Genomic DNA, 55033 nt, shown 5'->3' with positions numbered 1-55033 from the left:
GCGTCCACGATCTCGGTCGCGGCCTTCAGTTTGACGGACCCGGCGAAGTTGAAACCCTCGCACTTGAGGTACAGCGGGGCTGCGAACGCGGCCCGCAGGTCCACGTAGAGGTCCTCGACGTTGAATTCGTCGGGACGGGAGACGATCGGCACGGAAAACCTCCATTCGAAACGGCATAGGGGTCCGAATGGCGGCTATCCGTGCCGGCGCAGCTCCGAGAAGAAGTCGTCGACGACGTGGAGCCGGCCGGCGCGCAGGGTCTCGTCATAGATGTGCTTGCCCACCGCGAGGTCCAGCACGCCGAGGCCGAAGGGGGAGAAGACCACGGTCTTGTCGGCCGGGATCTCCACGGTGCCGTTCATGACGTCGCAGAGCGTGCCGTTCACGAAGTCGCGGTTGCCGACCTTCTGTTCGGCGAGGTGCGGCGAGGTGTCGGCCTTCATGCAGTGCTCGACGTCGTCGAGGATGTTGACGGAGTCCAGCACGATCTCCGGCGAGAGGTCGCGCAGGGACACGTGCAGCACGAGGGGGTGGTGCGCGAACCAGGCCGGGTCGGTGATGTGCGGCGTGCCGGCGACGGTCGCGAACACGACGAGGTCCGAGGAGCGGATCAGGCTCTCCGCGTTGCGGTGGACCGTGATCCGGCCGTCGTCGGCGGACTTCTCGAGGTAGCCGCGGAAACCCTCGGCGGATTCGGCGGACAGGTCGTACACGCCGAGCTCGTCGAAGGACCAGCCGGTGCCGGCCAGATAGGTGTGGATATAGCGCGCGATCAGACCGCTGCCGATGAAACCGATCCGCTTGGGCCGGTCCCGGTCCCGGCTCAGCCAGTCCGCGGCGAGCGCCGCCGAGGCCGCCGTGCGGGCGGCGCTGATGACGGAACTCTCCAGGCACGCCAGGGGATATCCGCTCTCGTGGTCGTTGAGGATCAGCACGGCCGAAGCCCGCGGAATCCCCGCCTTCACGTTCTCCGGGAAACTGGAGATCCACTTCAGGCCGTCCACCGCCGAGTCGCCGCCCAGGGACGCGGGCAGCGCGATGATGCGGGAGGTCGGGCGGTCGGGAAAGCGCAGGAAGTACGACGGCGGATTGACCGTGTCGCCGGCGCCGTGCAGCCGGTAGGCGGACTCGACGAGGTCGACGACCTTCCTTTCCTGTCCGGCCAGGACTTCCTGCACCTGGGCGCCGGATATCACGCCGAACGAGGGGACCGCTGCGGGCATGGGAACTCCATTGGGGGGATGTGATCGGCTCGCCCAGAACGTACGGCCGCCTCCTTGCGGACCGTCTGACGTTCCGCTGGCCCGCCCCTGTGCCGGCCGTACGACGCGCTTGCGTCCCCCTTGCACGGCCTTGCTTCTTTCTTGCCGTGTCTTGATCACGAGCAGTCGGGATCGGGTAATGTGACCGGTCTCAGCAGTGGAGATATGTAAGGAGGTGGGACCCATTACCGCTGTATTCGGTCGGGTGCTCCCCTCCTGCGGCCATGTGGTCGATCCGGCATAGGTGACCGGAGGGAGCCCCGGTGGCTTCCTCGAAAGGCTGTCCCTGTGCCTGTCTTCTCCTCCTCGCTCCTGCGCTCCACCGTCATCTCCCGGCTGCGGGCCGTCGGTTGTGTATTCGCCGAGGACGAGGCGCGCGTGCTCCTCTCCACCGCCCGTACGACCGCCGATCTCGCCGCGATGGTGGACCGGCGCGTGGCCGGCCTGCCCCTCGAACACGTCGTGGGCTGGGCCGAGTTCTGCGGCCTGCGCATAGCCGTGGACCCCGGGGTGTTCGTCCCCCGCCGCCGCACCGAGTTCCTGGCCCGCCAGGCCGCCGCCCTCGCCCGCCGCCGGCCCGCCGCACCGGGGGCCGTCGTGGTCGACCTGTGCTGCGGCTCGGGCGCGGTGGGCGCCGCGCTCGCCGCCGACCCGGGCGGCATCGACCTGTACGCCGCCGACATCGACCCCGCCGCCGTGCGGTGCGCGCTCCGCAACGTCGCCGCCGCCGGGGGCCGGGTGTACGAGGGCGACCTCTACGACCCGCTGCCCGCCACCCTGCGGGGCCGCGTCGACGTCCTGGTCGCCAACGCCCCCTACGTCCCCACCGAGGCCATCGGGCTGCTGCCGCCCGAGGCCCGCGACCACGAGCCGCAGGTGGCGCTCGACGGCGGCGCGGACGGCCTGGCCGTCCAGCGGCGCGTGGCCGAGGCGGCGCCCGGCTGGCTGGCCCCCGGCGGCCATCTGCTGATCGAGACGAGCGAGCGCCAGGCCCCGCGGACCGTCGAGGCCTTCACCCGCGGCGGCCTGACCACGCGCGTGGTCTCCTGCGACGAGCTGGACGCCACCGTCGTCATCGGCACCCGGCCCTGACGGGCGGGACGCGCCGCGTCCGGGCGACCACCCGGCAAAAGGGGTAGAGGTCAGGTGGAATTCCCCTGAGGGGGAAACGGGTCCACCGCCGCGGAAGGGAACCACCATGCGGATCGAGGGTTCTGTCGTGCTCGTGACCGGTGCCAACCGTGGCATCGGGCGCTCGCTGCTCAGCGAGTTCCTTGGGCGGGGCGCGGCCCGCGTCTACGCCGCCGCCCGCCGCCCGGAGACGCTGGAGAAGCCGGCCGCCGGGGCGGCCGGACGGGTGATTCCGCTGGCCTTGGACCTCACCGACCCGGACACCATCACCGCGGCGGCCGAGGCGGCGCCCGACGTGACGGTCGTGGTCAACAACGCGGGCGCGCACGGCGTGGGACACCTGCTCGACATGGACCTCGGCCTCGTCGAGTCGGTGATGGAGACCAATGTCCTGGGCACGCTCCGGGTCATGCGTGCCTTCGTGCCCGTCGTGGAGAGAAACGGCGGCGGCGCGGTCGTCAACGTCATCAGCATCGGCGCGTTCGGCGCGACGCCCGCGCTCGGCGGATATCCGGCGTCCAAGGCCGCCCTGCATTCCATGACCCAGGCCGTCCGGCAGGATCTCGCACCGCGCGGCATCAGCGTGCACGCCGTTTTCCCCGGCCCGGTGGACACCTCGATGCTGGACTATGTGATCGGCCACGAGCCGACCTTCGGCGATTTCCCCCGGGCGACCCCCGCCGAGGTGGCCCGGGCCACGCTCGACGGTCTCGAGGCCGGCGAGCCGGACATCTTTCCCGACCCCTTCGCCCTCGAGGTCCAGGCGGAATGGCGGGCCGACCCGCAGGCGCTTCAGGAGCGGCTTTCCGGCATCACCTGAGCGGCGGCCGGATACGTGGCGGCCCGGGCCGGTCGGGGAGATCATCGGCATATGGACCGTCCTCTCCGGCTCGCCCAGCAGTCCGACGCCGACGCGCTGTTGTCGCGCAGTCCGCTCGCGGCCCTGACCGGAATGCTGCTGGACCAGCAGATCCCCATGGAATGGGCCTTCACCGGCCCGTACACCATCGCCCGGCGCCTGGGCCGCGACGACCTGGACGCGCACGAGATCGCGGCATACGACCCCGAGGCGTTCGTGGCGCTGTTCTCGGAGAAACCCGCCGTGCACCGCTATCCGGGTGCCATGGCCGCCCGGGTGCAGCAGTTGTGCCAGTACCTCGTCGAGCATTACGACGGCGACGCGAGCGCCGTCTGGCGCGGCGTCACCGACGGCGGGGAACTGCGGGAACGGCTCAACGCGCTGCCCGGAATCGGCAAACAGAAAGCCCAGATCTTCCTGGCCCTGCTGGGCAAGCAGTTCCACGTGACACCCGAGGGCTGGCGCGAGGCGGCCGGCCCGTACGGCGAGGAAGGCTCCCACCGGTCGGTGGCCGACATCACCGGGCCCGAATCCCTGGCGAAAGTACGGGCATATAAGCAGGAGGCGAAACGCGCCGCCAAGGCGGCCAAGGCCGCCGGGCCCGACAGGAAAGCGTGAATCCGGCGCGTCGTCGGGCGGTCGGCACGCACCGCCGCGAGACTGTCGCCATGAGCAGCAGCGCCAAAGCAGTCCTAGAAGGCGGCCCGGACGATCTGCCCGAGCGCATCGTGCCGATCACCCCTCCCGGGGTCGAGCTGAAGATTCCGTTCCGGGGCGGGTACGAGCACTTCAAGGTCACCCCCCGGCACCAGGACACCGCGCAGGGGCGGCTGCCCGTCTACGAGTGGTGGGAGCGCACCGAGATCGCCGAATAGCGGCCGGGCGCGGCTCACCGCCGGCGCCGGCGCGTCGTGCCGAAGAGCGAGCGGGTGATCTCGCGGCCGATCTGGGTGCCCACCGAACGGGCCAGGGACTTGAACATGCCGCTGCCCACCACCTGGTCGATCAGCGAGGGCTCCGCCTTCGCCGCCTTTTCCGCGGGGGCCTGTGCGGGTGCGGGCGCCTCCCGCGCCGGGGGCCGGGTCAGCTTCTCGTAGGCCGACTCGCGGTCCACAGCCTGTGCGTAGCGTTCGTAGAGCCCGGACGCCCGTACGGCCCCCTCCATGGCCGCCGCGTCGACCGGCCCCATCAGCGAACAGGGCGCCCGCAGCCGCGTCGCCGCGACCGGCGTCGGCGCGCCCCGCTCGCCCAGGACCGTCACCACGGCCTCGCCCGTGCCCAGGTTCGTCAGCAGCTCCTCGAGGTCGTACGGCGAGACGGGGAAGGTCTTGACGGTGGCCTTGAGCGCCTTGGCGTCGTCCGGGGTGAAGGCGCGCAGCGCGTGCTGCACCCGGTTGCCGAGCTGGCCCAGGACGTCGGGCGGGACGTCCTTGGGCGTCTGGGTGACGAAGAAGATGCCCACGCCCTTCGAACGGATCAACCGCACGGTCTGGGTGACCGACTCCAGGAACGCCTTCGAGGCGTCGGCGAAGAGCAGGTGCGCCTCGTCGAAGAAGAAGACCAGCTTGGGCTTCGCGACGTCCCCGACCTCCGGCAGGCCGTGGAAGAGGTCGGCGAGCAGCCACATCAGGAACGTGGAGAACAGCTGCGGCTTGTCCTGGACGGCGGGCAGCTCCAGTACGGACACCAGGCCGCGGCCGTCGGGCGCGGTGCGCAGCAGTTCCTGGGTGTCGAACTCGGGCTCGCCGAAGAACGGCCCCGCGCCCTGCTGTTCGAAGGCGGTGAGGGAGCGCAGGATGACGCCGGCCGTCTGCGCGGAGAGCCCGCCGATGTCCCGCAGCTCCGGGCGCCCCTCGTCGGAGGTGAGGAAGGCGACGACGGCCCGCAGGTCCTTGAGGTCGGTCAGCTCCAGGCCCTTGGCGTCGGCGTAGTGGAAGATCAGGCCGAGCGACTGCTCCTGGGTCCGGTTCAGGCCGAGGACCTTCGACAGCAGTACGGGCCCGAAGTCGGTGACCGTCGCCCGCAGCGGGATGCCGGTGCCCAGCCCGCCCAGGGCGTAGAACTCGGTGGGAAAGGCCGCCGGGGCCCAGTCCTGGCCCACCTCCGCGGCCCGCCCGCGCACCCGCTCGTCGTCCGTGCCGGGGGCGGAGATGCCCGAGACGTCGCCTTTGACGTCGGCGAGGAAGACGGGCACGCCATGCGCGGACAGTTGTTCGGCGATGAGCTGGAGAGTTTTGGTCTTTCCCGTTCCGGTCGCGCCCGCGACCAGGCCGTGGCGGTTGAGCATGGACAGCGGAATCCGGATGGCGGCCCCCGGGTGAGCGGCGTCGTCCCAGATCAGGGCCCCGAGGTCGAGCACCGGACCGCCGAAGGCGTACCCCTTGGCGATCTTCGCGGCGGGCGGCGGCAGGCCGGAATCGGGGTCCGCGGAGGAAGGAATGTCGCTCGAAGGTCCCATGCATCACTCCCGGTATGCGGCTGATTGTCACCTTCGCACTACCGCGCCATGGCTGCGCTCGGAGCCGCGGGCCCGGTAGGCTTTCCGTGTGATCTTCAAGCGCATCGGAAACGGGCGGCCGTACCCCGACCACGGCCGGGAAAGCACCCGCCAGTGGGCGGATGTTGCCCCTCGCCCGGTACGCCTGGACCAGTTGGTGACCACCAAGCAGCAGCTCGACCTCGAGACGCTACTCGCGGAGGACTCGACGTTCTACGGCGACCTCTTCGCCCACGTCGTGAAGTGGCGGGGCGACCTCTATCTGGAGGACGGCCTGCACCGCGCGGTGCGCGCGGCCCTCCAGCAGCGCCAGGTGCTGCACGCGCGCGTCCTCGAACTGGACTGAGCCCGGCCGGGCACCCGCTCCGGACCCCGGCACGTGTACGGCTATTGACCCTTTTGGGTTGGGGTCCGCGCAACCCATTGATCATCTAGTAGGCAGCGGCTCCCCTCAGCACTACGCTGCGCTCATGAGCATGCTCACCCCTCCCGGCATGGGTGGTAAGTACCGCATCACGGGCAATCGGTTCCCGCACATGCGCCGCCCTCCGAACCGCCGCAGGATCGTGCTCGCCGCCGCCGCCACGACCGTCGTGCTCGGGCTGACCGGATGGGGGACGCTCCAGCTCGTCGAGGTCTTCTCCGGCGGCACGGAAAAGCCCCAGGCATCGGCGGCCCAGCAGCAGCGGGAGAAGAAGAAGGAAGGCGACTGCAAGAGCGCCGACGACGACACGGACACCGCCGGGCGCACGGCACCGAAGACGCTGCCCAAGCCCGGTGACATCACCGTCAACATCTACAACGCCACACCGCGCGGCGGCCTCGCCAAGATCACGGCGGATGAGCTGGCGCGCCGCGGCTTCAAGATCGGCAAGGTCGGCAACGCCCAGGAGGACTACGACAAGAAGGTCGAGGGCCCGGGAATCCTGCTCGGCTCCCGTGACGCCCTCGACGGGGCCCTGAAGGTGCTGGGCACCCAGCTGGGGGGCACCGAGGCCAAGAGCGACGACCGGGAGGGCCAGGACGTGGACCTGGTCCTCGGCTCGGCGTACAAGACGCTGACGCCGAAGGAGGAGGCCGACCGGGCGCTGTCCGCTCTCGTGGAGCAGCCCCGGCCGGTGCCGTCCGCGACGAAGTGCTGAAGGGCCCGCCCCCGGGGTCGGGCGGCGGGCCGTACGGGCCGGCGCCGGTGGCGGCCGGCCCGTGGCGCGCTGCTAGCCCGCGGTGCCGTACATGCGGTCGCCCGCGTCGCCGAGGCCCGGGACGATGTAGCCCTGCTCGTTGAGGCGCTCGTCCACCGAGGCGGTGACGACGGTGACCGGCGCGCCCTCGAGCTCGCGCTGCATGACCTCGACGCCCTCGGGCGCCGCCAGCAGGCAGAGCGCGGTGACGTCGTCCGCGCCGCGCGCGATGAGCTCGTTGATCGCGGCGACGAGGGTGCCGCCCGTGGCGAGCATCGGGTCCAGGACGTACACCTGGCGGCCCGAGAGGTCGTCGGGCATGCGCGTCGCGTACGTCTCCGCCTTGAGGGTCTCCTCATTGCGGATCATGCCCAGGAAGCCGACCTCCGCCGTGGGCAGCAGCCGGACCATGCCGTCGAGCATGCCGAGACCGGCGCGCAGGATCGGCACGACCAGCGGGCGGGGGTGGGACAGCTTGACGCCGGTGGTCGCCGTGACCGGGGACTCGATGTCCACCTGCTCGGTGCGCACATCGCGCGTGGCCTCGTACGCGAGCAGGGTGACCAGCTCGTCGCACAGGCGCCGGAAGGTGGGGGAGTCGGTGCGCTTGTCGCGCAGCGTGGTGAGTTTGTGCGCCACCAGCGGGTGGTCGACGACGTGGATCCGCATGACATCGACATTAACCGAGCTTTAACGCTCGAGCGCCCGCCCGGTGTCTCCCGGCGGTCCGCAACGGTCTGTCGCCACCCTGGCATCAAACCACCACTTAGGGGGAAAGTGGGCACGTACGCCCGGTCTGTCGCCGGGCGACGCCCTCGGCACGAGGTGGTGCTGCCCATGGCCGGCCATGACAGGCGGGCGTCCGGACCGGCTGCCCGGACGCCCCGCGAGAGCGCGGATCCCCGCGAAACCACGGAGACCGACGAGCGCCGCAGACGGGCGGAGCCCGGCCGGCGGCCGGATCCACGGCGCCGGGAGCGGTCGCAGCAGCCGCAGGAGTCCATAGCGGCGGATCCGGACGCGGAGAGCGCCGAGGACCGCCGCCGGCGACGGGCGCAGTTCCTCCGTGAGCTGAACGAGGCGAAGGAGCTGCGCGACCGGGTGCAGCCGCGCCGGGCCCGCGCGGCCCGGATGCGCCAGCAGATGCGGATGCGGACCTTCCGCTGGTGACGCGTGAGGACGGGCGGCGCCCGGCCGCGACAGGCCGGCGGAAGCCCGTACGGACCCCACGTGAGCGACATCTCTTCGGACTGCTGCACGACGCAGCGCGGAAGACCTCTCGCAGCGCTCCGGTTTCTGCCACGATTCCGAGTGGGCGGGGTGGTCCCCGTCCAACCCGGCACCGCCTATGACCAGTGGGAGAGTCACGGTGTACTTCGCCGCATTGCTCGCGCGCACCGAAGACGGGTGGGAAGCGAGCGACACAGAACTCGACAACGTGGAAACCCTGACCGATCTCGCCGATCTCGCCCGTGAGTCCTCGGTGGGCGACGACACGGTCCTGGCCCTCATCGAGCAGGAGGACAGCTGGTTCGCCATCGTCCGGGTGGACGGCGAGGACGACCCCCGTGTCTACGTCTCGGACGCCGCCGCCGCGAGCCGCAGCTCCTACGGGGCGATGCTCGTCGACGAGCTGACCGGCCGCGAGGAGGACGACGGCGAGCTGGAGAGCCTCGACCTGGACGGCACCGAGGACGGCGAGCCCGAGCCCGCCGACGAGGGCCCGGACAGCGACGCCGCCGAGGCCGCCGCGCCGGCCCCGCACGGGCCGCTGGGAGACGCCGCGCTCCTGGCCGACCTGGGGGTGGGCGAGAAGGAGCTGAGGGCCCTGGACGGGGACGCGCTCAGCACCATCGCCGACGTGCTCGGCTGCACGGAGGTCCTGGAGGCCGTCCGCTGACGGCCCCCGGGCCGCCTTCGCCCACACTGGTGCCATGAACGAAGCCGTCCCCGCCAGCACCCACGACCCCGTACGCGATCCGTGGCGCGCCCCCATGCGGGCCGCCCTCGCGGAGGCCGTACGGGCCCCCGAGACCGGCGACGTGCCGGTGGGGGCCGTGGTGCTGGCGCCGGACGGCTCCGTCATCGGCCGCGGCCGCAACGAACGCGAGGCCACCGGCGACCCCACCGGCCACGCGGAGGTGCTCGCCATCCGCGAGGCCGCGCGGGCCGTCGGCGAGTGGCGCCTGACGGGCTGCACGCTGGTGGTCACGCTGGAGCCCTGCACGATGTGCGCGGGCGCGATCGTCCTCTCCCGCCTGGACCGCGTCGTCTACGGCGCGGTCGACGAGAAGGCCGGCGCGGCCGGCTCCCTGTGGGACGTCGTCCGCGACCGGCGCCTCAACCACCGCCCCGAGGTCGTCCCCGGCGTCCTCGCCGAGGAGTGCGCCGGACTCCTCACGCGCTTCTTCCGCGCCCGATGAGCCCTGACGATCCCCCATGAGCAGCGTCACACCACCCGGAGCCGGAACCGATTTCAGAGCACGGCCCACCGTCCGCTAAGCTCTCTCTCGGTAGCGTGTCCGAGCGGCCTAAGGAGCACGCCTCGAAAGCGTGTGTGGGGGCAACTCCACCGTGGGTTCAAATCCCACCGCTACCGCTTCAAGAGAACCGCCCCTGACCTGCGGAAACGTGGGTCAGGGGCGGTTTTCGTTGTGGATCTGTGCAACACGCCGCAACACGCTAAGAGGCGCTGACGGCGACGGCCGGGCGGTACTCCATCTCGTCATGGTCGCCCACGCGACGGGTGTGCTCGAATCCGGCCTTGCGGTAGAAGGCGGCAGCGCGGCCGTTGTCCTCGTGTACGAGCAGCCGGAGTCGGCTCACGCCCGGGCGTGCCACAGACCAGTTGACGGCCGCGTCCAGCAGCGCCTGGGCCACGACACCTCCCCGGTGTTCCTTCCGCACGAAGACGGCAACGAGGTGGGCTTGCCGCTGCTCCACGCGCTCCCCGGTGAAGTCCTCAGTTCCGGGTTCTTCCACCAGCACGGTCACTGTTCCGGCCAAGTCACCCGTGGGCGCCTCGGCCACGAACTGACACCCGTGAGGACTTCCCGCGGCACCCCGGGCGGTGCGGTCCTTCCAGAACGTGTCGGGCTGCCCCTGAGCCCGTTCGTAGGTCTCCAGGAAGGCGATGGGGGCCACCGGATCTCTCAGCGCGGCAAGGCGTAGTTCCTTCGCGGCAAGCCATTCGTCCACCCGCACTTGCCTGATCACGTAGTCACCGTCCATGCGACCCATGGTTCGACCGGTCACGATGCCCCTGCAACTGATTTGAAAGCCGAGCCCTGCACTGCCCGTGACCACCCCTCTCCGGCGATCGAATCCGGTCGAGTAATGGTCCGGGCCAAGCGCACCGGCATCGGGCGGCGGCGTGACTTTCCGGTCGGACGATACGACTGACGTACATGTCATGGGCATACACGGCGAGTTGGTTGATCTTTGCACCGCCCCGTGCGCTCAGGAATTCGATCATTTCAGGACTGCCCGAAGAAGCTGACGCCTTGTAGCCGGGGACGGCCGACCGGACGATCGGTCCTCGTCACCCCCACGGTCGCGTGCCGTGGGGACGCTCGTCGAGGAGGACCACGTGAACGATCGCCTCAGTCTCAGCCCCGATGCCGCACGGCAGTTGGCCACCACCACCAAGACCACCCCGCAGATGCGCGGGATCACGCCGCGGTACGTGCTGAGGGCGCTGCCCTGGGTGGACGTCGAGTCCGGCGTCTACCGCGTGAACCGGCGGCGGACGTTCATCCTCGGCGACGACCGGATCAGCTGCTACAACGAGGGCGGCACCCACCGCGTCGTCCCGGAGGACCTGCGCGAGCTGCCGTTCCTGCGGGAGGCCGACGACGGGTTACTCGCCGAGCTGGCGGGGGCCTTCACGGAGGTCCCGTTCGAGGCCGGGCAGGTCATCGCGGACGAGGGCGCGGTCTGCGACAAGCTCTGGGTGATCGTCACCGGGCGGGCCGAGAAGCGGGTGACGGGGCGGTACGGGGAGGACGCGCTGCTCGAGGTGGTCGGGGACGGGCAGTTCTTCTGTCTCGACTCCTGGGCCCGATGTCAGCCCCTGCCGTTCCGGGTCAAGGCGCTCACCCCGGGCCTCGCCCTGACCGTCGAGCGCGGCAGGCTGGACGCCCTGGCCGGCCGGGACGAGGGCCTGCGGGCCGCGCTGGAGGCGCACATCGCCGGCGACGGGCCGGTGCCCGGCTCCGAGGCGCCGGTGGAGCTCGCCGCCGGGCACGTCGGCGAGATCGACCTGCCGGGCACGTACGTGGAGTACGAGGACACGCCCCGCGAGTACCACATGAGCCTCGCCCAGACCGTGCTGCGCGTGCACACCCGCGTCTCCGACCTCTACAACGCGCCCATGGACCAGACCCGGGTCCAGGCCGACCTGACCATCCAGGCGCTGCGCGAGCGCCAGGAGGCCCTGATCCTCAACCACCCCGAGTTCGGGCTGTTCAACAACGTCGCCCCCGGTCAGCGCGTCCAGCCGCGCACGGGCGCGCCGACGCCGGACGACCTCGACGAGCTCCTGTCCCGCGTGTGGAAGCAGCCCGGCTACTTCCTCGCCCACCCGAAGGCCATCGCCGCCTTCGGCCGCGAGTGCACGCGCCGCGGCGTGCCGCCGGTGGTGGACACCCGCTTCGGCAGCCCGCTGCTGACGTGGCGCGGGGTGCCGCTGCTGCCCTCCGACAAGGTGCGCTTCACCGGCGCGGGCGGCGCCGGGCTCACCGAGATCCTGCTGATGCGCGTCGGCGAGGCCGAGCAGGGCGTCATCGGGCTGCGCCCGGCGGGCGTGCCGGACGAGGTGGAGCCGGGCCTGTCGATGCGCAACATGGGCACGGACCGCAAGGCCATCACCTCGTACCTGCTGACGGCGTACTTCAACGCCGCGGTGCTCGTCGAGGACGCCGTCGCCGTCCTGCAGAACGTCGAGGTGTCCAAGTACCATGACTATTCCTGACGTTCGCGCGTATCCGGAAGCAGCGACGCCGACTGTCCCTGGCGTCCCTGCTGCCCCTGCTGTCCCTGCCGCCCAGTCCAGCCCGCCCCGCGGCCGCGGCGGCTTCGACCCGGAGACGGCCCGGCGCGACATCCCCGTCCTGCACCGCACCGTCAACGGCCATTCGCTCGTCTGGCTGGACAACGGCGCCACCACGCAGAAGCCGCGCCAGGTCATCGAGGCCCTCGGCGCCTACTACAGCGCCGCCAACTCCAACATCCACCGCGGGGCGCACACGATGGCCCGCGAGGCCACCGAGACGTACGAGGCGGGGCGGCAGGCCGTCGCCGACCTGCTCGGCGCCGGCACCCCGGACAGCATCGTCTTCACGCGCGGCACCACCGAGGCCATCAACCTCGTCGCCCAGAGCTGGGGGCGCGCCAACATCGGGCCCGGCGACGAGATCCTGGTCCCGGTCCTGGAGCACCACTCGGACATCGTCCCGTGGCAGATGCTGGCCAAGGAGAAGCGCGCCCGGCTCGTGCCCGTCCCGCTGCTGCCGGACGGCAGCATCGACCAGGAGGCCTTCGCGCACCTGCTGTCCTTCCGCACCCAGCTCGTCGCGATCAGCCACGCGTCGAACGTGCTGGGGACCGTCCCGCCCGTCAGGGAGATGACGGCGCTCGCGCACCGGTACGGGGCGCGGGTGCTGATCGACGGCGCGCAGGCGGTGGCCCACTTCCCCGTGGACGTCCAGGAGTTGGACGCGGACTTCTACGTCTTCTCGGGGCACAAGCTGTTCGCCCCCACGGGCATCGGCGCGCTGTACGCGAAGCCGGAGGTGCTGGCCGGGATGGCGCCGTGGCAGGGCGGCGGCAACATGATCGACCAGGTCGACTTCGCGGGCAGTACGTACGCGCCCGTGCCGCACCGCCTCGAGGCCGGCACCGGGCACATCTCCGGGGTCGCCGGGCTGCTGGCCGCGATCGACTGGCTGACCGGCTTCGACCGGAACGCCGTCGCCGCGTACGAGAACGGGCTGCTGGCCTACGCCGAACAGGCCCTGTCCGCGCTCCCGGGGCTGCGGATCCTGGGCTCGGCGCCCGGGAAGATCGCGGTGCTGACCTTCACCCTGGCCGGGCACGACCCGGTGGAGATCGCCCACTGGCTCGACCGGGACGGCATCGCCGTCCGCGCCGGGCACCACTGCGCCCAGCCCTCGCTGCGCCACTACGGCGTCGAGAGCGCGGCGCGCGCCTCCCTCGCCCTCTACAACACGGCGGAGGAGGTGGACCAGCTGGTGGCGTCCCTGCGACGGCTTCAGGAAGAGCCGCCAGGAGCACGGGCCGCGCGGCAGCCGTGACGGCGGCCCGGGCCGCACCGCCGTGGTTCCGGTGCGGCCCGGGCAACCGACGGTATTGTTCGTATCAGCTCTGAAATGACCGAAATGGGCTGAAATGAACACTTCGCACGGCGAGGAGCGCTTCCGGTTCCATGTGCTCGGCCCGGTGCGGGCAGAGCGGGACGGCAAGCCGCTGCAGCTCGGCTCCCCGCAACAGCGGGCCGCCCTCGCGATCCTGCTCCTGCGCGGCGGCCGGCCCATCACGACCTCCGAGCTCGTCGACGGCCTCTGGGGAGACACCCCGCCGGACGAGGCGGAGGCCACCGTGCGCGCGTACCTCTCCCGGCTGAGCGCCGAACTCGAGCCCGGGCGCCCGCCCGGGGCACCCGCCCGGCTGCTGGTCCCGTCCGGCGACGGCTACGCCTCGCACGCCCCGGCCGCCACGCTCGACGCCGCCGTCTTCGAACAGCACCTGACGGCCGCCCTGGCCGCCCGCGACGCGGGCGACGTCGCCGGGGCGCACGAACGGCTGACCGCCGCCCTCGCACTGTGGGAGGGCACTCCGCTGGCCGCGCTGCCCGGCCCGTACGCCGCCCGCGAGCGCGAACGGCTCACCGACCTGGGCGCCCTCGCGCGCGAGGAGTTCTACGGCTGCGCCCTCACCCTGGGCCGGCACACCGACGCGGTGACCGAACTGCGGGCCCTGGTCACCGAACACCCGCTGCGCGAACGGGCCCGGGGCCTGCTCATGCTGGCCCTGCACCGCGCCGGCCGGCAGGCGGAGGCGCTGACGGTGTTCGCCGACGCCCGGCGCCTGCTCGCCAAGGAGCGCGGCACCGGGCCCGGGCCGGAACTCACCCGCCTGCACGAACAGGTCCTGGCCGGCGACCCCGCCCTGTCGGCGCCGCCGCCCCCGGCACCCACCGCCACCACCGCCGCGACCGGCCCCGACCGGCTGCCGCCCGGCATCCGCGACTTCACCGGCCGCGAGGCACTGCTCGCCGAGGTCCGCTCCGCGCTCGCCGGCGGCGACGGCCGGCCGGTCGCCGTCGCCGTCCTGACCGGGCCCGGCGGCGTCGGCAAGAGCACGCTGGCCGTCCACGTCGGCCGCGCCCTACGGGCCGCCTACCCCGGCGGCCGCTTCCACCTCGATCTGCGCGGCTCCGGCGACACGCCCGTCACCGGTGACGCGGCCCTGACCCGGCTCCTGGCCGCGCTCGGCGTCGCCGACAGCGCCCTGCCCGAAGGGCCGGCGCGGCAGGCCGCGCTCTACCGCTCCCTGATCTCCGAACGCCGCGTGCTCCTGCTGCTCGACGACGTACGGGACGCCGCGCAGGTGCTCCCGCTGCTTCCGGCCGCACCGGGATGCGCCGTACTGGTCACCAGCCGGTCGGCCGACCTCGACCTGCCCGGCGCCCGGCGCATCGCCGTGGAGGCGATGGAGGAGAAGGAGGCCCTCGCCATGCTGGAGGCGGTCGCCGGGGCGACCGGCGCGGGCGCCGCCGCCACGTCGGCGCGCTCGGTGGTGACCGCCTGCGGGCGGCTGCCGCTCGCCGTGCGCATCGCGGGCTCCCACCTCGCCGTCGCCTCCTCGACGCCGGCCGACCTCGCCGCCCGCCTCCGCGACGAACGGCGCCGACTGGAGGAGCTCCACGCCCGCGACCTCGACGCCGAGTGCGCCTTCCGCGTCGGCTACGACGCCCTCGACCCCGAATCCGCCCGCGCCTTCCGCCTCCTGGCCCAGCCCGACGCCACCGGCCTCGACGCCGGGGCCGCCGCGGCCGTCCTCGACGTGCCCGAGCCGGCGCCCGCGGACGCCGGCGCCCACGCCGCGGACCTGACCGCCCACCTCGCCGCCGCGGGACTGCTGGAGAACCTGGGCGGGGGCCGGTACCGCTGCCACGACCTGCTCAAGGAGTTCGCCCGGCGGCAGAGCGAACGCTCCGACAGCCCGCCCGTACGGGACGCGGCGCTGCTGCGCCTGCTCGACCACCACCTGGCCACCGCCGTCACCGCGCTGCGCCGCATCCGCCCCGACAGCCCCGAACCCCGCCATCTGCACCACAGCCTCGAGACGACGGGCCGCCCCCTCGCCGACGCGGACGACGCCCACGCCTGGCTGCGCGACGCCCACCCGGACCTCCTCGACGCCGTGCGCCAGGCCCTCGCCCTGGACGTGCCCGAGGCGCTGCGGCCCGCCGTGGACCTGCTGACGGTCTGGGGCCGGCTGACCGCGGGCACCGCACGCCACCAGGACCTCGCCCCGCCCGCCGGGCAGGCCCTGGAACGGGCCCGGCAGCGCGCGGACGACGCGAGCGCCGCCCGTGCGCTGCGGCTCCTCGCCGCCCCGCGCTACGGAGCCGACACCTACGAACGCGCCGAGCGGGACCTGCGGGCGAGCCTGCGCCTGGCCGAGTCGGCCGCCGACGCCTACGTCCTGACCACGGCCTCCCACGAGCTGGGCGTCGTCCTCCTCGCCCTCGGCCGGCCCGACGAGGCCCTGCCGCTGCTCGTACGGGCCGAAGAGGGCTTCCGCGGCGAAGGGGCGACGAGTTGCGCCCTGGAGGCCCTGGCCCACACGGCACGCGCGTACGTCGCCCTGCGCCGGGCCGACGAGGCCCTCGGGGCCGTCAACGAGGCGACCGAACGCGCCCGGGAGCTGGGCCACGGACCGACCCTGGCGCTCGTCCTGCACGAGGCGGGCATCGTCCACCTGCGGGCCGACCGTGCGGCGACGGCCGCGGACCGGTTGCGGGAGGCGCTGGCGGCGGAGGACATCGAACCCCGCCGGGAGGCCCTGCTGTGGGCGCGCCTGGCCCAGTGCCGGCTGGACCAGCGGCAGCACCGCGAGGTCGTCACCGCGGCCGACCGGGCGCTGGCGCTCGAGGCCGGCCTGGGCGACGCGTACTGCCGCGGCCTGGCGCTGGCCGCCCGCGGCAGCGCCCAACTGGCACTCGGCGAACCGCGCCTCGCGCTGGGCTCCCTGCGGGAGGCCCACGACGTGCTGACACGCCGCGGCGCCACGGAGGCGGCGGAGGTGGCACGCCTGCTGGACAAGGAGTTCCCCCACCACCGCGCCCCATCCGCCTGACCGCCCACGTTCCGCGGGCGTCAGGCCCCGGCTCAAACGGCTGCGACGCCTACCGCGCAGCGCCCGGGCAACAGCCCCACGCCGCTCACGGATCGACAGCGCCCCCGGCGGCCCCGACGCCCCGCCCGCAACAACAGCCCCAGGCCGCCAGGACGACAGGCTCCAGACGCCCAGCGGGCCCCGCGGACCGCCCACCCCGCACAACGCGCCCAGCCACCCGCCTGCGGCGACAGCACCACCCCCGCGAATCGACAGGCCCCGACGCCCAGCGCGCCCACGCACCCGCCCCGCCCACCGCGCGGCCCCACCCGCACCCGCACCCACCCGCCGCTCGTCCGGCCGGCGACCGTCCGTTCACCTCGCGGGCACCGTGCGGGTCAGCGGGTCAGCCGAGGCCGTAGGAGCCGATCCGCGGTCGTCAGGCCCGCGCCCGCCGACGGCCCCTGGCGCGGTGTGAGCCGCCGGTCAGGCGGGGACGCTGCCCACGGCCGTCGGCGGGAACTCGTCCAGCCAGGCGAACGCCGGCTCGACGCCGGCGATCCGTATCACCTTCGACACCATCACCCCGCCCCGTACGACGCGCAGCCGCGCCCCGCCGCGCAGCGCCCGGGCGCGCGCCCGCAGCAGCAGCCGCACGCCGCTCGCGTCCAGAAACGTCACGCCTCGCAGGTCGATGACGAGGTCTCCCCGGCACCGCCCCGCCAGGGACTCGACGCGCGGGCCCAGCACCTGCTCCGCCAAGATGTCGATCTCACCCAGAAGTTCCATGACGACCGCTCCCCCCACCACGCGCTCCCGCATGGTGAAGGCGAGCTCGTGCACGCCCATGGCGAACCTCACCGCCCTCCCACATCGGGCACACCGTGTGCCTTTCTGGTGCCCCGGCAATGGGCCGATTTCACCTCAGCCGCCCACCCGTCTGCGGCCCGACGGACTCGAGGGCTCCGCGCCGGGGAGGAACACGGCGCGACGGCCGGAATCGTGCTGACCGCGGGTCAGGAGAGGCGACAGCGGCAGGTGGTGCCGGCAGCGGCGCCAGGCGCACGGGGCGCTGGGCCACGGCGTGCGGGCGGGCCCCGGCGCCCCCTGTCCGGCGTGCGGGGCTTGCGCGGAAGCCCCGGCTCCCTCACCCGTGCGCGGCTTCGGGAGCCGGGGCTTCCGGCAAACGCAGGACGGGGAAGACGACGTCGGGGGACGAACCGTCTCCCCCGACGAGGACACGGGCTCCAAGTCCGGGCCGTGGTCGGGGGGTAGACACGGCCGGACCCCGCAGGGAGGTCCGTATCCCTCGCCCGCAGGATTCCTGCCAGATCCGCGGGCGCACCTCCATCCTCCGCCCCCGCGCGGGCCCGGCAGGCGGGCGAAGGACCCGCCTTGCAGGGTCTTAAGTCCTTAAAGATGAGGTGAGGGGTGTGAGTACCTCCACACCCCCGCTCCGCCCACGCCCTGCACGGCTCCGTCCATTCGCACGGACGCACGGTTAGACTCTCGCGACCGCACTCGGGACAGCAGGGGAGGGAGTGCCTCATGGTGCAGACAAAGAAGGTCGTTCTCTGGGCCCTCGGCATCTTCGTGGCGTACACGATCATCCACTCCCCCGCACGGTCGGCCGAGCTCGTCCAGATAGGGTTCGAGGGGATCTCGGACGCCGCCAAGAGCGTCGGCGAGTTCATGACCCAGCTGATCAGCTGACCGGCCGCGGCGGCCGGGGCGGCGGCGTAGAGCGGCGAGAGCCGAAGAGCGGAGAAGGCAGCCAGTGATCCGTCACCTCGTCCTGTTCAAGCTCAACGAGGGCGTCGGGCGCGACGACCCCCGCGTGGTCGCCGGCGTGCGGGCGTTCGAGGAGCTGGGCGCGCTCATCCCCGAGCTGCGCTCCTGGGAGTGCGGCTGGAACATCTCCGACCGGCCCATCGCCTACGACTACGCCATCAACTCCTCCGTCGAGGACACCGACGCGCTGCGCCGGTACCTGGAGCACCCGGCCCACCAGGCAGGCGTCGGCCAGTGGCGCGAATTCGCGACCTGGGTGATCGCCGACTATCCGTTCTGACCCGCCCCGCCGCACGGCGACGGCCGGTCCGCAGCACGCCTCCCCTCCCCTCACCGCCTCGGTGAGGGGATTTTTTCGTCGTCAACACGGAGTTATGCGGTGCTTGCACACAGTGCACATGTCTTGTGATGCTATGACCGCTTTTGCCGGATGAGTTGATCGAAAATGACCACAAAGGGGTGGTGACCGTGCCGGCCCGTACAGCGCCCGAAGCCCCCCTCCGGCGCGACAAGCCCGCCGACGAACCGGACCGGAGCGAGGACATCGCCGAGCCCGGCCCCGACGACCACACCGAGACCGGCACCGTGCAGGGCCCCCGGGCCCGCGAGAGCCGGGGCGCCGACGCCCGGGCCCTGACCCAGGTGCTCTTCAAGGAGTTCGCCTCCCTGGAGCCCGGCACGCCCGAGCACGCCCGCGTGCGCGCCGCCCTGATCGAAGCCAACCTCCCCCTCGTGCGGTACGCCGCGGCGCGTTTTCGCAGTCGCAATGAGCCGATGGAGGACGTGGTCCAGGTCGGCACCATCGGACTCATCAACGCCATCGACCGTTTCGACCCCGACCGCGGGGTGCAGTTCCCCACCTTCGCCATGCCGACCGTCGTCGGCGAGATCAAGCGCTACTTCCGCGACAACGTCCGCACCGTGCACGTCCCGCGCCGCCTCCACGAGCTGTGGGTGCAGGTCAACGGCGCCACCGAGGACCTGACGGTGCTGCACGGCCGCTCCCCGACCACCGCCGAGATCGCCGACCGGCTGAAGATCGCCGAGGACGAGGTGCTCGCCTGCATCGAGGCCGGCCGCTCGTATCACGCCACCTCCCTGGAGGCGGCGCAGGAGGGCGACGGCCTGCCCGGCCTGCTGGACCGGCTCGGCTACGAGGACCCGGCGCTGGCGGGGGTCGAGCACCGGGATCTCGTACGTCACCTGCTCGTACAGCTGCCGGAGCGCGAACAACGCATCCTTCTACTGCGCTACTACAGCAACCTGACGCAGTCGCAGATCAGCGCGGAGCTGGGGGTGTCGCAAATGCATGTGTCCCGGCTACTCTCACGGAGCTTCGCCCGGCTGCGATCCGCAAATCGAATCGACGCCTAACTCTCCCGGGTGACCCCTGCCCCGATGTCATGGGGAAGATATGTCGACTTGACGCTACAGCGTGTTGCCGACATGTGACATTCTGCTGGAACTGCGTTTGCCACAGCGCAGCCTCCGGTATTCAGGTGGAGGCTGAACGCCTCAGCCGTACTCTCGACCGGGGGCCCGCTGTGACCCGTCCGCGACCTCAAGGGGGTGGCATGTCCGTAGACCTGGGCAGCGCGAAGGTGCTCGCCAACGACGCACCGCACGCCGTGCTCGACGACTGCGAAGCCATCGACACCCGCACCCTCTCCCGCTCCCTCTTCCTGCGGCTCGCCACGCTCGAGCGGGACAGTGCCGAGCGTACGTACGTCCGCGACACCCTGATCGAACTCAACCTCCCCCTCGTGCGCTACGCGGCCGCCCGCTTCCGCAGCCGCAACGAACCGATGGAGGACATCGTCCAGGTCGGCACGATCGGGCTGATCAAGGCGATCGACCGCTTCGACTGCGAACGCGGGGTCGAATTCCCGACGTTCGCGATGCCGACCGTCGTCGGTGAGATCAAACGCTTCTTCCGCGATACCAGCTGGTCGGTGCGCGTGCCGCGGCGCCTCCAGGAGTTGCGGCTCGCCCTCACCAAGGCGAGCGACGAGCTCGCACAGAAGCTCGACCGCTCCCCGACCGTGCCCGAACTCGCCCTGTGCCTGGGCGTGTCCGAGGAGGACGTGGTCGACGGCCTGGCGGTCGGCAACGCCTACACCGCCAGTTCGCTGGACTCGCCCTCCCCCGAGGACGACGGCGGCGAGGGCTCCCTGGCGGACCGGCTCGGCTACGAGGACAGCGCGCTGGAGGGCGTGGAGTACCGCGAGTCGCTCAAGCCGCTGCTGGCCAAGCTGCCGCCGCGTGAGCGCCAGATCATCATGCTGCGGTTCTTCGCCAACATGACGCAGTCCCAGATCGGCGAGGAAGTCGGCATCTCGCAGATGCACGTCTCCCGGCTGCTGACGCGGACGCTGGCACAGCTGCGCGAGGGCCTCATCGCGGACTGACGCGCCCCGGCCCGGACATATGTACAGCTGACTGACCGTCAGCCACACTGGGCCGATGCGACGGATGACGCTCGTCTCCGCTTCGGCCACCGCGCTCTGCCTCTGCCTGGGGGCGGCGCTCACCGGCTGCGGCGGCAGCGATCGCGACGGCTATGTCGCCACGGGGGCCGCCGGACCCGGCGCCTCCCGGCCGGCGGACCGGGCCGTGCCGCCGAAGGGCGGCGTGGAGCTCGTACCGCTGGACGGCGCACCGCACTCACCGGCGCGTTCGCCCGGGCCTTCGAGGCGGCCCGCACCCACCCGGAGCGGGAGCCCCGTTCCCGCACGACCCGCCCCCGGCGCGGCCACCGGCAGCCCGGGCGGCACGGCCACGACGCACGCCCCTCACGACGTGCCCCTGCCCGCCACGAGCGGCGACACGGGCCTCTCCGGCGGCAACGGCGACACCCCGCCCGCCCGCACGTCGCGCCCCTCCAGACCTTCCCCTCCCTCGCGCCCCGCACCCCCGGCGCCATCGGGACCCACCGGTCCCGGCACCCCGGCACCGGCCCCCGCCGCCCTGGAGGTCGGCGAACCGCGCCGCGAGCCCGGCCCGGACCGGTGGTGCGAGCAGGTCACCCTCACGTTCGCCAATACCGGCGGCAGCCCCGTCACCGCCGGCACCGTCACCCTCGGCACGCACATCATCGGCGCGTTCGGCACGGACTGGGCCACGATCAGCTCCAGCCATCCGCTCCCGGCGCCGATCGAGGCCGGGCGGACGGTGGAGGCGACCTTCCCGGTGTGCGTCGACGCGTGGCGGGTGCTGCCGGGGATGCGTATCGAGACGCGCGACGTCTCGGTGGACTGGGCCTGACCCGTCAGGCCATCGCGAGCAGCACGGCCCCCACGACCACCGCGATCGCGACGACGACGCCCACGATCACACCGACGCCCGGCCCGGACTTACGGCCGCGCCCCGCGGCCGCCGCGGCCCGGCCGCCCGTCGGCGCCCCCTCGTCGACGAAGGCGCGGAACATCTGAGTGCTGCCCGCGGGGTCGTGGTTGCCCTCGGGGCTCTGCTGATGGTGGTTGGCCATGGGCCAGGACCCTAGCGAAACGGCCCCGCCCCCTCCGCACAGGGCCACCGCTTTACGGGCCGCGGGGCAAGGTTTGGTCCTTCCTTTACCCGTTTTGGGCGCTATTCGTTTGCCTTCAGCAACCAAACGTCCGTATGGTTGCCCGAAGCAACCTAACCGTCGGATCCGAGGAGCCGAGTCCATGGCCGCACAGGAGCAGTACGAAGAGCTGGCCCGGCAACTCAGCGCCCTCGGCGCCGTCAAGCGCGGTCTGAGCCGGTCCCTCCCCCAGGACTGCTCGCCCGCCACCGCCATGCTGCTGGCCCTGCTCAAGCAGCACGGCGACATGCGGATGAGCCGGCTCGGCGAGCTCCTGGGCATCGACGCCTCGGTGACCAGCCGGCACGTCGCGTACGCCGCCGAGCGCGGCTGGCTCGACCGGCACCCCGACCCGCTCGACAAGCGCTCGCGGCAGCTGAGCCTCACCCCCAGCGGCGCGGCGCTGCTGGAAGAGGTCTCGGCGCGCTACACGCAGGCGCTCGCGACCTGCCTGGAGGACTGGTCCGACGACGACGTCGGCCACCTCATCGGCCTGATGACGCGCCTGCGCGAGAGCTTCGGCGAGTGCCGACCGCGCCTGGCGCCGCAGCACCACCCGGCCGACCACACCACCCGTACACACGCCTGAAAACCGCAGCGAGAAAGGGAGTCCATGGCCAACACCACACCGGCAGGTGTGCGGGACGCCTCGACAGACACCGCAGCCGCACCCATGACGCATCGTCAGATAATGGAGGCCCTCTCGGGCCTGCTCCTCGGCATGTTCGTGGCGATCCTCTCCTCGACGATCGTCTCCAACGCGCTGCCGGAGATCATCCACGATCTGCACGGCAGCCAGTCGTCCTACACCTGGGTCGTCACGGCCTCGCTGCTGGCGATGACCGCGTCCACCCCGCTGTGGGGCAAGCTCTCCGACCTCTTCAGCAAGAAGCTGCTGGTCCAGCTGGCCCTGGTGATCTACGTGGCCGGCTCGGTCGTGGCCGGTCTCTCGCAGAACACCAGCATGCTGATCACCTGCCGGGTGTTCCAGGGCATCGGCGTCGGCGGCCTCTCCGCCCTCGCCCAGATCATCATGGCCGCGATGATCTCCCCTCGTGAGCGCGGCCGTTACAGCGGCTACCTCGGGGCGACCTTCGCCGTCGCCACCGTCGGCGGCCCGCTGCTGGGCGGCGTCATCACCGACACCGACTGGCTCGGCTGGCGCTGGTGCTTCTACGTCGGCGTGCCGTTCGCGGTCATCGCGCTCATCGTCCTGCAGAAGACGCTGAAGCTGCCCGTCGTCAAGCGCAAGGTCAAGGTCGACTGGCTGGGCGCGTTCTTCATCACCGCCTCGGTCACCCTGCTGCTGATCTGGGTCACCCGGGCCGGCAAGGGCAAGGACTACGACTGGATCTCCTGGCAGAGCTACGCCATGGTCGGCGGCTCGCTGGTGCTCGCCGCGCTCTTCGTCCTCACGGAGTCGAAGGCGTCCGAACCGATCATCCCGCTGCGGCTGTTCCGCAACAAGACGATCGCCCTCTCCTCGCTCGCCAGCCTCTTCGTGGGCGTCGCGATGTTCGCCGGCACGGTCTTCTTCTCGCAGTACTTCCAGCTGGCGCGCGGCGAGTCGCCGACGATGTCCGGCGTGCTGACCATCCCGATGATCGCCGGCCTGTTCGTCTCCTCGACCGTCTCCGGCCAGATCATCACCAAGACCGGCCGCTGGAAGGCCTGGCTGCTCAGCGGCGGCGTCCTCGTCACCGCGGGCATGGGCCTGCTCGGCACCATGCGGTACGACACCCCGTACTGGCACCTGGCGATCTACATGGCGCTCATGGGCCTCGGTATCGGCATGATGATGCAGAACCTCGTGCTGGCCGCGCAGAACCAGGTCGAGCCGAAGGACCTCGGCGCCGCCAGCTCCGTCGTCACCTTCTTCCGCTCCCTGGGCGGCGCGGTGGGCGTCTCCGCGCTCGGCGCGGTCCTCGCCAACCGGGTCCCCGAGTACGTCAAGGACGGCATCACCGCGCTCGGCCCCAAGGCCGCGGCGGCGATGGGCCACGGCGGTACGGGCGGCGGCGGCATCCCCGACCTCGACGCGCTGCCGGCGCCGATCCGCACGGTCGTCGAGAGCGCCTACGGGCACGGCGTCGGCGATGTGTTCCTCTACGCGGCGCCGTGCGCGCTGATCGCCTTCATCGTGACCCTCTTCATCAAGGAGGTCGCCCTCAAGGGCGGCGGCCCGGCCGCCACCTCCCCGCAGGCCGCGTCCCCGGACGCCACCGAGCCGGCCCGGCAGGCCGGCTGACGAAACCCCGGCCGGTCAGCGCGCTACGAGCGGAGTGGCGCTGCCCGGCCGGACGGCCCGGAGCCTGAACGGCATGGACGGTTCCGGACCATGGCCCCGGTGGGGGTGCGCATCGACGGCAGGGGACGGCCGGCGCACACCACCGGGGCCTTACCCATGCCGGGGGCGCGTGCTCAGAGCCCGGCGCGCTCGCGCATGACCTCGATGCCGGCGATCATCAGATCCAGCGCGTACGCGAAGTCCCGCTCCCGCTGCTCCGCGACGGACCGCGTGCCGCGCGCCTCCAGGAGCTCGGTCGCCTCCTTGTGCGTCTCGGCGAACTCCGGCTGGTCCGCGACGATGCCCATCACCTGCTCGAAGTACTCGTCCTCGGTGGTCCCCGCCTCCCGGCAGCGCTCCTTGATGAGCACCTCGGTCGTGGCGAAGCCGAAGGCGAACTGGAAGACGACGTTGAGCACCCCGCTCGCCCCGTCCTGCGGCACGCCGATGCGCCGCACCACCTTCAGCGCGGCGTCGGCGAAGGTCATGGCCTGCGGGCCGATGTTGAGGTACCGGCCCACCAGCTGGGCCACCCAGGGGTGGGCGACGAGCATCGAGCGGTATTCCATCGCCAGGTCCCGCACCTGGTCGCGCCAGTCGGCGCTCTCGTCGGACAGGTCCGGCGTCCTCATGTCGCCGGACGCCCGGTCCAGGGCCAGCTCGAGGAGCTCGTCCTTGTTGTCGACGTACCAGTAGACCGACATGGCCGTCACGCCGAGCTCGGCGGCGAGGCGGCGCATCGAGAACTTCGCCAGGCCCTCGGCGTCCAGCAGCCGGACCGTCGCGGAGACGATGCGGTCCCGGTCCAGCGCTCCCTCACCGCCCGGCTCGGCCTTCCGCTTCGGGGCCTTCCTCTCCCCCTCCTTGGCCAGCCACACGCTCGTGTGCGGGGTGCCTGCCATCGTGAGTTCTCTCTTTCCGCCGCTGTGCACGTATTCCGAATGCTAGAGGGGGCGGGGCATCGCCCCGCCCCCCGTGGGCTCAGCGCCCGGCCCGCTCCGCCCGCCGCAGCAGGACGGCCGCCACCACGCCGCCGGCCAGCACCGCCCCCGCGCCGACCAGCTGGCTGGCCTGGACTCCGGAGGCGAACGCGTCCGAGATCTCCGCGCGCTCCGCTCCCGTACGGGCGTGGGACAGCGCCTCCGGCAGGGACCCGGCCCCCGCCGCCACGCCGGGCAGCAGCGCGGCGAAGCGCGAGTTCAGGACCGCGCCCAGCACCGCGACGCCGAGTCCGTTGCCGCACTCCTGCAGCGTGCCGTTGACGCCGGCGCCCACGCCCGCCTTCTCCGGCGGGATCGCGGACATGATCGCGTTGGCCATGGCCGGCATCGACACGGCGATGCCGATGCCCATCAGGATCAGGCCCAGGAGCATGCCCCCGTACCCGTCCGCGCCGAGCACCGCGATCGACGCGAGGCCCGCCGCCAGCAGCCCCATGCCGCCCGCGATGGCACCGGGCGTGCCGATCTTCGGCAGCAGCCGGGCGCCCACACCGGTGAAGTTGAGGGCGACGATGACCAGCGCCAGGGGCGTCATGCGCAGCCCCGTCTCCAGCGGGTCGTAGTGCAGGACCAGCTGCAGGTGCTGCCCGAGGAGGAAGAACGAGCCGCCCATGCCGAAGGCGACGAGGATGCCGCCCGAGACCGCGCCCACGAAGCGGCTGTTGCGGAAGAAGTGCATGTCCAGCATCGGGTACGGGCAGCGCCGCTCCCACAGGGCGAAGAAGGCCAGCGTGACCAGGCCGACCATGCCGGAGGTCAGCACCCGGGTGGAGGTCCAGCCGTGGCCGGGGCCGGAGATGATCGCGAAGACCAGGCCCGTCATACCGATCATGGAGAGCAGCGCGCCGAGGAGGTCGGGCTTCTCGCCCGAGGGGTTCTTCGACTCCGGCACCCACTTGAGCACGGCCAGCAGGCCGAGCACGGCCACCGGCAGGTTGATCAGGAAGATCGAGCCCCACCAGTAGTGGTTGAGCAGCGCGCCGCCGATGAGCGGTCCGGCGGCGAAGCCGAGCGAACCGACCGCGCCCCACAGGCCGATGGCCTTGGGCCGCTCGTCCTCGTCGAAGACCTGCACGACGACGGCCAGGGTGGTGGTCATCAGCAGGGCGCCGCCTATGCCCATGCCCGCGCGGGCGGCGATCAGCTGGCCGGCGGTCTGCGAGAGCGCCGCCGCGAGCGAGCCCAGGCCGAACAGGGCGAGACCCACCGCGAGCAGCTTCTTGCGCCCGTAGCGGTCGGCGGCGCTGCCGGCGGTGAGCAGCAGGCCCGCCTGCACCAGCGAATAGGCGTTGATCATCCACTGGATGTCCGAGGTGGCGGCGCCCAGGTCCTCGGTGAGGGACGGGATCGCGACCGTGAGGACGGTGTTGTCCAGCAGCACGGTGAGCTGGGCCAGGCAGATGACGGCGAGGACCAGCCACCGCGTGGGATTACGGGGCCGCCCGGCGGTGGTGTCAGGCGGTGAGTCCGTGGTCGTCGACGTCATGAGAGCCCCCTTGTACGGTGTACGGCTGATTGCGTTCTACACCGTACAGGAGTTGCTGTACGCCGTACAAGGGGATTTCCTCGGGACCATGCCGGGCCGTTCCGCTCAGCCGGACGCGGCGGGCTTGAGGAGGTAACCGGCCCCGCGCCGGGTGTGGATCATGGGCGGCCGGCCGGCGTCGATCTTCCGGCGCAGATAGGAGATGTAGAGCTCGACGACGTTGACCTGGCCCCCGAAGTCGTAGGACCACACGCGGTCGAGGATCTGCGGCTTGCTGAGCACCCGGCCCGGGTTGCGCATCAGGAAGCGCAGCAGTTCGAACTCGGTGGCGGTGAGGTGGATGCCCGTCCCGCCCCGGGACACCTCGCGGCTGTCCTCGTCCAGGACCAGGTCCCCCACCCGCAGTACGGAGCCGGCGCGCGGCGCCACGGCCCGGGACCTGCGCAGCAGCCCGCGCAGCCGGGCGACGACCTCCTCCAGGCCGAACGGCTTGGTGACGCAGTCGTCGCCGCCCGCGGTGAGCCCGGCGACGCGGTCCCCGCCGGCGTCCCGGGCGGCGAGGAAGAGCACCGGCACCTCGGGCCGGTCGTGCCGCAGCCGGCCCAGCACCGCGAGGCCGTCCATGCCGGGGAGCATCACGTCCAGGACGACGGCGTCCGGGCGGAAGTCCCGTGCGCGGCGGACCGCTTCGTCGCCGTCGGCGGCCGACCGCACCTCCCAGCCCTCGGCGCGCAGGGCGAGGGAGAGCAGGCCGGCGAGGGGAGTCCCGCCGCCGACGACCAGGACGCGTACGGCGCTTGCGTCGTCGTGCGGGGGCCGGGTGCGCCCTTGGGGCGAGGCGATGGTCGTCATGGTGACGATGGTGCGAAGGGCGGGTGAGAGGGGCCTTTCGCGTGCCTGTGAATCGCCTGAGAATGTGAATCGCCCGAGAATCCGCCCCGGACGCCCGGCGCGCCCACGCGTCCGGCACCCCGGAATAAGCGGAAAAGCCCTCCGATTGAGTGGATCATGGCACTCACCACACAGCTCGGCACGATCGGCCTCTGGAGCGCGGGCCTCCGCACGGACGACCCCACGCGGCTCGGCGACATCGCCGACGCGGCGGCGGAGTTGGAGGAGCTGGGCTACTCGGCCCTGTGGATCGGCGGCAACCCCAGCCTCGCCCAGGCCGCGCACGTCCTGGAGGCGACGGACCGGGTCGCCGTGGGCACCAGCATCCTCAGCATCTGGCAGCACGAGGCTGCCGACGTCGCGGCCCAGTACGCCGCCCTCGCCCCCGGCCGGCGCGAGCGCCTCGTCCTCGGCCTGGGCGTGAGCCACACCGCGCTGGCCAAGCAGTACGCCCGCCCGTACTCGGCGATGCGGGACTATCTGACGGCCCTGGACGACGCCCCCGTGCCGCTGCCCGCCGGGCAGCGCGTGCTGGCCGCGCTCGGGCCCAAGATGGTTCGGCTCGCCGCCGAGCGCGCGGCCGGGGCGATCCCCTACCTCGTCACCGCCGAGCACACCGCGAGCGCCCGCGAACTGCTGGGCCCCGACGCCTTCCTCGCGCCCGAGCTGAAGGTCGTCCTCGACACCGACCTGTCCCGCGCCCGCCGGACGGCCCGCGAGTTCCTCTCCTTCTACCTGCCGCTGCCGAACTACACCAACAACCTGCTCCGGCTCGGCTTCACGGAGGAGGACTTCAAGGACGACGGCAGCGACCGGCTCGTGGACGCCCTCTTCGCCCTCGGCGACGACGAGGCGGTCCGCGCCCGCGTCGAGGAGTTCCTCGCGGCCGGCGCCGATCACCTCGCCGTCCAGGTCGTCCTGCCGAACGCCCGGGAGCGCGTCTACAGCCTCCCCCGCGTCGAGTGGCGCGAGCTGGCACAGGCCCTGCCGCTGTAGGGCCCGCCCCGGAGCCCGAACACGATCCGGTCGCCGAGCGCCGCCAGCCGCTTCCGCTCGGCGACCGGACAGGGCGCCGCCCGCTCGGGGCGAGGGAGGCTGAGGACACGCCCCAGGAAACGCCGCAGGCCCGGTACCAGTGGTACCGGGCCTGCGGTCTTAGTAGCGGGGACAGGATTTGAACCTGCGACCTCTGGGTTATGAGCCCAGCGAGCTACCGAGCTGCTCCACCCCGCGACGGTCGAGAGTCGAAACTCTCGGCTGTGCGCTCGGCAGGATTCGAACCTGCAACCTCTTGATCCGTAGTCAAGTGCTCTATCCGTTAAGCTACGAGCGCTCGGCTTTCCGGCTGACTTTCTTGCCGGTCGGCGTTGCGTGGACAACATTACATGAACCTCGCCGCCAGACGAAATCCATTAGCCGCACCCCACCTGACCTGGGAAAACAGCCCCGGACGGGCCCCTGAGGAAGATCCACGAGGAAGATCCACGGGGGCCGGCGGGCCATGATCCACCCGGCCGCCCGGCAAAAGCGCGGAGAACGCGGAAGCCCCGGCCGTCACGGGGACGACCGGGGCTTCGGGCGACTGCGGAGGCGGAGGGATTTGAACCCTCGATGGGCTTTAAGGCCCAAACCGCATTAGCAGTGCGGCGCCATAGACCGGACTAGGCGACGCCTCCAGCTACAACCGCGCAGGCGCGGGTGTCGCGTGCAGATGATGACACAGCCTTGCGGCTCGCCACCAATCGCAGCCTACGGTACCGGGCGACAGGTGCCGCGGGCAAAGGCGTTACCGGCGCGCAACGCGGGGCGCCCCGGCGCGTTAGTTCGGGCGAGGGGTCTGGCCGGAAGCCCGGCCGCCCGGCCCCGTACCGCTCGCACCTCAGGAGTATCCGCATGTCACTCCGCCGTCTCGCCCTCGCCGCCGCGCTGGCGGCCCCGCTGCTGGCCGCCTCCGCCGCCGCCACGGCGGCACCCATCCCGCTCGACGGGCCGGACCGCGGCGGCGACCACCTCACGATCACCATCACGGACACCGGCGCCCACGACGGCACGTACGAGCTGTACTGCCACCCGGCCGGCGGCACCCACCCGCAGGCCCAGGCGGCCTGCGATCAGCTCGACAGCCACATGAAGTGGGGCACGGACCTCTTCGCGCCGGTGCCGGAGGGACAGATGTGCACGATGCTCTACGGCGGTCCGGAGCGGGCGCACATCTCCGGCTCCTGGGCCGGCCGGCCGGTGAACGCCGACTTCAACCGGACCAACGGCTGTGAGACCGCCCGCTGGAACAAGTTCTCCACTGTGTTCGGGGAGTCGAAGGGCTCGCCGAAGAAAACGACCGTGGAAACCGGTCAGGGCTGACCCGGAGGTCACCACGAAGGCGGACACGAGGGGCATGTCCGGCCTGCCCGAGACGCCCGGGAGAGGCCCGGTGACGGGTCGCGGCACACGCGTCATCCGCAGTAGCGCACGTAACGACAGCCCGTAGACTTCCCCTCAATGACAGCCCCGAGGCGGTGCAAAACCACCCGGAGCGGTCGGCAAGGTGCGGTAACCAGGGAGGAAGCGTCGTCGTGAGCAGCAGGCCATCCCGAGGCGCTGCTCGCCTCGCAGCCATACTCGACGCCCTGCCCGATGCCCTGTTGCTCGTCAACTGCAACGGCACGGTCGTCAACGCCAATCACATCGCGCTCGAGACGTTCGAGGTGCCGGGCACCGGTCTCGTGGGGCGCGGTCTGCTCGATCTGCTGCCGGAGTTCGACTCGCGGCGCATCCCCGGTGGGCTGCGGCCGCCGCGCGACGACCCGGACGGCGGGCGCACTAAGCCCACGCGGATGGTCGCCCGGCGCACGGACGGCACCCAGTTCCCCGTCGAGGTGACCAGCGCCAACCTCGACGGCCGCACCCCGTACGCCGAGCCGCACGCCTCCTACGACGACGAGCTGCTCATGCTCGTCGTCCGCGACCTGACCGGCACGCTCGACACCGAGGCCGAACTCGCCCGCTCGCAGCGCCAGACCGAGATGATCCTGCGCGCGGCGGCGGAGGGCGTGGTCGGCGTCGACACCGCCGGCAAGGTCGTCCTCGTCAACCCCTCCGCCGCGCAGATCCTCGGCTACCGCGCGAGCGACCTCGGCGGCCGCGAACTGCACCCCCTCATCCACCACTCGCGCGCGGACGGCACGCCCTTCCCGTACGAGGAGTCGCCCATCGCCGACACCCTGCGCTCCGGGCGCAAGCACCGGGTGCGCGGGCAGGTGCTGTGGGCCAAGGACGGGCGCGCGGTGCCGGTCGACCTGACGACCGCGCCCGTACGCGACGGCGACCAGCTCGTCGGCGCCGTGATGACCTTCACCGACCGGCGCCCCTACGACGCCCTGGCCGCGCGCCACGCGCAGCTGATGGCGGTGCTGGACGAGTCCCTGCGCGGCCCCCTGGACCGGCTCCGCGCCGAACTCGGCACCCTGGCCGACGACCCGGCCGGGCAGCTGTGGCCCGAGGCCAACCAGATCCTGCACCATCTGGCCGCCGGCTATGCCCGGATGACGACGCTTGTCGACAATGTGCTGGCCTATCAGCGGCTGGACGCCGGGCAGGACAAGCTCGTACGGAAGAAGGCCGCGCTCGACGAGGTCGTCGCGGCGGGCGTCGAGGGCGCGGTCGAGCTGATCGGCCCGGGGCGGGCGCAGTTCGCCGTGCACGCCCCGGCGATCGAGGCCGAGGTGGACGCGGAGCGGTTCGCCCAGGCCCTGGCACACCTGATCGCGGACGTGGCCGGCGTCGACTCGACGGGCTCCCCTTCCGCTTCCACGTCCGCCTCCGGCCCGGCGACCGCCGTCGGCGACTCGACGATCGTCGTGGCGGCGGCCCAGCGCGGTGAGGTCGTCCGCGTCGAGGTGCGCGGCCCCTACCCGGGGGGCGACCCCGTGCACGGCCCCCTCGTGCGGGGCATCGTCCGCCGGCACGGGGGCGTGTTGCAGACGCACGACCTGCCGGGCGCGTCGGGCGGCAAGGCGTACGTCCTGGAGGTGCCGGTCTCGGCCGAGGCCGGCCCGGTGGCGGCCTCCGCGCAGCAGCGCGGGCCCGACACCGAGAATCTGACGACCGTCATGCCGATGCCGACGCAGCGCGGCCGGGGCATGAACCCGGAACCGGCGGGCGACGAGACCCCCGACACCCCTGCCGGCAGCGGCCGGCGGGCCCGCCGGGCCGAGGCCGCGCCCGCGCCCGAGGCCGCGGAGACAACGCCGGCCACGGACACCGACTCCAGCCCGGCGCCGCAGCCGACCGGGCGGCGCCGGGGTCCGGCCCGCGCCGAGGACTCCGGCGACCGGCCGGGCCCGGGCAGCCTGGTCCCGTCGCAGGCCACGAGCACGCCGACCGGGCGCCGGGCGCGGCGCGGAGCGGCGGAGACGGCTCCGGCCGAGGCCCCGCGTGCCGCGTTCGCCCTGCCGCCGGGGGAGGCGGACCGCCCGTCCGAGCCCGCCGGGGCGCCGACGGGCCGCCGCGCGCGGCGCGCGCCGGAGCGCCAGATCCCGGGCCAGGCCACTGCCCGGACCGCGTTCGCACTGCCGCCGGCCGACGCCGACCGCAAGCCGGCCGACGCCCCCGAGACATACGCCACCGTCCCGCCCCAGCCCGGCCGCCCCCGCCCCACCCCGACACCCCCCGAACAGCCGACCGCCACCCACGACAACCCCCCGGCGCCCCCCGCCCCTGCGGGGCAGGAACCGTACGGCCCGGAGGCGGTCCGGGGCGACCGCGAGGGGTCGAACGGCTCTGCGGGGGCGGGGGCTTACGGGCCGGAGGGCGTGGCTGGTGGCCAGGCGGGGGCCGGTGTCCAGGCGGGGGCCGGCGGCCACGCCGGGGCCGGCGGTGCTGCGGGTCCTGGGCCTTTCGGGCCGGAGGGCATGACTGGCGGCCAGGCCGGTGCCGGTGTCCCGGCCGCGCCCGGCGTCCACACCGGGGCCGGCGGCCACGCCGGGGCTGGCGGTGCTGCCGGATCGGGGCCGTACGGCCCGGAGGGCACGCCCGGCGGCCAGACCGCGCCCGGTGGCGCCGCGGGTTCCGGGCCTTTCGGCCCGGAGGGACTGCCGGGCAACCGCGAAGGCCGGAGCGGCGCCGCGGGCACGCCCGGCGGCCAGGCCGTGCTCGGCGGCGCCGCGGCGCCGGTCCCGAACGCACCGGAGGGCATGCCGGGCGACCAGGTTGGCCGGAGCAGCTCGGCGGCGCCGGGTTCTTACGGCCCGGAGGGCACGCCTGGTGTCCAGGCCGGGGCCGGTGTCCAGGCCGCGCCCGGGGGTGCCACAGCGCCGGTGCCGAACGCACCGGTGCCGTACGGGCCGGAGGGCATGCCGGGCGACCACGCTGGCCGCAGCGGCTCGGCGGCGTCGGGACCTTACGGCCCGGAAGGCGCGCCCGGTGTCCAGGCCGCACCCGGCCGCCAGACCACGCCCGGCGGCCACGCCGGGGCCGGCGGCGCCGCAGCGCCGGTGCCGAACGCACCGATGCCGTACGGGCCGGATGGCACGCCCGGTGTCCAGGCCGGGGCCGGCGGCCACGCCGCGCCCGGTGGCGCTGCCGGGGCGGGGCCTTTCAGCCCCGAGGGACTGCCGGGCGACCGCGAAAGCCGGAGCGGCGCCGCGGGTTCCGGGCCTTACGGCCCGGAGGGCACGCCCGGCGGCCACGCGGCAGCCGGTGCCGCCGCAGCGCCGGTGACGTACGGGCCGGGCGGCCGCGCCGCGCAGGGCGCGCCCGGTCGGCAGGGGCCGAACGCACCCGCTCCCTTCAGCGCCCGTGCCGTCGACCCCAACGGCACCACTCCGCAGGGCGCACCCGCGCTCGCCCCCGAAAGCACGCCGGACAGGGCGCAGGGGCCGAACACCCCCGCCCCCAGCAGCCCGGAGGGCATGCCGGGCAGCCACACCCGTGCCGACGACACCAACGGCACCACTCCGCAGGGCGCGAACGGGCCGCAGGAGGGGCCGAACGCACCCGCCCCGTTCACCCTTGACGGCTCCGCCGGCACCGCGCCCACCGGTCGTCGGCGGGCGCGACGCGCGCTCGCGGAGGAGCCGGGGGCGGCGGCTCAGCAGGGTGCCGCCGAGCCGGCGCCCGCGGCGCGGCCGATCAGTGTGCGGCCGCTGGGGCAGGGGCCGGGCGCGGGCGAGACGCCCGCCAACGGGACCCCCTCGCCGGGGTCCGGCCGCCGCCGGAAGCTGGCGAACCCGTCCGACGGCGAGCGCGAGGCACAGGCCCAGGCGGCGCAGGCACGCCCCGGCGCCGCACCGGCCACGGCCACGCCCCCGCCGGCACCGCCGGCACCGGCACCGGCCGCCGCCCCCGGCAACGCCGCGCGCCCCGAAGGCCGGGCCTTCGCCATAGGGGCACCGGACGACGGGGCGGAGGGGCCCGAGCCGCTCGACGGCCCGAACGGCGCGGTCGAGGTCGTGGACGCCGTCCGTCCGCCGATGGACGACGAGTTGCCGCCCGAGCCGCTGGACAACCCGCGGCGGCTGCTGGTGTGGCCGGCACCCGACGCGTCCACGGAACAGGCGCTGACCGAGCGCGGCTACCGCCCGGTGATCGTGCACTCGCGCGAAGAGGTGAACGCGCAGATCGCCGCGTACCCGGCCGCGCTGTTCGTCGACCCGTTGACCGGCCCGATCACCCGTACCGCGTTGCAGTCGCTGCGCGAGGCGGCGGTCGCGGCCGAGGTCCCGGTGCTGGTGACGGCGGGCCTGGGGCACGCGACGCGGGAGGCGGCGTACGGCGCCGATCCGGCCGTCCTGCTCAAGGCCCTGGCGCCGCGCGACAGCGAGATGCACCCGCCCCGCGTGCTGTTGATCGAGGAGCACGAGCCGATCGCGAACGCGCTGACGGCCACGCTGGAGCGGCGCGGCATGCACGTCGTGTGCGGGGCGACGGACGCGGAGGCGGTGACGCTCGCGGCGCAGACGCGTCCGAACCTGGTCGTCATGGACCTGATGCAGGTGCGCCGCCGCCGCGCCGGCATCGTGGACTGGCTGCGCGGCAACGGCGCGCTCAACCGCACGCCGCTGGTCGTCTACACCTCCGCCGACCTCGACGCGACCCAGTTGCCGCGCCTGGCCTCCGGCGAGACGGTCCTCTTCCTCGCGGAGCGCTCGACGAGCGCGGAGGTGCAGGGCCGCATCGTGGACCTGCTGGCGAAGATCGGCACCAACTAGCCGGACACGGCGGGGGCGCCGCCCTCGTCCCGTCCGGTCAGGCGGCGTGCCGCCGTGCGCACGGAGGCGCGCAGGCGCGCGTCGTCCTCGTCGGTGTCGCCGATGAGGATGCGCCGCATGTGCGGCTGCACGGTCGACCACGAGGCGAGCGCGGTCAGCATGAACAGCAGGTCGGGCGCGGGGATGCGGGCGTCGATGACGCCCTTGTCCTGCGCCTCGGCGAACGCCTCGACCTTGCGGGCGTAGTGGCGCCGGCGCTCCTCCTCGTGCGGGATGCCGCCGGTGCCGTACTCCAGGCCCTCCCAGAAGACCAGCCTGACCAGTTCGGGGTGGGCGGCGTGGTAGTCCATGAGGCGGTCGATCCAGCCGTCGACGTCCTCGGCGTCGACGGGGTAGGCGACGGCCAGTTCCGTCAGGCGCTTCTCGAGCACCTGGGAGAAGAGCTCGGCCTTGTTGCCGAAGTAGGCATAGATCAGCTGCTTGTTCGCCCGGGCCTCGCGGGCGATGCGGTCGACGCGGGCCCCGGCGATGCCGTAGCGGGCGAACTCGGCGGTGGCCGCCTCGAAGATGCGGGCCTTGGTGGCCTCGGGGTCCCTGACTGATGCCATGCGACACAGCGTAACCAACTATTTGGTTGACAGCCCGGACCGGGGCCTGCAAGATCACAACCAACCAGTTGGTTGCAAGCCCGGGGGAGCCCGCACACCCATGACCGACACCACCCGCCGTCCCACACTTCAGTCCATACGCCCGGGAGCCGGCGCCCGCACCCCGCGCGACCTGGGCAATGGCGCCCTGCTCTCCGTGATCGCCCTCTGCACGGCGGTCACCGCGGCGAACATCTACCTCGCCGCCCCGCTCCTGGGTCTCATCGCCCGTGACTTCGGCGTCTCGGCCTCCGCGGCCGGCTGGATCGCCTCCGTGGCCCAGCTCGGCTATGCGACGGGCCTGTTGTTCTTCGCGCCGCTCGGTGACACCGCCGACCGCCGCCGCCTCGTCGGCGTCCTGTCCGCCGTCGCCGGCGCGGCCCTGGTCGCCGCGGCGCTCGCCCCGGGGCTGCCCGCCCTGGCCGCGGCCATGCTGGTGGCCTGCGCCGCCACGGTCGTACCGCAGCTGCTCGTCCCGCTCGTCGCCGAGCGCGCGCCCGCCGACCGGCGGGGCCGGCACGTGGCGGCGGTGGTGGCCGGGCTGTTCACCGGCATCGTCGCGGCGCGCGTGGTCGGCGGGCTCGCGGGCCAGGCGTTCGGCTGGCGCGCGGTCTTCTTCGGCGGTGCGGCCCTGACGGTCGCCGTCGGCCTGCTGACCGCGTCGCTGCTGCCCGCCGAGACCCGGCCGCGCGGCCGCGCCGCCCCGCTGAAGGCCATCGCCGGCCTGCCGGGCCTCCTCGCCTCCTCCGCCGAACTCCGCGCCGCCTGCCTGCGCCAGGGCGGTCTCTTCGGCGCCTGGAGCGCCCTGTGGACGACCCTCACCCTGCTTCTGACGTCGACGTCCGGGTCCTACCACCTCTCCCCCGGCACGGCGGGTCTCTTCGGTCTCTTCGGCCTCGTCTCCACCGTCGTCGCCCCGGTCTCCGGCAGTCTCATCGACCGCTTCGGCCCACGGCGCGTGATCATCACGGCCTATGCGCTGACGGCGGTCTCGGTGCCCCTCTTCTGGCTGGGCGGGCACGCCCTGTGGGCGCTGTGCGCCGGCGCCGTCCTCATCCACGCCGGCCTGATGGCCGGCCAGGTCGCGAACCAGACCGGCGCCCTGGCCGCCACCCCCAAGCCCGCCGCCGCCAACACCGCCTACGTCGTCTGCGGCTTCCTCAACGGCGCGGCCGCCTCCGCCCTGGCCGGCCCGGCCTTCGGCCACTGGGGCTGGAGCGGCGTCTGCGTCATCGCCGCGGCCTGGGTGCTGCTCGGCTGGGCGGGCGGAGCCCTCTCCGCCCGCGCGGGGCGCGCCTAGTCACGCCTCCTCACCCGGCCGGCCGCGCTCCCGGGGCGGCACCGTGAGGGTGGGGGTGTAGTAGCCCGGCGGCTCCGGCTCGCCGATGGGGTGGCCCGCCGCCTCCACCCAGGCGTGGGCGCGGAAGGGAGAAGTGCGCACGCCGGTGTGCCAGGTGGGCCAGGAGCCCTTCAGGCGGCACAGCAGAACGGTGGCCAGGGACCGTTGCAAGCAACGCGGACCCGCGCAGCGGGGGCTGACGGCGACGACCGCCGCACGGGCCGCGCCGGCCTGGTCGGCCGTGGCCGGGGCGGCGCCGACGCGGGCCAGGTGCAGGACCGCCCGGATGCGGCGCGGGGGCAGCGCCGCGAGGACTCGGGCTATGGCCACCGCCAGGCGGGCGGCCACGCGGGTGCCGACGGGGAGGGCCGGCTGTTCCGGCAGGGCGAGGGGGGTGCTCATCGGCGGGCCGCCAGTCGCCGGCCGCGCAGGCTCTCGAGCAGCGCGGCGACGTCGGCTTCGGCCCGCTGCGCGGGGATGCCGTAGGTCTCGCACAGCGCCCGGGCCGCGCCCTCGGTGCCGGCGCCGTCCAGCAGGGCGCGCAGGGCGAGGGCACCGGTGGGGTTGAGCTGGTAGTAGCGGCCCCGGCGCTGGTCGAGGAGGACCGTGCCGTGCTCGGTCTCGGTGGCGGTGACGTCCGCCCGTAGGGCGAAGCTCATGGTGTTCCCTTCCGGCCGGCGCCCGCGGGCTCGCTCCTGGCGGCGGCCAGCGTGCGCAGCCAGACCTCGCAGGCCAGGGTCGGTTCGAGGGCGAGCAGCGGGGCGACGGTGGGGTGGGTGGCGCGCAGTTCGGCGCGGACGGCGGCGTCGTCGACGAGGCCGAGCCGGGCCAGTTCGGAGCCGTCGAAGAGGGCCAGCAGGGTGGGGCGGTGGCGGCGGAAGCCGTCCATGACGTCCTCGCTGTAGTGGCCCTTGGTGGCGCGGCCGAGGAGGTCGTCGGGGATGAGGCCGCGCATCGCCTCGGCGAGGAGGGGTTTGTAGCGGTGGGGCGTGCCGCGTTCGTGGGGGCGTACCGCGAGGGCGGCCTCGATGACCTGGTCGTCCAGGTAGGGGGCGGCCAGCCGCACGCCGTGCGCGGCCATGAGGCGGGTCGCGTAGGCGATGCCGGCGCCGGCCTGGCGGATGGCCTCCAGGGTCCGGTGCGTGCCGCGGTCCGGGGCCAGTGGTTCGTACGAGGCGTCGGTGAGCAGTTCGCACGTGGTGTACGCGGCGTCGGCGGTCACCCACGGGGGCATGCGGAGCTCGGGCGTCCAGCCCAGCTGGGGCCGGAAGGGCCGGGGCGGCGCGGAGGTCAGGCGGGCCGCGCTGTGGGTGAGCCAGGCCGGGAAGTCCTTGCGGTCGGTGACGGCCCGCCAGGTGGCGGCCAGCGGCCAGCGTTTGAGGGCGCGGCGGCCGCGGATGTGCCGGACGGCCGTCAGGGGCCGCGACCGGGCGAGGGTGTGCAGGTACGAGACGGACGGGGAGAACAGCTCGTCCCCGCCGTAGCCGCAGAAGTGCAGCCGCGAGCCCTCGGCGGCCACCCGGCGGGCGCTGTGGACGAAGCGGGCGGACGCCCTGATCCAGTGGGCGGGTTCGGCGGGCAGGACGCCGGTGCCCCGGTCCAGTTCGGCGTACATGGTCGGCGCCTGCCCGTAGGCGAGCAGCAGGTGTTCGGCGTGCGGCAGCCGGCCGGCGATGCGGCGGGCCCACAGCGCGTCGTCACCGCCGGTGTCCAGCTGCGGGTGGCGCACGGTGACCAGACGGCGGTCGGGGGTGGCGGCCAGCTGGGCCAACGTGCCGGAGTCCATGCCTCCGGAGAGGTCGGTGCTGACCACGCCGTCCGTGGCGCGGACGCGGGCCCGTACGGCATCGGTGAGGGCTTCCCTGACGGCCAACGCGCCCTGCTGGAGGGGCTGTACCGGCTCGGGGGGCCGCCACCAGCGGGCCGCGCTCGCCGTACCGTCGGGCTCGATCACCAGATAGCTGCCGGGCGCGACGGCGTCCACGCCGCGCCACAGCGCCCGCTCCCGCAGCGGGTGCGGGACGCACGGCCTGAGCAGCCGCAGCGCGAGCAGCCGCTCGTCGACGTGCGAACCGGTCATGCCGGCCAGGGTGTCGGGGCGGTCGGCGGCGACGGTCACCCCCGCCAGCCGCGCCCGGTAGACGGAGCGCACGCCCGCGATGCCGCCCTGCACCCGGACCCGCCCTCCCACCGAGGCGATCAGGTGCGCGCTGCCGCGCAGCTTGCGGGCGAGGTCGTCGAGGCCGGCGACATCGGTCAACCGGGCGGCCTCGGCGTGCAGTTCGGTGGGGGTGACGGGGCAGAAGCCGGCCACCACGAGGCGCGTCCGCCCTGCCGCACCCACCGTCACCGCGTCGGCGGGCCAGTGGCCCACGAGCCAGGGGCGGCCCGAGGCGTGGGTGATCCGCTCCGGCCCCGGGGCGGGCACGCAGGCCAGGGCCGCGCGGCCCGCGTCACTGTCGGGCAGGACCACGAACGACATGTCGGCGGACACGGGAGACTGCCCTCAGTCGCCCAGGTAGAGGGCCAGCTCGGGCTCGTCGGTCCCGGCGCCCAGCGTCAGTTCGGCGAAGCCCCCGACTTCCACGAGCTCGGGCGCGTCGTACTCGTCGGCGTCCTGGCCCCGTCCCGCCCTGGTGTCCGTGCGCAGCTCCATGGGGATTCCTTCCGCTCCGGGCGGCACGACGAAGGCACCGCACGCGATAACGGTAAGTAATCGCGCGAACACAGCACAACGCCCGTCGCAGGCGCCCGGAGTCTCGTCGCGCACCACACCCACCCGCGCGCGCCCCCCGGCGCACGCGCCCCGGGACCGTCCCCGTGTGACCCGGAGCGGGCACGCGCCCCGGACCGCGTCGCCGATTGTGTCGGACTCGTTTCCTCCGGCTAGTGACTTACCGCCGGATACGCCAGCAGAATCACCGGGAACTACCCTCGCGTAACGACGCGCAGAATGGGGAGGCCCCCGGTGCAGAGCACGATGCAGGACGTACCGCTGACCGTCTCGCGAATCCTGGCCCACGGGTCGAGGGTCCACGGCAGCGCTCAGGTCACGACCTGGACAGGCGGGAGCGAGCCCCAGCGGCGCAGCTTCGCCGCGATCGGCGGCCGGGCCACACAACTCGCGCACGCCCTCCGCCATCTCGGGGTCGCCGAGGGGGAGCCCGTCGGGACGCTGATGTGGAACAACGCCGACCATGTGGAGGCCTACCTCGCGGTGCCCTCCATGGGCGCGGTGCTGCACACCCTCAACCTCCGGCTGCCCCCCGAGCAGCTCGCCTGGATCGTCAGGCACGCCGCCGACCGCGTCGTCATCGTCAACGGCTCGCTGCTGCCGCTGCTCGCACCACTGCTGCCACACCTGGACTGCGTCGAGCACGTCGTGGTCTCCGGCCCCGGCGACAGGTCCGCGCTGGACGGCGCCCACGCGCAGGTGCACGACTACGAGGACCTCATCGCGGGCCACCCCGCCGACCACTACCCCTGGCCGGAGCTCGACGAGCGACAGGCCGCCGCGCTCTGCTACACCTCCGGCACCACCGGCGACCCCAAGGGCGTGGTCTACAGCCACCGTTCGATATACCTGCACGCCATGGAGGTCAACGCCGCGGCGTCCTTCGGGCTGACCCCCGCGGAGATCTGCCTCCCCGTCGTGCCGATGTTCCACGTCAACGCCTGGGGCCTGCCGCACGCCGCGTTCATGGCGGGTACGTCGCTGCTGATGCCGGACCGCTTCCTGCAGCCCGCGCCGCTCGCCGAGATGATCGAGTCCGAGCGCCCGACCGTGACGGCCGGCGTGCCGACGATATGGCAGGGCCTGCTGGCCGAACTCGACGCCAAGCCGCGCGACATGTCCTCGCTGCGCACCGTGATCAGCGGCGGGTCGGCGTGCCCGCCCTCGCTGATGAAGGCGTTCGAGGAGCGGCACGGGCTCACGCTCGTCCAGGCCTGGGGCATGACCGAGACCTCGCCGCTGGGCTCCGTCGCCTTCCCGCCGCCCGGGCTGAGCGCCGAGGAGGCGTGGCCGTACCGGATCACGCAGGGCCGCATGCCCGCGGGCGTGGAGGCGCGGCTGGTCGGGCCGGGCGGGGACGTCCTGCCCTGGGACGGGGAGTCGGCCGGTGAGCTGGAGGTCCGCGGCCCCTGGATCGCGGGCGCCTACCACGGTGGCGCGGGCGCCGGGCCCGAGCGCCCGGAGGACAAGTTCAGCCCGGACGGCTGGCTGCGCACGGGCGACGTCGGCACGATCTCCCCGGACGGTTTCCTGACCCTCACCGACCGGGCGAAGGACGTCATCAAGTCGGGCGGCGAGTGGATCTCCTCGGTCGAGCTGGAGAACCACCTCATGGCCCACCCGGAGGTCGCCGAGGCCGCCGTCGTGGCCGTACCGGACGACAAGTGGGGCGAGCGGCCGCTGGCCGTGGTGGTGCTCAGGGACGGCTCGGCCGTCGACCACGAGACCCTGCGCGCGTTCCTCGGCGAGCGCGTCGCCCGCTGGCAGCTGCCGGAGCGCTGGGCGCTCGTCCCCTCGGTCCCGAAGACCTCGGTGGGCAAGTTCGACAAGAAGGTGCTGCGCAGGCAGTACGCGGACGGCGACCTGGTCGTCACCACGCTCGGCTGACGGGACGGGCCGCGGCCCGGCGCCCGCTACGCCGCCGCGGCCAGTTCCGGGTCCTCGCGGAGCTTGCCCAGCGCCCGGGAGACCGCGCTCTTGACCGTGCCGACGGAGACCCCGAGCAGCTCGGCAGTCTGGACCTCGGTCATGTCCTCGTAATACCTGAGGACGACCATCGCCCGCTGCCGCTCCGGCAGCCGCCGGACCGCGCGCCACATCGCGTCGCGCAGCGCCTGCTGCTCCGCGGGGTCGGCGGCGGGGCTCTCCTCGCGCTCGGGCAGTTCCTCGCAGGGGAACTCGTCGACCCTGCGCTTGCGCCACTGGGAGGTGCGCGTGTTCACCAGCGCCCGCCGGACGTAACCGTCGAGGGCGCGGTGGTCCTCTATGCGGTCCCAGGCCAGGTACGTCTTGGTGAGCGCCGTCTGCAGCAGATCCTCGGCATCGCACGGGTTCGAGGTCAGCGAACGGGCGGTGCGCTGCAGCACGGCGCCCCGGACCCGTACGTACGAAGAGAACGACGGGTACACGGCGGCGGTGGATGCGCTGGTGCACACAGGCGTCGTAGTAGCTGTCATGCCTCAACGCTATGAGCGCGCGCATAGCGGCGGATCGGCCGGAGGTGCCGAAGAACGGTCCCCCTCAGGTCGTACCCGGACGGACCCGCCCACCTCCTGGAGGGGGAGACCCCCCAGGGGTGGGCTGAGGGGTCGCGGGCCCCTCCGGGCGCCGGACGACGGTGTGCGTCACTGGATGACGGCCACCGGCGCGTCCACGAGATTGCGGTCGATGGTCAGCTTCCGGCCGCCGTAGGTCTCGGTCACATTGCCCGCGTACTGGTGGATGCGGCGGTGCGGATGCCAGGCGGAGGCGGCGAGCACCTGCTCGCTCTCCGTGGAGGCCGGCACCCGCCAGCGGGCGAACCACAGGATCTCCGGCAGGTGGCCCACACCGGCCCGCCGGGCGAGCTCCATGTGCCGCACACCCGACTCGGCGCTGCTGTAGAGGCCGGGCAGGTAGCCGTGGCGGCTGACGGTGCGGGTCCAGGACTGGATGAAGGACAGGGTGATGTCGGCGCAGTCGTAGTCGGCGTAGTCGTACGCCTCCATGTCGAGGTAGAGGGGGCTGCCGGAGGCGATGCCCAGCGCGGAGGCGCTGCGGACGGCGTCGCGGCCCTCGTCGGTGCCCTGGCCGTCGGGGTCGTCGCCGATGGGGTAGCCCGCCTTGGAGCTGGCGCGGACGCAGGGCGACTGGGAGCCGACGAAGACGGGCAGGATCCGCCAGCCCAGGTCACGGGCGCCGGTCAGCCACCTCTTGCTGAGGTACTTCTGGTTCGGGCAGGCGCGGGCCCGGCCACCGTAGTAGACGCCGACGGCTCCGTAGCCGGAGGACGCTCCCCACGCGCTGAGGGTGGTCAGCGGCGGTGCCTGGCAGGTGTCGAAGCCGCGGCCCCGGTAGATGCTGGGCCCGGCGGCCGGGGCTGCCGTAACCGGTACGGCCTGGGCGACCACCTGGGCCAGCGCCGCCATCAGAGCGACGAGATATCCGATGATCTTTCTCCGTCGGTGCATACGGCCGAGTCAAGGGGCCCGAAGACCACCGGTATGCTCCGACACGCCCTAATTTCATCCGTCTGCGCCGAGAATCAGCCCCGAGGTGGGAACTCCCGTCCCGGCGGTGACGAGCACGTGCCGGGCGCCCGGCACCTGGTTGACCGAGGTGCCCCGCAGCAGCCGGACCGCCTCCGCGATGCCGTTCATGCCGTGCAGATACGCCTCCCCCAGCTGTCCGCCGTGGGTGTTCAGCGGCAGCGCGTCCGCCGCCACGAAGGCGCCGCCCTCGCCGGGCGCGCAGAAACCGAACTCCTCCAGTTGCATCAGCACATGCGGCGTGAAGTGGTCGTAGAGGATCGCCGCGTCGACGTCCGCCGGCCGCAGCCCGCTGTCCGCCCACAGCTGCCGGGCGACGACGCCCGCTTCCGGCAGCCCGGCCGGCTCGTCGCCGTAGAAGCCGGTCATCTGCTCCTGGCCCCGGGCGGCGCCCTGCGCGGCGGCGGCGATCACGGCGGGCGGTCGCGGCAGCGTACGGGCCCGCTCCAGGGAGGTGACGACGAGCGCCTGGCCCCCGTCGGTCTCCTGGCAGCAGTCCAGCAGCCGCAGCGGCTCGGCGATCCAGCGGGAGGCCGCGTGGTCGGCGAGGGTGATGGGCCTGCCGTGGAAGTGGGCGGCCGGGTTGCGGGCCGCGTGGCGCCGGCCGGCGACGGCGACGTGGCCGAACACCTCGGGCGTCAGGCCGTACGTGTGCAGGTAGCGGCGGGCCGTCATGGCCACCCAGGAGGCCGGGGTGAGCAGCCCGAAGGGCAGCACCCAGCCGAGCGCGACCCCCTCGGCGGACGGTTGCCGGTGCCGTACGCCGGCGCCGAACCGGCGCCCGGAGCGCTCGTTGAAGGCGCGGTAGCAGACGACGACCTCGGCGACCCGGGCCGCGACGGCGAGGGCCGCCTGCTGGACGGTGGCACAGGCCGCCCCGCCTCCGTAGTGGACGCGGGAGAAGAAGGACAGCTCCCCGATGCCGACCGCCCGGGCGAGGGTGATCTCGGGGCTGGTGTCCATGCTGAAGGTGACCATGCCGTCGACGTCGCCCGGGCCGAGCCCGGCGTCGGCGAGTGCCGCGCGCACGGCCTCGGCGGCCAGGGCGAGCTCGCTGCGGCCGGAGTCCTTGGTGAAGGCGGTGGCCCCGATACCGACGACGGCGGCCCTGCCGCCGAGCGCGCCCGGCCGCCGGGCGCTCACGCGGACGCCCCGGGGCGCCGGGGGAGCACCACGGTGACGGTGCCCGTGACGTGACGGCCGAGGCTGTTGGTGCCGGTGATGCCGACTTCGGCGATGCGTTCGTCTGCACATACGGAGTTAATTGTTCCGGCGTCTGCACATACGGAGTTAATTGTTCCGGTCAAAACGAGGGTGTCACCGGGGTAGTTGGGCACCCCGAGGCGGATCGCGACCTTGCGCAGCACGGCGTCGGGGCCGAAGTGATCGGTGACGTAGCGGCCGACGAGGCCGTTGGTGGTGAGGATGTTCATGAAGATGTCCGGCGCCCCCTTGGCCCGGGCCGCCTCGGCGTCGTGGTGGACGTCCTTGTAGTCGCGGGAGGCGAGGGCGCCGGCGACGATGAGCGTGCGCGTGACGGGGACGGTCAGGGTGGGCAGCGCTTCCCGCGCCCGGAAGAACGGCAGCTCCAGGTCCTCGTCCACGCGCACGAACTCCAGCGAGACCGGCATCCCGATGCGTATTCGTTCCGGTCCGACGCCGGTGACATTGCTGATCATCCGTACGCCCTCGGCCAGTTCGATCAGTGCGACCGCATAGGGCGCTTCGAAGGCCGGGAACGGCGGATGATGCATGACGACGTACGAGAAGACCGTGCCGGCGCCGCTCGCCTCGACGGCCGTCCACCGCGCCGAGCCGCAGTCCCCGCATCCCGGCAGCCAGGGAAAGCGCGGCGTGCCGCAGTCCTCGCACCGCTGGATGAGCAGCCGGTGCGCGGCGACACCCTCCCAGAAACCCGCGTTGTCGCGATTGATCACGGGTCGGGGGCGTCGCGGAGCCGGCTCGGGGGACGGGGCCGGTGCCGTGGTGGGCCGGGGGCCCGGCGCGTACCTGAGAACCCGGAAGCGGTGGACGCCGGCGAGCTCGCCGCCGGCCCGGATCGCGGTCCGCGTGGTGACGAAATGACCGGTGCCGAGCGCGGTCGTCTTGCGGGGCGAGACGGACTCGATCACCGTCTCGAAGGTGATCACGTCGCCGGGCCGCAGCGGCCGCAGGTACTCCTGTTCGCAGTCGGTGGCGACGACGGCGGTGCAGCCGGCCCCGTCGAGCAGGGCCAGCAGGTCCTCGTACGGGCGTGAACGGCCGCCGGCGCCGCCGGAGAGGCCGCCCAGCGTCCAGGCCTGGAGCATGGTGGCCGGCGCGACGGGGGCCTCGCCCGCGTAGGCCGGGCTGGTGTCGCCCATGGCCTCGCACCAGTGCCTGATCATGGGGACGTTGACGGGGTCCGGACCACGGCCGGAAACGGCGAGACAGCCTTCATAGGCCGCGAGCCGCTCGTACGGCGGCTCGGGCGGTGGCGCGTACGGCCGCTCGCACGGCGGCGCGCTCTGGTCGCTCACCGGGTCTCCTCGCGCAGGTGGGCGGGGCAGGCGGAGGCACGTATTTATCTGACTGTCCGTCAGCTCTGCCGGGCCTGTCAAGGTGCCGCCCAGGCGCACGAACGCCGCGCGGCGGCACCGGAGTGCCGCCGCGCGGTTCGTACAGACCCTGTCCAAGTCTCACCACATCGCCCTGTGTCACCCCGGGGGGCTGGGGGTCACCAGGCAAGCCCCCGGTGTCACCCCCGGGGGCTCCCCCCGGCTCACCACATGTTGGTGAAGGTGATCCGCACGTTCTCCTGGTGGATCGCGGGCTGTCCGTCGTGGCCGTGTCCGTCATGGCCCCACCCGTTGACGCTCGCCGTATTGGCTTGGTTCGAGGCGCCGGGGCCATTGGCCTGCTGCTGGGTCGTCGTGCTGTTGCCGTGGTTGCTCCCCCCGACGCCGCTCCCCACGACCCCGGCGGCGGCCGCGTTGGAACCCCGGTTGGCCAGCTGATCGCCGTCGTCGGCGTGGGCCGCTCCGGCGAAGAGCAGGGCGGCCATCGGGAGCGCCGCGAGGGCGGCGAAGACGCGGGCGGCAGTGCGGGTGCTTGCCATGTCAATTCCTCCACAGGAACTACGGGACCTTGCCGGGCGGTTGGCCGACCGCACCGGCGCTGGTTTGTTTCGACGTCGCGCCTCCAGATTTGCCCACGAAATCTCCACCGAACCCCCAGTCTGTCCTCATTCCCTCGCAAGCATGACATCCCGTGATTAAACCCCCACCCCTTCAAAAAGCCGTGTATCGGGGCCAACTCGGCACCCTCCGGTCCCATGGGCCCCAACTGCCGAACCGTTTCGGCAGAAATATGGCCAACCGCCCCGACCCACACGAGATCTGCGCGATTTTTCGCGACTTTCGCGACACCGGCGCCACCCCTCCCGCTCCCTCCGACCGGAAACGGGGACGTCCTGCATGACGGCCCGATCCACCGCCCGGACCCGCCCGGCAGCCGCCGCCCGGGGCCCCGACGGCGCGATCGGGCCGCCGCTCGGCGGGTCGCCTCAGGCGACCCATTTCTCACGTGAGCAACGCGAGTTCACCGAAATCACAGGAAGGTGCCCGATGAACCTCATACTCCAGGCCCTGCCCATCGCCGCTCCGACCGTCGGCTGGGTCACGCACGCGTTCTTCCTGGCCCGTCGGCTCCGTACCGCACGCACCGACCGCCTCACGGGCCTCATGCGCCGCGAGGAGTTCACCGCCCGCGGCCTGCGGGCCCTGCGCCACCCGCACACCGCCGTCCTGCTGCTGGACCTCAACGGCTTCAAGCAGATCAACGACACCCACGGGCACGACGTGGGCGACGAGGTGATCGCGGCCGTCGGCCGGCGGCTCGCGCAGTGGTGCCGGGAACGCGGCGGCTTCGCCGCGCGGCTGGGCGGCGACGAGTTCACGGCCATGGTCCGCCTCGCGCCGGAGGCCGACGCCGACGCCGAGATGACGTACCTCTCCGCCCGGCTCTCGGCCCCCCTCGACACGGGCCGGGTGACCCTGTCCCCCCGGGCCTCGATCGGCCTGTGCCACACCGCCCACCGCCCCGGCGCCGGGCTCTCGGACCTGCTGCGCGGCGCGGACGAGGCCATGTACGCGGCGAAGCGGTGCGGCGACCACTGGCGGCCCGCCGGAGCCACCGATGCCCACCACACCGCTCGTAGCCGCCGCACCGGCCGGCAGGGCCCGCATCTGACCCTGCTGACGCCGGTGCGCCGGAAGGCGTCGTAGTGAGTGGCGCGGCTGTCCCCAAACAGCCGCGGCTTGCCGGGCGGTTGGCCACCGCCCGGCGCACGACGCCAGAACGAAACCGCAGGTCACCGTGGTGCGGCGACGCCGTGATTCGATCTTGGGTGCGAGCTAACCAGTGATCGGGGCATGCCAGAAGTGGCCGGGGGATCCCGGAATGCCCCTGATGCGCGTTCGGGTCAGCTTGGTGAAGTCCGTGACATGAGCGGGACGTTCCGGCGTGGGTGTCGGCGTACGCCCTTATCGCCGTCGTCAACCCCGGTCGGCCGGACGCCACGGTCCGGTATCCGGTCATGCGTAGCGGACATTCCGGGCTTTCGATTGACGACCCGTCCCGCCCGGCCCGAGTCTGCCGGAGGTCGCGACGCGAGGAGCGCACGGCCCGCTGGACCCGCACAGCTCGCTGAACCACAGCAGGCGCACCAAGGTTGCAGCAGGCACGCCACGATTCCCTTCAACACCAGGAGGCACACATGCCCCGCACCGGTCGTCGGACCCGAGCCCGATTAGCCCTCTCCGCCCTCGGCACGGTGGCGGCGCTGACGGCCGGCGTCGTGACCCCCGCGTCCGCCGCGACGGCGGCGGAACCGCGGCCGCGGGCCGAGCGCTACGTCGCGCTCGGCGACTCCTTCACTTCCGGCCCCGCCATCCCCCGCCAGGTCGACAGCCGGTGCGGCCGCTCCAGCGCCAACTACCCCTCGCTCGTACGCAACGAGCTGGCCTACTCCGGCTTCACGGACGTCAGCTGCGGCGGCGCGACAACCGACCACATGTGGAAGCGGCAGGGGGCGACCGGCAACGCGCCGCAACTCGACGCCCTCGGCGAGGACACCACCCTGGTCACGGTCGGCATCGGCGGCAACGACATCGGCTTCCCCGAGGTCATCGGCCGGTGCATCAACCCGGTGGGCCCGGTCCCCAGGGACAACCCCTGCCAGCGCTACTTCACGCGCAACGGCACCGACGAGCTCGACCAGCGCATCAACGAGACGGCACCCAAGGTCGCGGCCCTCCTCAAGGCCGTCCACGAACGGGCCCGGCACGCGCGCGTGGCCGTCGTCGGCTACCCGGCGATCCTCGGCGACGACATCGAGGGCTGCCGCAAGTCCATGCTGGTCGCCGACGGCGACGTGCCCTACCTGCGCGGCGTGATCCGCCGCCTCAACGCGATGCTGCGCGTCCAGGCCACCGCGCGGGGCGACCTCTACGTCAACACCAACGCCACCACCTTCGGCCACGACGCCTGCCAGCCCTTCGAGAAGCGCTACGTGGAGGGCCTCTTCACCCGCCCCTGGGTACGGCCGGCCATAGCCTTCCACCCCAACGCCGCCGGCGAGCGCGCCATGGCGGACGCGGTCGCCTACACCCTCGTCCTCGGCCCGCGCCGCTGACCCACGCGTACGGGCCGCCCGAGCCGGTCGTGCGAGGTCCGGGCGGTCCGGTGGGGTTCAGGGCTTCACCACGCTCCAGCGCTCGGCCGGGATGTCCTGGCACGTGTAGAGCCTGACTGGAGCACGGCATCCGTCAACGTTCAGCCCCGGCAGCAGCCGCAGCCGACGGCGGTCCCGGCCTCGCCCCCGGTTTGACGGCCCGGACGATGGCGGAGTGCATGCCGTCGGCGACCTCGTGGGTGGGGACGATCTCCACGTCCGTGAACCCCGCGGCCTCGAGCCCTTCGCGGTACTCGGCGAAGGACAGCGCACCGGCGATGCAGCCGGCGTAATCACCGCGTTCGGCCCGCTCGGCGGGGCTCAGGGCGTCCTCGGCCACGACGTCGGAGATGCCGATCCGGCCGCCGGGTACGAGCACGCGGAAGGTCTCGGCGAAGACGGCGGGCTTGTCGGTGGACAGGTTGACCACGCAGTTGGAGATCACGACGTCGATGGTCCCGGCGGGCAGCGGAATGGCCTCGATGGTGCCCTTGAGGAACTCGACGTTGGTGGCGCCCGCCTTCTTGGCGTTGGCCAGGGCGAGGGCCAGCATCCCGTCGGTCATGTCCAGCCCGTACGCCTTGCCGGTGGGGCCGACGCGGCGGGCGGAGAGCAGGACGTCGATGCCGCCGCCCGAACCGAGGTCGAGGACGCGCTCGCCCTCGCGCAGATCGGCGACAGCGAGGGGGTTGCCGCAGCCGAGCGAGGCGGCGACGGCCTCGGCGGGCAGTTCGTCCCGCTCGTGGGCGGTGTAGAGGGTGGAGCCGAAGTTCTCGTCGACCTCGATCGCCTGGGGGCCGCAGCAGGCGGTGCCCCCTCCGGCGACCTGGAGGGCGGCGGCCGCGTACCGCTCGCGGACGGTTTCCCGCAGGTCAGCGGTGTTGTCGCTCATGATCGCGCCTCTTTTCGACACACTGCATAGACGTTCTTCGATTCAGCATGCGCCTTGAATCGAAGGACGTCAAGATAGACAGGTATCGAATTAGCGGCCGGGGGTCTGCAGCCCCCCGGCAGTGTGAACCGTCGGTCAGCTCAGCCGGGCGTCGGCGTAGACCGCCATCGCGTCGCGCTGGTAAACGGCCAGGCCGTCCGCGATCTTGTCGTAGTTCGCCCGCATCCCGGGGTCGTCGACGTAGGTCTGCCCGAGCCCCTTGTACGCGACCGCGTCCGGCGTCCAGAACCGGCAGACGCCCTGGTAGTGGTCGTCCACCTCGGCCTGCACCGCGGGATCGGCGACCGGCGTGCCGGCCACCATGAACTCCGCGAAGCGGATCATCTGCGCCGTCACCTCACGCTGCCACTGCTCCGTGTCCCCGGCGGTCATCGTCCCGATGGCCTGCTGGGCCTGCTCCCACGCCTGCGGCCACCGCTCGCGCACCTCGGCCTCGCTCTCGGCGCTGGGCGGCTCGAAGCCCTCGAAGAGGTTCTCCGGCCTGTTGATCTTCACCATGTCGTCGCTGTCCTTGCCTTCTTCCAGTTCGGCGATGGTGCGGCCCACCGTGCGTGCGAGCGTCTCCAGCCGGTTCCGTTCCGCCAGCAACCGTCGGTGGTGCTCCCGGAGCACAGCCACCTGGTCGACCTGACTGTCCAGAACCGCCCGGATCTCGCTCAGCCCCAGGCCCAGCTCCCGCATCAGCAGGATCTGCTGCAACCGCAGCAGATCCGCCTCCTCGTAGTAGCGGTGCCCGTTGCTCCCCATCCACGCCGGCGGCAGCAGGCCGATCGCGTCGTAATGCCGCAGCGTCCGGGACGTCACCCCGGACATCCGGGCCACATCCGCGATCGACCAGGCCATTGCCCCGCCCCGCCTTCCATCGCCTGGCCGGTCCCTCCGGCCACAAGGAAGACCGTAGAAGTTGACGCAACGGCAACCGCAAGCCGCAATCGGCGGCAGGGGCGCGGAGCGAGCGCCGGGGGATACTTCTGCCGGCGCGCCCCCGCGGGCTGCCGCACGCCCACGAGCGCAGGTGTCAGAGATCGCCCGGCGGGAGAACTTCCCGATGCTTACGCGGCGCACTGCCGCCCCGATGCTCAGGAGGTAGCCATCAACACCATTCGTCGCGCCATCACCGCCATTGCGGCGGGCATTCTGCTCGCTCTCGGGAGCATGGCCGTGGCCACACCCGCTCAGGCGGACGTCGGGGGCGTCGCCTGCGAGCTCGCGAGCACGGTCACCAGCCACATCGTGCCCGCCATCTGCAGCGAGTAGTTCGTACGGCGGCCCGCCACTGGGGTCGCCGCGCTCCAGCGCGCGTTCATGCGCACTCAGCCCCCAACTGCCTTCTGCGGACGGGGGCTTCGCGCTACCCGTGCGGGTGAACTTCGTGTGCGCTGTGCGGGCGGCGGGGAGGTTCTGCCCGGTTCACGCTCGTGTGGCTCGATCACAGACCGGAGCAGATCGCGTATGGCTGTTACCTCGTTCACCTCACTTCCGCCCTTCTGGCGTCCCCTCGCCGCAGGTGTGGGACTGGCCTGTTGTGCCGCCCTGTTGGGCGTGCCCGCACAGCCGGCGTACGCCGCGGGCGCGCAGGGATTCACGCCGGGCACCAAGCACTTCACCGTCCCGGCGGACGTCACCCGCATCACCGTCGACCTCTGGGGCGGCGGTGCGGGCGGCGGCGGAGGGGGTGGCGGAAGCGCCGGCGGCGGCGGAGGCGGTGGCGGGGGCTCCTGGGGCTCCGGCGGAGGCGGCGGCGGAGGCGGCGGCGGCGGGGGCGCCGGGGGCAACGGCGGCGGCTCGGGCGGTAGCGGTGCCTACGTGCGCTGCCGCATTCCGGTGACACCCGGCGAGAAGCTCACGGTCCAGGTCGGGACCGGAGGCAAGGGCGGCAGCGGCGGCCGCGCGGGCCGAGCAGTCAGCGGCGGGGGGCCGGGCGGGGGCTCCGGCGCCTCGGGGGACAACGGCAAGAAGGGTGCTTCAGGGGCCGACGGAGCCGAGGGAAAGAACGGTTCCACGACATGGGTCAAGCGCGGGACCACTGAGCTCGTCAAAGCCACGTACGGCCAATCGAAGATGGGGGTCGTGGTCGGCAACACCATCACTGGGTTCTCCACCGCGGGCAGGGCGGGGGACGGGGGCAACGGCGGCGGACACGGGACCGGCAACGTGCGGCTGAAGAATGCCGGTAAGGGCGGTGACGGGGGAGCCGGAGGCGCGGCGGGCCCCGGCATGCCCCGCGGTTTCGGCCTCGCGCGGGCCGTTTGCTCGGGCAAGGGGACGCGGTTGGCTACTTCTCCCAGTGTCGTGAACGTGGGCCGCACGGCCGGTGCGGGTGCGCTCGGTCTGGCCGGCGCGGACAAGGACGACTTCGGGGGTGGTACCGGCGGCGCCGGAAGGGGAGGAGGGGCGGCAGGCGCCGGCGGAACCACAGCTGTCACCCGGGTCACGGGAGCGACCGTGACGCCCCCGGCCGGCACGGCCAACGGCGGTGCCGGGGGCAACGGCGGTGCCGGTGGCGCCGGTGGAGCGGGCGGCCGTGGAGGGGGCACCTCCGTCGGCGGTGGCGCGGGCACGGCCGGAGCCGCCTCGACCAAGGGCACGGCCGGCGCTGCCGGTAAGGCCGGTGGGCCGGGCTACGCGTACCTCAGCTGGTAGCCGTTCCGGACAGATATGGCCTGACAAAGCCCCTACCTGATCCACAAGTTGAGCTGAAGTGCACAGTCCCGGCCGTCGGACGACGGCCGGGTACGAACGCGGAATCGCGGCGCCAAACGTGCGATACGGTGCGCGCACCTGGCTGCCTCGTGCCGTACAAACGAGGCGGCCCCCGGCGGTGCGGGAACACCGGTCGAGGGCCTTCACCACGAGGACTTACACCACAAGGAGTCCCGGGATGCTTCGGCATGCTATCGCCCCAGCGCGCTTCTTCTCCCAAGTTCCGAACGAAATCATTCGGCACCCACGCCTCTCAGCAGAGGCAGTCCGCCTGCTCACCTGGCAGCTATCCCTCCCGGACGGCGCGAACGAACCGCTGTCGGAGACGGCGAAACAGGCGGGCATCAGGAAGACCGCGTTCATCCGTGCGAAGCGGGAGCTGATCGCCGAGGGCTACGTCCACGAATGGCGTCGCCAAGGTCCGAACGGCCGCTGGACGACGACCCAACTCGTCACCAACACGCCACTGTCGGCGGACGATGCCATGGCCTTACGAGATGGGCATGGGCTCGTCGCGCGGCCGACGGTCGGGAAACCGGCCGTCGGTGAACCGAAGAGTCGGTCCGTCGGCCGTCACCCGAAGAACACTGAGGAGAAGACTTACAACCCTCCCTCCCAGCCCTCCCATCTCGCCGTGCCACCGGCGCTGGTCGATCGTGGCGGCCTGATCGTCGCCGCCGTCTCGCACCGGGACAGACGTCTGCGCTTCACGGGCAGGGACGTACAGCACCTGGCCCCGCTGGCGGGCGAATGGCTGCTGCGGGGCGCCACGGTCCAGGAGATCCGCGAGGCACTGACCGACGGCCTCCCCGACCGCGTCCATTCCCCCGCCGCCCTCGCCCGCAACCGCCTGATCCGCAAGATGCCGGACGCCCCGCCGTTCCCCGCCCGGGCCACCCCCGCACCACAGCCGCTGCGAGCCTGCGACGGGGGCTGCGACCGGGTGTTCCGCCCGGTGGGCGACGAGACCAGATGCCGCGACTGCCGCCAAGCGGCGGCGGAGGAGGCAGAGTCGGTCACCAGAGGCCGCGATGGCGCGGCCGTAAGGACGATTCGACCGGCGTCGGTACCGGTATCGGCATTCTGAGCAGCCGGTATGACGAATAGCGCTCCACACCACAGCGCTTGCAGATGGCCTTGTCGACGGTGCGCGACCATCCCGACAGATGCCGGCAGGCAGCGACGAGCCGCCCGACAACGCGCCTCACGAGTGCGACTCGCGCTGATGCAGCCCCATGCGGTCCGTGGCCCCCGCCATGGCGGACCGGTCGCCCCGCGCTTCGGCCGCCCGCCGCTCGGCCCGGATCGCGTCGTACTCGGCACACCGGCTCGCCCTGGGGCAGCCCGGTGCTCCTCGTACGTGGCCAGCCGCAACGCCGACGGCGGCACGCCCCACTCCGGCGTCACCGCACTGCGGCGGCCTTTTCCAGGAGCGAGGTGAGAATCGCCTCCGCGTGAGTCCACAGCAGCGCACCACCGGCGTCGGGGACGACGCGGCGATCGGCACCGGGAACGCGGGTAGCGAGCAGCGCCCCGTTGTCGGGTGAGTGGCTGGTGTCGCGCTCGCCGTACCAAAGGTCGACCGGGACGGTGATCCGGTCGAGGGCGAACGGCCACCGGCCCATGGCCAGGACCGTGTCGCGGGCGTAACCGGCCGCGCCCTGGGTGAACGCCTCGTCGAGGGCCCTGCGGTAGGCGACCGCGAAACCGGGTTCGCGGTAGACGGCGAGGTCGCACGGCGGACTTCCGGCCATGACCATGCCCCACATCGCGTCCGCGCTGAAGCCCGCGAAGAATTCCTCGGCGCCGGCGGGATCGTACGCGGTCCGCTCGACGAGGTCCCGTAGATCAGCCGGGAGAACGGGAGCGAACTCCGGGGCGGCGACCTCGTCCGCGCCGGAGACGACAGCCACTGCCGAGGCGACGCCCGCCTCGGCGCAGGCGAGTGCGAACGGCGCGCCTTGGGAGTTGCCGACCACGGCCGGGCGGGGACCCAGCCCTCGCAGCAGGGCGAGTTGACGTACGTCACCGGCGAAGTCGGCGAAGGTCCGGCCGGGAGCGGGCGTCGAGGCACCGAGCCCCGGGCGGTCGACGGAGACGAGCCGCACGCCGAGCGCCTCGACGACGCCCGCCCCGAACCCGAGCCACCGGCTCGTGGCCGCGCCCGGACACAGCAACACGGGCACCCCGTCAGGCGGCCCCCACTCGGCCCACCCGAGCAACCGTCCGTCGGACAGCCGGCACTCACCGAGCCGGGCGGGATCATCGACGTACGCAACCATGCCCGCCATCTTGACCACAGGCAGAGGGCTTCGCACCACATTTAGGGGCGCCGCATTCAGGGCCGACGGGGACCGCGATCCGCCCCTCTTTCGAGTGATGGTGCACTATCCGGAAACTTGCCATGCTGACCGTAAGTTCGACCGGAGAAGTGCCGACGGAGGCAGTCATGGCATTCACTTCTCACAGACTTCGCCGAACAATGTCCCGCAGGGCCCGCTACTCCGCTCTCGCCGCCGGTGCCGCGGCGCTCGCCCTCTCCCTGACCGCCGCGAACGTCTCAGCCGCGGACCCGGACTGCGTCGCGGAGATCCGTAACGGCACGTTCGGCGTCATCTACCAGCAACTGGCCTCCGGGCAATGCCGAGAGACATACCCCACCCTCACCAGGGCGGACTACGTTGACGCCCGCGACTTCAGCAACCCGGCCACGGTGACGCTGTACAGCGGTTCGGGGTGTTCAGGAACGGCGGTAAAGACGGTGACCGGGACTGAACGCTTCTCACCCGTCGATCTGCGGTCTTTCCACGTGGTGCGGTGCCCCTTCACCTGAACCACGAAAGGGGCGCCCCAACTCGGGGCGCCCCTTCTGGCCTGCGTCAACGCAGGACTGGCG

The 55033-nt window shown here is 72.8% G+C and carries 52 protein-coding genes, 4 tRNA genes and 1 pseudogene (1 of these 57 running past the window's edge); 30 read left to right on the top strand and 27 right to left on the bottom strand.

Annotated elements, in window-relative coordinates; translation table 11 throughout:
• Positions 1-152: the beginning of a 2,3-diaminopropionate biosynthesis protein SbnA gene (gene sbnA, locus ABZ956_RS05800; protein ID WP_361887481.1), read on the bottom strand. It extends 850 nt beyond the left edge of the window; the window shows 152 of its 1002 coding nt (coding positions 1-152); the start codon lies at positions 150-152; the stop codon falls past the left edge of the window.
• 42 nt (positions 153-194) lie between these two features.
• Entirely contained in the window at positions 195-1223 is a 1029-nt protein-coding gene (gene sbnB, locus ABZ956_RS05795) for a 2,3-diaminopropionate biosynthesis protein SbnB (protein WP_361887479.1), read from the bottom strand.
• A gap of 327 nt (positions 1224-1550) precedes the next feature.
• Between sbnB and ABZ956_RS05790 the strand changes: the two genes are divergently transcribed.
• The 4 genes from ABZ956_RS05790 to ABZ956_RS05775 all read left to right on the top strand — a co-directional run bounded on the left by ABZ956_RS05790 (position 1551) and on the right by ABZ956_RS05775 (position 4127).
• A complete protein-coding gene (locus tag ABZ956_RS05790; protein ID WP_361887476.1) occupies positions 1551-2354 on the top strand; it encodes a putative protein N(5)-glutamine methyltransferase in 804 nt (267 codons plus the stop codon).
• 106 nt (positions 2355-2460) lie between these two features.
• Positions 2461-3213, top strand: coding sequence for an SDR family NAD(P)-dependent oxidoreductase (locus tag ABZ956_RS05785; protein ID WP_361887474.1), 753 nt, complete (start codon positions 2461-2463; stop codon positions 3211-3213).
• A 51-nt stretch (positions 3214-3264) separates the two neighbouring features.
• Positions 3265-3870: an HhH-GPD-type base excision DNA repair protein gene (locus ABZ956_RS05780; RefSeq protein ID WP_361887472.1), complete on the top strand. Its 606-nt coding sequence runs from the start codon at positions 3265-3267 to the stop codon at positions 3868-3870.
• Between the two features lie 50 nt (positions 3871-3920).
• Positions 3921-4127: a DUF5988 family protein gene (locus tag ABZ956_RS05775; RefSeq protein WP_361887469.1), complete on the top strand. Its 207-nt coding sequence runs from the start codon at positions 3921-3923 to the stop codon at positions 4125-4127.
• A 14-nt stretch (positions 4128-4141) separates the two neighbouring features.
• On the opposite strand, the gene ABZ956_RS05770 is transcribed toward ABZ956_RS05775, so the two are convergent.
• Positions 4142-5710, bottom strand: a complete 1569-nt coding sequence (locus tag ABZ956_RS05770; RefSeq protein ID WP_361887466.1) for a helicase HerA-like domain-containing protein — start codon at positions 5708-5710, stop codon at positions 4142-4144.
• 88 nt (positions 5711-5798) lie between these two features.
• Here ABZ956_RS05770 and ABZ956_RS05765 point away from each other — a divergent pair, with 88 nt between their 5' ends.
• Positions 5799-6095, top strand: a complete 297-nt coding sequence (locus ABZ956_RS05765; protein ID WP_004929488.1) for a type II toxin-antitoxin system VapB family antitoxin — start codon at positions 5799-5801, stop codon at positions 6093-6095.
• Between the two features lie 124 nt (positions 6096-6219).
• Positions 6220-6891: a LytR C-terminal domain-containing protein gene (locus ABZ956_RS05760; protein ID WP_361887464.1), complete on the top strand. Its 672-nt coding sequence runs from the start codon at positions 6220-6222 to the stop codon at positions 6889-6891.
• Positions 6892-6963: 72 nt separating this feature from the next.
• On the opposite strand, the gene upp is transcribed toward ABZ956_RS05760, so the two are convergent.
• On the bottom strand, positions 6964-7599 hold the full coding sequence (upp, locus tag ABZ956_RS05755; protein WP_361887461.1) for a uracil phosphoribosyltransferase: 636 nt from the start codon (positions 7597-7599) through the stop codon (positions 6964-6966).
• Positions 7600-7767: 168 nt separating this feature from the next.
• Here upp and ABZ956_RS05750 point away from each other — a divergent pair, with 168 nt between their 5' ends.
• From ABZ956_RS05750 to ABZ956_RS05735, 4 genes are all read left to right on the top strand, one after another.
• Positions 7768-8100, top strand: a complete 333-nt coding sequence (locus tag ABZ956_RS05750; RefSeq protein ID WP_361887458.1) for a hypothetical protein — start codon at positions 7768-7770, stop codon at positions 8098-8100.
• Between the two features lie 199 nt (positions 8101-8299).
• Positions 8300-8830 (top strand): hypothetical protein, encoded by a 531-nt coding sequence (locus ABZ956_RS05745; RefSeq protein WP_361888031.1) that lies wholly within the window; start codon positions 8300-8302, stop codon positions 8828-8830.
• Positions 8831-8864: 34 nt separating this feature from the next.
• Positions 8865-9353: a tRNA adenosine(34) deaminase TadA gene (gene tadA, locus ABZ956_RS05740; RefSeq protein ID WP_361887455.1), complete on the top strand. Its 489-nt coding sequence runs from the start codon at positions 8865-8867 to the stop codon at positions 9351-9353.
• Between the two features lie 89 nt (positions 9354-9442).
• Positions 9443-9529: transfer RNA gene (locus ABZ956_RS05735), tRNA-Ser, on the top strand.
• A gap of 83 nt (positions 9530-9612) precedes the next feature.
• Here ABZ956_RS05735 and ABZ956_RS05730 read toward each other — a convergent pair.
• Positions 9613-10161 carry an N-acetyltransferase gene (locus ABZ956_RS05730; RefSeq protein WP_361887453.1) on the bottom strand — a complete coding sequence of 183 codons (549 nt, stop codon included), beginning with the start codon at positions 10159-10161 and terminating at the stop codon, positions 9613-9615.
• Between the two features lie 358 nt (positions 10162-10519).
• Here ABZ956_RS05730 and ABZ956_RS05725 point away from each other — a divergent pair, with 358 nt between their 5' ends.
• The 3 genes from ABZ956_RS05725 to ABZ956_RS05715 all read left to right on the top strand — a co-directional run bounded on the left by ABZ956_RS05725 (position 10520) and on the right by ABZ956_RS05715 (position 16314).
• Positions 10520-11902: a family 2B encapsulin nanocompartment shell protein gene (locus ABZ956_RS05725; RefSeq protein WP_361887452.1), complete on the top strand. Its 1383-nt coding sequence runs from the start codon at positions 10520-10522 to the stop codon at positions 11900-11902.
• Positions 11889-13244, top strand: coding sequence for a cysteine desulfurase (locus ABZ956_RS05720; RefSeq protein ID WP_361887449.1), 1356 nt, complete (start codon positions 11889-11891; stop codon positions 13242-13244). Before ABZ956_RS05725 ends, ABZ956_RS05720 begins: the two co-directional genes overlap by 14 nt.
• 94 nt (positions 13245-13338) lie before the next feature.
• Entirely contained in the window at positions 13339-16314 is a 2976-nt protein-coding gene (locus ABZ956_RS05715; protein ID WP_361887446.1) for a BTAD domain-containing putative transcriptional regulator, read from the top strand.
• A 465-nt stretch (positions 16315-16779) separates the two neighbouring features.
• On the opposite strand, the gene ABZ956_RS05710 is transcribed toward ABZ956_RS05715, so the two are convergent.
• On the bottom strand, positions 16780-17142 hold the full coding sequence (locus tag ABZ956_RS05710) for an STAS domain-containing protein (RefSeq protein WP_361887444.1): 363 nt from the start codon (positions 17140-17142) through the stop codon (positions 16780-16782).
• 699 nt (positions 17143-17841) lie between these two features.
• Here ABZ956_RS05710 and ABZ956_RS05705 point away from each other — a divergent pair.
• The 5 genes from ABZ956_RS05705 to ABZ956_RS05685 all read left to right on the top strand — a co-directional run bounded on the left by ABZ956_RS05705 (position 17842) and on the right by ABZ956_RS05685 (position 21348).
• A complete protein-coding gene (locus ABZ956_RS05705) occupies positions 17842-18006 on the top strand; it encodes a hypothetical protein (RefSeq protein ID WP_361887441.1) in 165 nt (54 codons plus the stop codon).
• Positions 18007-18070: 64 nt separating this feature from the next.
• On the top strand, positions 18071-18364 hold the full coding sequence (locus tag ABZ956_RS05700; protein ID WP_361887439.1) for a Dabb family protein: 294 nt from the start codon (positions 18071-18073) through the stop codon (positions 18362-18364).
• A 188-nt stretch (positions 18365-18552) separates the two neighbouring features.
• Positions 18553-19458: an RNA polymerase sigma factor SigF gene (locus ABZ956_RS05695; protein WP_361887436.1), complete on the top strand. Its 906-nt coding sequence runs from the start codon at positions 18553-18555 to the stop codon at positions 19456-19458.
• 200 nt (positions 19459-19658) lie between these two features.
• Complete coding sequence (locus tag ABZ956_RS05690) at positions 19659-20492, top strand: RNA polymerase sigma factor SigF (RefSeq protein WP_361887433.1); 834 nt, start codon at positions 19659-19661, stop codon at positions 20490-20492.
• Positions 20493-20547: 55 nt separating this feature from the next.
• Positions 20548-21348: a hypothetical protein gene (locus tag ABZ956_RS05685; RefSeq protein ID WP_361887430.1), complete on the top strand. Its 801-nt coding sequence runs from the start codon at positions 20548-20550 to the stop codon at positions 21346-21348.
• 4 nt (positions 21349-21352) lie between these two features.
• Here the strand turns inward: ABZ956_RS05685 and ABZ956_RS05680 are convergent, their stop codons facing one another.
• Positions 21353-21571 (bottom strand): hypothetical protein, encoded by a 219-nt coding sequence (locus tag ABZ956_RS05680; RefSeq protein WP_361887428.1) that lies wholly within the window; start codon positions 21569-21571, stop codon positions 21353-21355.
• 181 nt (positions 21572-21752) lie between these two features.
• Here ABZ956_RS05680 and ABZ956_RS05675 point away from each other — a divergent pair, with 181 nt between their 5' ends.
• Together ABZ956_RS05675 and ABZ956_RS05670 are read left to right on the top strand one after the other, a co-directional pair.
• Positions 21753-22238, top strand: coding sequence for a MarR family transcriptional regulator (locus ABZ956_RS05675; RefSeq protein WP_361887425.1), 486 nt, complete (start codon positions 21753-21755; stop codon positions 22236-22238).
• A 24-nt stretch (positions 22239-22262) separates the two neighbouring features.
• Positions 22263-23897, top strand: coding sequence for an MDR family MFS transporter (locus tag ABZ956_RS05670; RefSeq protein ID WP_361887422.1), 1635 nt, complete (start codon positions 22263-22265; stop codon positions 23895-23897).
• A gap of 173 nt (positions 23898-24070) precedes the next feature.
• Here ABZ956_RS05670 and ABZ956_RS05665 read toward each other — a convergent pair whose 3' ends face one another.
• The 3 genes from ABZ956_RS05665 to ABZ956_RS05655 all read right to left on the bottom strand — a co-directional run bounded on the left by ABZ956_RS05665 (position 24071) and on the right by ABZ956_RS05655 (position 27275).
• Positions 24071-24838, bottom strand: a complete 768-nt coding sequence (locus ABZ956_RS05665) for a TetR/AcrR family transcriptional regulator (RefSeq protein WP_361887419.1) — start codon at positions 24836-24838, stop codon at positions 24071-24073.
• 79 nt (positions 24839-24917) lie between these two features.
• A complete protein-coding gene (locus tag ABZ956_RS05660) occupies positions 24918-26423 on the bottom strand; it encodes an MFS transporter (RefSeq protein ID WP_361887416.1) in 1506 nt (501 codons plus the stop codon).
• 105 nt (positions 26424-26528) lie between these two features.
• Positions 26529-27275 (bottom strand): response regulator transcription factor, encoded by a 747-nt coding sequence (locus tag ABZ956_RS05655; protein WP_361887413.1) that lies wholly within the window; start codon positions 27273-27275, stop codon positions 26529-26531.
• Positions 27276-27431: 156 nt separating this feature from the next.
• Here ABZ956_RS05655 and ABZ956_RS05650 point away from each other — a divergent pair, with 156 nt between their 5' ends.
• The gene (locus ABZ956_RS05650) at positions 27432-28310 is read left to right on the top strand and encodes an LLM class F420-dependent oxidoreductase (RefSeq protein ID WP_361887410.1); all 879 of its coding nucleotides are present in this window, start codon (positions 27432-27434) and stop codon (positions 28308-28310) included.
• A gap of 163 nt (positions 28311-28473) precedes the next feature.
• On the opposite strand, the gene ABZ956_RS05645 is transcribed toward ABZ956_RS05650, so the two are convergent.
• The 3 genes from ABZ956_RS05645 to ABZ956_RS05635 form a co-directional block, all read right to left on the bottom strand.
• Positions 28474-28547 (bottom strand) — tRNA-Met (locus ABZ956_RS05645).
• A 27-nt stretch (positions 28548-28574) separates the two neighbouring features.
• Positions 28575-28647: transfer RNA gene (locus tag ABZ956_RS05640), tRNA-Arg, on the bottom strand.
• A gap of 252 nt (positions 28648-28899) precedes the next feature.
• Positions 28900-28990 (bottom strand) — tRNA-Ser (locus tag ABZ956_RS05635).
• A 217-nt stretch (positions 28991-29207) separates the two neighbouring features.
• Between ABZ956_RS05635 and ABZ956_RS05630 the strand changes: the two genes are divergently transcribed.
• Both ABZ956_RS05630 and ABZ956_RS05625 read left to right on the top strand, forming a co-directional pair.
• On the top strand, positions 29208-29675 hold the full coding sequence (locus tag ABZ956_RS05630; RefSeq protein WP_361887407.1) for an SSI family serine proteinase inhibitor: 468 nt from the start codon (positions 29208-29210) through the stop codon (positions 29673-29675).
• 212 nt (positions 29676-29887) lie between these two features.
• The gene (locus ABZ956_RS05625) at positions 29888-34522 is read left to right on the top strand and encodes a PAS domain-containing protein (RefSeq protein ID WP_361887404.1); all 4635 of its coding nucleotides are present in this window, start codon (positions 29888-29890) and stop codon (positions 34520-34522) included.
• Here ABZ956_RS05625 and ABZ956_RS05620 read toward each other — a convergent pair.
• Positions 34519-35130 (bottom strand): TetR family transcriptional regulator, encoded by a 612-nt coding sequence (locus tag ABZ956_RS05620; RefSeq protein ID WP_361887401.1) that lies wholly within the window; start codon positions 35128-35130, stop codon positions 34519-34521. The two genes, ABZ956_RS05625 and ABZ956_RS05620, sit on opposite strands and share 4 nt — an antisense overlap.
• A gap of 100 nt (positions 35131-35230) precedes the next feature.
• On the opposite strand from ABZ956_RS05620, the gene ABZ956_RS05615 reads away from it, so the two are divergent.
• Positions 35231-36469, top strand: coding sequence for an MFS transporter (locus tag ABZ956_RS05615; protein WP_361887398.1), 1239 nt, complete (start codon positions 35231-35233; stop codon positions 36467-36469).
• Here ABZ956_RS05615 and ABZ956_RS05610 read toward each other — a convergent pair whose 3' ends face one another.
• Genes ABZ956_RS05610 through ABZ956_RS05595 form a run of 4 tightly spaced genes read right to left on the bottom strand, consistent with a single transcriptional unit; the run spans position 36470 to position 39164 of the window.
• Positions 36470-36910 (bottom strand): lasso peptide biosynthesis B2 protein, encoded by a 441-nt coding sequence (locus ABZ956_RS05610; protein ID WP_361887395.1) that lies wholly within the window; start codon positions 36908-36910, stop codon positions 36470-36472.
• Positions 36907-37167: a lasso peptide biosynthesis PqqD family chaperone gene (locus ABZ956_RS05605; protein WP_361887392.1), complete on the bottom strand. Its 261-nt coding sequence runs from the start codon at positions 37165-37167 to the stop codon at positions 36907-36909. Before ABZ956_RS05605 ends, ABZ956_RS05610 begins: the two co-directional genes overlap by 4 nt.
• The gene (locus tag ABZ956_RS05600) at positions 37164-39002 is read right to left on the bottom strand and encodes an asparagine synthase-related protein (protein ID WP_361887389.1); all 1839 of its coding nucleotides are present in this window, start codon (positions 39000-39002) and stop codon (positions 37164-37166) included. The genes ABZ956_RS05605 and ABZ956_RS05600 overlap by 4 nt, the downstream gene beginning before the upstream one ends.
• Before the next feature lie 12 nt (positions 39003-39014).
• A complete protein-coding gene (locus ABZ956_RS05595) occupies positions 39015-39164 on the bottom strand; it encodes a lasso RiPP family leader peptide-containing protein (protein ID WP_361887386.1) in 150 nt (49 codons plus the stop codon).
• 312 nt (positions 39165-39476) lie between these two features.
• Here ABZ956_RS05595 and ABZ956_RS05590 point away from each other — a divergent pair, with 312 nt between their 5' ends.
• A complete protein-coding gene (locus ABZ956_RS05590) occupies positions 39477-41129 on the top strand; it encodes a long-chain fatty acid--CoA ligase (protein WP_361887384.1) in 1653 nt (550 codons plus the stop codon).
• A gap of 26 nt (positions 41130-41155) precedes the next feature.
• On the opposite strand, the gene ABZ956_RS05585 is transcribed toward ABZ956_RS05590, so the two are convergent.
• The 5 genes and pseudogenes from ABZ956_RS05585 to ABZ956_RS05565 all read right to left on the bottom strand — a co-directional run bounded on the left by ABZ956_RS05585 (position 41156) and on the right by ABZ956_RS05565 (position 45866).
• Positions 41156-41698: a SigE family RNA polymerase sigma factor gene (locus tag ABZ956_RS05585; RefSeq protein WP_361887381.1), complete on the bottom strand. Its 543-nt coding sequence runs from the start codon at positions 41696-41698 to the stop codon at positions 41156-41158.
• 168 nt (positions 41699-41866) lie between these two features.
• Positions 41867-42691, bottom strand: a complete 825-nt coding sequence (locus tag ABZ956_RS05580; RefSeq protein ID WP_361887379.1) for a DUF1906 domain-containing protein — start codon at positions 42689-42691, stop codon at positions 41867-41869.
• 54 nt (positions 42692-42745) lie between these two features.
• On the bottom strand, positions 42746-43912 hold the full coding sequence (locus tag ABZ956_RS05575) for a lipid-transfer protein (RefSeq protein ID WP_361887376.1): 1167 nt from the start codon (positions 43910-43912) through the stop codon (positions 42746-42748).
• 419 nt (positions 43913-44331) lie between these two features.
• A pseudogene (locus tag ABZ956_RS05570) lies at positions 44332-45288 on the bottom strand (bifunctional MaoC family dehydratase N-terminal/OB-fold nucleic acid binding domain-containing protein); the annotation flags it as partial.
• A 242-nt stretch (positions 45289-45530) separates the two neighbouring features.
• Positions 45531-45866, bottom strand: coding sequence for a hypothetical protein (locus tag ABZ956_RS05565; protein ID WP_361887374.1), 336 nt, complete (start codon positions 45864-45866; stop codon positions 45531-45533).
• Between the two features lie 508 nt (positions 45867-46374).
• Here ABZ956_RS05565 and ABZ956_RS05560 point away from each other — a divergent pair.
• Positions 46375-47034, top strand: a complete 660-nt coding sequence (locus ABZ956_RS05560; RefSeq protein ID WP_361887372.1) for a GGDEF domain-containing protein — start codon at positions 46375-46377, stop codon at positions 47032-47034.
• A 491-nt stretch (positions 47035-47525) separates the two neighbouring features.
• Complete coding sequence (locus ABZ956_RS05555; protein ID WP_361887369.1) at positions 47526-48443, top strand: SGNH/GDSL hydrolase family protein; 918 nt, start codon at positions 47526-47528, stop codon at positions 48441-48443.
• A 133-nt stretch (positions 48444-48576) separates the two neighbouring features.
• Here the strand turns inward: ABZ956_RS05555 and arsM are convergent, their stop codons facing one another.
• Entirely contained in the window at positions 48577-49374 is a 798-nt protein-coding gene (gene arsM, locus ABZ956_RS05550; RefSeq protein WP_361887366.1) for an arsenite methyltransferase, read from the bottom strand.
• Between the two features lie 135 nt (positions 49375-49509).
• Entirely contained in the window at positions 49510-50277 is a 768-nt protein-coding gene (locus tag ABZ956_RS05545; protein WP_361887363.1) for a MerR family transcriptional regulator, read from the bottom strand.
• A 699-nt stretch (positions 50278-50976) separates the two neighbouring features.
• Between ABZ956_RS05545 and ABZ956_RS05540 the strand changes: the two genes are divergently transcribed.
• Together ABZ956_RS05540 and ABZ956_RS05535 are read left to right on the top strand one after the other, a co-directional pair.
• On the top strand, positions 50977-52077 hold the full coding sequence (locus ABZ956_RS05540) for a hypothetical protein (protein WP_361887360.1): 1101 nt from the start codon (positions 50977-50979) through the stop codon (positions 52075-52077).
• 238 nt (positions 52078-52315) lie between these two features.
• The gene (locus ABZ956_RS05535) at positions 52316-53224 is read left to right on the top strand and encodes a hypothetical protein (RefSeq protein WP_361887358.1); all 909 of its coding nucleotides are present in this window, start codon (positions 52316-52318) and stop codon (positions 53222-53224) included.
• On the opposite strand, the gene ABZ956_RS05530 is transcribed toward ABZ956_RS05535, so the two are convergent.
• Positions 53154-53345 (bottom strand): DUF6255 family natural product biosynthesis protein, encoded by a 192-nt coding sequence (locus ABZ956_RS05530; RefSeq protein ID WP_361887355.1) that lies wholly within the window; start codon positions 53343-53345, stop codon positions 53154-53156. The two genes, ABZ956_RS05535 and ABZ956_RS05530, sit on opposite strands and share 71 nt — an antisense overlap.
• Positions 53346-53540: 195 nt before the next feature.
• Positions 53541-54419 (bottom strand): alpha/beta hydrolase, encoded by an 879-nt coding sequence (locus ABZ956_RS05525; RefSeq protein WP_361887353.1) that lies wholly within the window; start codon positions 54417-54419, stop codon positions 53541-53543.
• Positions 54420-54619: 200 nt separating this feature from the next.
• Between ABZ956_RS05525 and ABZ956_RS05520 the strand changes: the two genes are divergently transcribed.
• The gene (locus tag ABZ956_RS05520) at positions 54620-54970 is read left to right on the top strand and encodes a hypothetical protein (protein ID WP_361887351.1); all 351 of its coding nucleotides are present in this window, start codon (positions 54620-54622) and stop codon (positions 54968-54970) included.
• Positions 54971-55033: the final 63 nt, after the last annotated feature.

Origin of the sequence: Streptomyces sp. NPDC046261 (assembly GCF_040646235.1) — a bacterium.
Taxonomy (GTDB): Bacteria; Actinomycetota; Actinomycetes; order Streptomycetales; family Streptomycetaceae; genus Streptomyces.
Note: the sequence above shows the minus strand (reverse complement) of the source record. Positions and strands in the feature narration are given on the sequence as shown.

What these genes read in the sequence shown, in the direction of transcription:
- ABZ956_RS05670 (WP_361887422.1), top strand. Translation starts at nt 22,263, where the DNA reads ATGGCCAACACCACACCGGCAGGTGTGCGGGACGCCTCGACAGACACC.
- ABZ956_RS05770 (WP_361887466.1), bottom strand. Translation starts at nt 5,710, where the DNA reads ATGGGACCTTCGAGCGACATTCCTTCCTCCGCGGACCCCGATTCCGGC.
- ABZ956_RS05560 (WP_361887372.1), top strand. Translation starts at nt 46,375, where the DNA reads ATGAACCTCATACTCCAGGCCCTGCCCATCGCCGCTCCGACCGTCGGC.
- ABZ956_RS05665 (WP_361887419.1), bottom strand. Translation starts at nt 24,838, where the DNA reads ATGGCAGGCACCCCGCACACGAGCGTGTGGCTGGCCAAGGAGGGGGAG.
- ABZ956_RS05660 (WP_361887416.1), bottom strand. Translation starts at nt 26,423, where the DNA reads ATGACGTCGACGACCACGGACTCACCGCCTGACACCACCGCCGGGCGG.
- ABZ956_RS05650 (WP_361887410.1), top strand. Translation starts at nt 27,432, where the DNA reads ATGGCACTCACCACACAGCTCGGCACGATCGGCCTCTGGAGCGCGGGC.
- ABZ956_RS05720 (WP_361887449.1), top strand. Translation starts at nt 11,889, where the DNA reads ATGACTATTCCTGACGTTCGCGCGTATCCGGAAGCAGCGACGCCGACT.
- ABZ956_RS05525 (WP_361887353.1), bottom strand. Translation starts at nt 54,419, where the DNA reads ATGGTTGCGTACGTCGATGATCCCGCCCGGCTCGGTGAGTGCCGGCTG.
- ABZ956_RS05605 (WP_361887392.1), bottom strand. Translation starts at nt 37,167, where the DNA reads ATGAGCTTCGCCCTACGGGCGGACGTCACCGCCACCGAGACCGAGCAC.
- ABZ956_RS05565 (WP_361887374.1), bottom strand. Translation starts at nt 45,866, where the DNA reads ATGGCAAGCACCCGCACTGCCGCCCGCGTCTTCGCCGCCCTCGCGGCG.
- ABZ956_RS05675 (WP_361887425.1), top strand. Translation starts at nt 21,753, where the DNA reads ATGGCCGCACAGGAGCAGTACGAAGAGCTGGCCCGGCAACTCAGCGCC.
- ABZ956_RS05615 (WP_361887398.1), top strand. Translation starts at nt 35,231, where the DNA reads ATGACCGACACCACCCGCCGTCCCACACTTCAGTCCATACGCCCGGGA.
- ABZ956_RS05630 (WP_361887407.1), top strand. Translation starts at nt 29,208, where the DNA reads ATGTCACTCCGCCGTCTCGCCCTCGCCGCCGCGCTGGCGGCCCCGCTG.
- ABZ956_RS05610 (WP_361887395.1), bottom strand. Translation starts at nt 36,910, where the DNA reads ATGAGCACCCCCCTCGCCCTGCCGGAACAGCCGGCCCTCCCCGTCGGC.
- ABZ956_RS05705 (WP_361887441.1), top strand. Translation starts at nt 17,842, where the DNA reads ATGGTGCAGACAAAGAAGGTCGTTCTCTGGGCCCTCGGCATCTTCGTG.
- ABZ956_RS05545 (WP_361887363.1), bottom strand. Translation starts at nt 50,277, where the DNA reads ATGGCCTGGTCGATCGCGGATGTGGCCCGGATGTCCGGGGTGACGTCC.
- ABZ956_RS05710 (WP_361887444.1), bottom strand. Translation starts at nt 17,142, where the DNA reads ATGGGCGTGCACGAGCTCGCCTTCACCATGCGGGAGCGCGTGGTGGGG.
- ABZ956_RS05690 (WP_361887433.1), top strand. Translation starts at nt 19,659, where the DNA reads ATGTCCGTAGACCTGGGCAGCGCGAAGGTGCTCGCCAACGACGCACCG.
- sbnB (WP_361887479.1), bottom strand. Translation starts at nt 1,223, where the DNA reads ATGCCCGCAGCGGTCCCCTCGTTCGGCGTGATATCCGGCGCCCAGGTG.
- ABZ956_RS05750 (WP_361887458.1), top strand. Translation starts at nt 7,768, where the DNA reads ATGGCCGGCCATGACAGGCGGGCGTCCGGACCGGCTGCCCGGACGCCC.
- ABZ956_RS05785 (WP_361887474.1), top strand. Translation starts at nt 2,461, where the DNA reads ATGCGGATCGAGGGTTCTGTCGTGCTCGTGACCGGTGCCAACCGTGGC.
- ABZ956_RS05685 (WP_361887430.1), top strand. Translation starts at nt 20,548, where the DNA reads ATGCGACGGATGACGCTCGTCTCCGCTTCGGCCACCGCGCTCTGCCTC.
- tadA (WP_361887455.1), top strand. Translation starts at nt 8,865, where the DNA reads ATGAACGAAGCCGTCCCCGCCAGCACCCACGACCCCGTACGCGATCCG.
- arsM (WP_361887366.1), bottom strand. Translation starts at nt 49,374, where the DNA reads ATGAGCGACAACACCGCTGACCTGCGGGAAACCGTCCGCGAGCGGTAC.
- ABZ956_RS05585 (WP_361887381.1), bottom strand. Translation starts at nt 41,698, where the DNA reads ATGACAGCTACTACGACGCCTGTGTGCACCAGCGCATCCACCGCCGCC.
- ABZ956_RS05775 (WP_361887469.1), top strand. Translation starts at nt 3,921, where the DNA reads ATGAGCAGCAGCGCCAAAGCAGTCCTAGAAGGCGGCCCGGACGATCTG.
- ABZ956_RS05715 (WP_361887446.1), top strand. Translation starts at nt 13,339, where the DNA reads ATGAACACTTCGCACGGCGAGGAGCGCTTCCGGTTCCATGTGCTCGGC.
- ABZ956_RS05760 (WP_361887464.1), top strand. Translation starts at nt 6,220, where the DNA reads ATGAGCATGCTCACCCCTCCCGGCATGGGTGGTAAGTACCGCATCACG.
- ABZ956_RS05680 (WP_361887428.1), bottom strand. Translation starts at nt 21,571, where the DNA reads ATGGCCAACCACCATCAGCAGAGCCCCGAGGGCAACCACGACCCCGCG.
- ABZ956_RS05780 (WP_361887472.1), top strand. Translation starts at nt 3,265, where the DNA reads ATGGACCGTCCTCTCCGGCTCGCCCAGCAGTCCGACGCCGACGCGCTG.
- ABZ956_RS05555 (WP_361887369.1), top strand. Translation starts at nt 47,526, where the DNA reads ATGCCCCGCACCGGTCGTCGGACCCGAGCCCGATTAGCCCTCTCCGCC.
- upp (WP_361887461.1), bottom strand. Translation starts at nt 7,599, where the DNA reads ATGCGGATCCACGTCGTCGACCACCCGCTGGTGGCGCACAAACTCACC.
- ABZ956_RS05520 (WP_361887351.1), top strand. Translation starts at nt 54,620, where the DNA reads ATGTCCCGCAGGGCCCGCTACTCCGCTCTCGCCGCCGGTGCCGCGGCG.
- ABZ956_RS05620 (WP_361887401.1), bottom strand. Translation starts at nt 35,130, where the DNA reads ATGGCATCAGTCAGGGACCCCGAGGCCACCAAGGCCCGCATCTTCGAG.
- ABZ956_RS05580 (WP_361887379.1), bottom strand. Translation starts at nt 42,691, where the DNA reads ATGCACCGACGGAGAAAGATCATCGGATATCTCGTCGCTCTGATGGCG.
- ABZ956_RS05655 (WP_361887413.1), bottom strand. Translation starts at nt 27,275, where the DNA reads ATGACGACCATCGCCTCGCCCCAAGGGCGCACCCGGCCCCCGCACGAC.
- ABZ956_RS05730 (WP_361887453.1), bottom strand. Translation starts at nt 10,161, where the DNA reads ATGGACGGTGACTACGTGATCAGGCAAGTGCGGGTGGACGAATGGCTT.
- ABZ956_RS05535 (WP_361887358.1), top strand. Translation starts at nt 52,316, where the DNA reads ATGCTTCGGCATGCTATCGCCCCAGCGCGCTTCTTCTCCCAAGTTCCG.
- ABZ956_RS05595 (WP_361887386.1), bottom strand. Translation starts at nt 39,164, where the DNA reads ATGGAGCTGCGCACGGACACCAGGGCGGGACGGGGCCAGGACGCCGAC.